Source organism: Gandjariella thermophila, assembly GCF_005405885.1.
Taxonomy (GTDB): domain Bacteria; phylum Actinomycetota; class Actinomycetes; order Mycobacteriales; family Pseudonocardiaceae; genus Gandjariella; species Gandjariella thermophila.
Genome location: NZ_BJFL01000036.1, coordinates 1 through 43,222, shown reverse-complemented (window position 1 = coordinate 43,222; position 43,222 = coordinate 1). Strand labels below are relative to the sequence as shown.

At 70.0% G+C, this 43,222-nt stretch carries 36 protein-coding genes, 2 tRNA genes, 1 other RNA gene and 1 pseudogene; 19 read left to right on the top strand and 21 right to left on the bottom strand.

The annotated features are described in order from the left end of the window. The first annotated feature begins 130 nt into the window (after positions 1-130). Positions 131-1,381, top strand: a complete 1,251-nt coding sequence (locus FFT21_RS23940) for a hypothetical protein (protein WP_137816185.1) — start codon at positions 131-133, stop codon at positions 1,379-1,381. A 98-nt stretch (positions 1,382-1,479) separates the two neighbouring features. Here the strand turns inward: FFT21_RS23940 and FFT21_RS23935 are convergent, their stop codons facing one another. The 3 genes from FFT21_RS23935 to glnA form a co-directional block, all read right to left on the bottom strand. Then, a complete protein-coding gene (locus FFT21_RS23935; protein WP_137816184.1) occupies positions 1,480-3,201 on the bottom strand; it encodes an ATP-dependent DNA helicase in 1,722 nt (573 codons plus the stop codon). Positions 3,202-3,318: 117 nt separating this feature from the next. Beyond that, positions 3,319-4,056 carry a DEAD/DEAH box helicase family protein gene (locus FFT21_RS23930; RefSeq protein WP_192909718.1) on the bottom strand — a complete coding sequence of 246 codons (738 nt, stop codon included), beginning with the start codon at positions 4,054-4,056 and terminating at the stop codon, positions 3,319-3,321. A 255-nt stretch (positions 4,057-4,311) separates the two neighbouring features. Beyond that, positions 4,312-5,736 carry a type I glutamate--ammonia ligase gene (gene glnA, locus FFT21_RS23925; RefSeq protein WP_137816182.1) on the bottom strand — a complete coding sequence of 475 codons (1,425 nt, stop codon included), beginning with the start codon at positions 5,734-5,736 and terminating at the stop codon, positions 4,312-4,314. A gap of 219 nt (positions 5,737-5,955) precedes the next feature. Between glnA and FFT21_RS23920 the strand changes: the two genes are divergently transcribed. Further along, the gene (locus FFT21_RS23920) at positions 5,956-6,408 is read left to right on the top strand and encodes an RDD family protein (RefSeq protein WP_137816181.1); all 453 of its coding nucleotides are present in this window, start codon (positions 5,956-5,958) and stop codon (positions 6,406-6,408) included. A gap of 6 nt (positions 6,409-6,414) precedes the next feature. On the opposite strand, the gene FFT21_RS23915 is transcribed toward FFT21_RS23920, so the two are convergent. Beyond that, entirely contained in the window at positions 6,415-7,143 is a 729-nt protein-coding gene (locus FFT21_RS23915) for a DUF4191 domain-containing protein (RefSeq protein ID WP_137816180.1), read from the bottom strand. Positions 7,144-7,253: 110 nt separating this feature from the next. Between FFT21_RS23915 and FFT21_RS23910 the strand changes: the two genes are divergently transcribed. The 6 genes from FFT21_RS23910 (at position 7,254) to FFT21_RS28955 (ending at position 11,915) form a co-directional block, all read left to right on the top strand. Continuing rightward, positions 7,254-9,380, top strand: coding sequence for an ATP-dependent DNA helicase UvrD2 (locus tag FFT21_RS23910; RefSeq protein WP_137816179.1), 2,127 nt, complete (start codon positions 7,254-7,256; stop codon positions 9,378-9,380). 112 nt (positions 9,381-9,492) lie between these two features. Next, positions 9,493-9,714 (top strand): hypothetical protein, encoded by a 222-nt coding sequence (locus FFT21_RS23905; protein WP_137816178.1) that lies wholly within the window; start codon positions 9,493-9,495, stop codon positions 9,712-9,714. Between the two features lie 115 nt (positions 9,715-9,829). Then, positions 9,830-10,213 carry a WhiB family transcriptional regulator gene (locus tag FFT21_RS23900; protein WP_137816177.1) on the top strand — a complete coding sequence of 128 codons (384 nt, stop codon included), beginning with the start codon at positions 9,830-9,832 and terminating at the stop codon, positions 10,211-10,213. Between the two features lie 97 nt (positions 10,214-10,310). After that, positions 10,311-10,475 (top strand): hypothetical protein, encoded by a 165-nt coding sequence (locus tag FFT21_RS28960; RefSeq protein WP_153816579.1) that lies wholly within the window; start codon positions 10,311-10,313, stop codon positions 10,473-10,475. Between the two features lie 311 nt (positions 10,476-10,786). Beyond that, on the top strand, positions 10,787-11,671 hold the full coding sequence (locus FFT21_RS23895; protein ID WP_137816176.1) for a class I SAM-dependent methyltransferase: 885 nt from the start codon (positions 10,787-10,789) through the stop codon (positions 11,669-11,671). 67 nt (positions 11,672-11,738) lie between these two features. Next, positions 11,739-11,915 carry a hypothetical protein gene (locus FFT21_RS28955; RefSeq protein WP_153816578.1) on the top strand — a complete coding sequence of 59 codons (177 nt, stop codon included), beginning with the start codon at positions 11,739-11,741 and terminating at the stop codon, positions 11,913-11,915. Between the two features lie 52 nt (positions 11,916-11,967). Here the strand turns inward: FFT21_RS28955 and FFT21_RS23890 are convergent, their stop codons facing one another. From FFT21_RS23890 to FFT21_RS29310, 4 genes are all read right to left on the bottom strand, one after another. After that, on the bottom strand, positions 11,968-12,963 hold the full coding sequence (locus FFT21_RS23890) for a hypothetical protein (protein ID WP_225978703.1): 996 nt from the start codon (positions 12,961-12,963) through the stop codon (positions 11,968-11,970). Between the two features lie 290 nt (positions 12,964-13,253). Continuing rightward, on the bottom strand, positions 13,254-14,597 hold the full coding sequence (locus FFT21_RS23885) for an ABC1 kinase family protein (RefSeq protein ID WP_137816175.1): 1,344 nt from the start codon (positions 14,595-14,597) through the stop codon (positions 13,254-13,256). After that, complete coding sequence (locus FFT21_RS23880; protein ID WP_137816174.1) at positions 14,594-15,715, bottom strand: TOMM precursor leader peptide-binding protein; 1,122 nt, start codon at positions 15,713-15,715, stop codon at positions 14,594-14,596. Before FFT21_RS23880 ends, FFT21_RS23885 begins: the two co-directional genes overlap by 4 nt. Positions 15,716-15,878: 163 nt before the next feature. Beyond that, a complete protein-coding gene (locus FFT21_RS29310) occupies positions 15,879-16,028 on the bottom strand; it encodes a DUF5679 domain-containing protein (RefSeq protein ID WP_192909717.1) in 150 nt (49 codons plus the stop codon). 231 nt (positions 16,029-16,259) lie between these two features. On the opposite strand from FFT21_RS29310, the gene FFT21_RS23875 reads away from it, so the two are divergent. Beyond that, complete coding sequence (locus tag FFT21_RS23875) at positions 16,260-16,796, top strand: M48 metallopeptidase family protein (RefSeq protein ID WP_137816173.1); 537 nt, start codon at positions 16,260-16,262, stop codon at positions 16,794-16,796. A 71-nt stretch (positions 16,797-16,867) separates the two neighbouring features. On the opposite strand, the gene FFT21_RS23870 is transcribed toward FFT21_RS23875, so the two are convergent. Further along, on the bottom strand, positions 16,868-18,232 hold the full coding sequence (locus FFT21_RS23870; RefSeq protein WP_137816172.1) for a zinc-dependent metalloprotease: 1,365 nt from the start codon (positions 18,230-18,232) through the stop codon (positions 16,868-16,870). A gap of 146 nt (positions 18,233-18,378) precedes the next feature. Here FFT21_RS23870 and FFT21_RS23865 point away from each other — a divergent pair, with 146 nt between their 5' ends. Continuing rightward, a complete protein-coding gene (locus tag FFT21_RS23865; RefSeq protein ID WP_225978702.1) occupies positions 18,379-19,401 on the top strand; it encodes a YlbL family protein in 1,023 nt (340 codons plus the stop codon). Positions 19,402-19,405: 4 nt separating this feature from the next. On the opposite strand, the gene FFT21_RS23860 is transcribed toward FFT21_RS23865, so the two are convergent. Next, on the bottom strand, positions 19,406-19,954 hold the full coding sequence (locus tag FFT21_RS23860; RefSeq protein ID WP_192909719.1) for a PPA1309 family protein: 549 nt from the start codon (positions 19,952-19,954) through the stop codon (positions 19,406-19,408). Positions 19,955-20,130: 176 nt separating this feature from the next. Between FFT21_RS23860 and FFT21_RS23855 the strand changes: the two genes are divergently transcribed. The 3 genes from FFT21_RS23855 to FFT21_RS23845 all read left to right on the top strand — a co-directional run bounded on the left by FFT21_RS23855 (position 20,131) and on the right by FFT21_RS23845 (position 23,680). Next, positions 20,131-23,127 carry a UPF0182 family protein gene (locus FFT21_RS23855; RefSeq protein WP_137816170.1) on the top strand — a complete coding sequence of 999 codons (2,997 nt, stop codon included), beginning with the start codon at positions 20,131-20,133 and terminating at the stop codon, positions 23,125-23,127. Between the two features lie 76 nt (positions 23,128-23,203). Continuing rightward, positions 23,204-23,277 (top strand) — tRNA-Met (locus tag FFT21_RS23850). Positions 23,278-23,606: 329 nt separating this feature from the next. Next, a tRNA-Met gene (locus tag FFT21_RS23845) sits at positions 23,607-23,680 on the top strand. A gap of 65 nt (positions 23,681-23,745) precedes the next feature. Here the strand turns inward: FFT21_RS23845 and FFT21_RS23840 are convergent. The 6 genes from FFT21_RS23840 to FFT21_RS23815 form a co-directional block, all read right to left on the bottom strand. Beyond that, positions 23,746-24,684, bottom strand: a complete 939-nt coding sequence (locus tag FFT21_RS23840) for a DUF3592 domain-containing protein (protein WP_137816169.1) — start codon at positions 24,682-24,684, stop codon at positions 23,746-23,748. 99 nt (positions 24,685-24,783) lie between these two features. Continuing rightward, positions 24,784-26,463 carry an ABC transporter family substrate-binding protein gene (locus FFT21_RS23835; protein ID WP_137816168.1) on the bottom strand — a complete coding sequence of 560 codons (1,680 nt, stop codon included), beginning with the start codon at positions 26,461-26,463 and terminating at the stop codon, positions 24,784-24,786. 148 nt (positions 26,464-26,611) lie between these two features. Further along, positions 26,612-28,294: an ABC transporter family substrate-binding protein gene (locus FFT21_RS23830; protein WP_192909716.1), complete on the bottom strand. Its 1,683-nt coding sequence runs from the start codon at positions 28,292-28,294 to the stop codon at positions 26,612-26,614. 77 nt (positions 28,295-28,371) lie between these two features. Continuing rightward, positions 28,372-30,492, bottom strand: a complete 2,121-nt coding sequence (locus FFT21_RS23825; RefSeq protein ID WP_137816166.1) for a dipeptide ABC transporter ATP-binding protein — start codon at positions 30,490-30,492, stop codon at positions 28,372-28,374. Then, a complete protein-coding gene (locus FFT21_RS23820; RefSeq protein WP_225978701.1) occupies positions 30,489-31,517 on the bottom strand; it encodes an ABC transporter permease in 1,029 nt (342 codons plus the stop codon). The genes FFT21_RS23825 and FFT21_RS23820 overlap by 4 nt, the downstream gene beginning before the upstream one ends. A gap of 11 nt (positions 31,518-31,528) precedes the next feature. Continuing rightward, positions 31,529-32,503, bottom strand: coding sequence for an ABC transporter permease (locus tag FFT21_RS23815; protein ID WP_137816165.1), 975 nt, complete (start codon positions 32,501-32,503; stop codon positions 31,529-31,531). A 471-nt stretch (positions 32,504-32,974) separates the two neighbouring features. Between FFT21_RS23815 and FFT21_RS23810 the strand changes: the two genes are divergently transcribed. The 6 genes from FFT21_RS23810 to ssrA all read left to right on the top strand — a co-directional run bounded on the left by FFT21_RS23810 (position 32,975) and on the right by ssrA (position 37,542). Next, on the top strand, positions 32,975-33,475 hold the full coding sequence (locus FFT21_RS23810; protein WP_137816164.1) for a PadR family transcriptional regulator: 501 nt from the start codon (positions 32,975-32,977) through the stop codon (positions 33,473-33,475). A gap of 51 nt (positions 33,476-33,526) precedes the next feature. Continuing rightward, positions 33,527-34,633, top strand: coding sequence for a peptide chain release factor 2 (prfB, locus tag FFT21_RS23805; RefSeq protein WP_137816163.1), 1,107 nt, complete (start codon positions 33,527-33,529; stop codon positions 34,631-34,633). Between the two features lie 266 nt (positions 34,634-34,899). Beyond that, the gene (gene ftsE, locus FFT21_RS23800; protein ID WP_137816162.1) at positions 34,900-35,589 is read left to right on the top strand and encodes a cell division ATP-binding protein FtsE; all 690 of its coding nucleotides are present in this window, start codon (positions 34,900-34,902) and stop codon (positions 35,587-35,589) included. A gap of 54 nt (positions 35,590-35,643) precedes the next feature. Then, entirely contained in the window at positions 35,644-36,546 is a 903-nt protein-coding gene (gene ftsX, locus FFT21_RS23795; protein ID WP_137816161.1) for a permease-like cell division protein FtsX, read from the top strand. A gap of 44 nt (positions 36,547-36,590) precedes the next feature. Continuing rightward, positions 36,591-37,073 (top strand): SsrA-binding protein SmpB, encoded by a 483-nt coding sequence (gene smpB / locus FFT21_RS23790; RefSeq protein WP_137816160.1) that lies wholly within the window; start codon positions 36,591-36,593, stop codon positions 37,071-37,073. 99 nt (positions 37,074-37,172) lie between these two features. Further along, positions 37,173-37,542: a transfer-messenger RNA gene (gene ssrA / locus FFT21_RS23785) on the top strand. Positions 37,543-38,143: 601 nt separating this feature from the next. Here the strand turns inward: ssrA and FFT21_RS29975 are convergent. From FFT21_RS29975 to FFT21_RS29305, 5 genes and pseudogenes are all read right to left on the bottom strand, one after another. Further along, positions 38,144-39,070 (bottom strand): annotated as a pseudogene (locus FFT21_RS29975) (recombinase family protein); the annotation flags it as partial. Positions 39,071-39,352: 282 nt separating this feature from the next. Next, positions 39,353-39,589: a hypothetical protein gene (locus FFT21_RS23775; protein WP_137816159.1), complete on the bottom strand. Its 237-nt coding sequence runs from the start codon at positions 39,587-39,589 to the stop codon at positions 39,353-39,355. A gap of 444 nt (positions 39,590-40,033) precedes the next feature. After that, on the bottom strand, positions 40,034-41,092 hold the full coding sequence (locus tag FFT21_RS23770; protein ID WP_225978700.1) for a replication-relaxation family protein: 1,059 nt from the start codon (positions 41,090-41,092) through the stop codon (positions 40,034-40,036). Between the two features lie 769 nt (positions 41,093-41,861). Then, positions 41,862-42,740: a hypothetical protein gene (locus tag FFT21_RS23765; RefSeq protein ID WP_137816158.1), complete on the bottom strand. Its 879-nt coding sequence runs from the start codon at positions 42,738-42,740 to the stop codon at positions 41,862-41,864. Positions 42,741-42,886: 146 nt separating this feature from the next. Beyond that, positions 42,887-43,222, bottom strand: a 336-nt coding sequence (locus tag FFT21_RS29305) for a glycosyltransferase (RefSeq protein WP_192909715.1), incomplete at its 5' end; no start/stop codon positions are given.

Here is a 43,222-nt window from a genome sequence, read left to right as displayed (position 1 = left end):
CCGAAACGACGGCATTCCAGCATTGGAATGCTCAGCCCCATCCAGTTTGAGACACGACAGACGTCGCCTCACCACGGCGGCTGACACCACACCCAACGTGTCCGGAGAACGGGGTCAAGCTCAGGGACCGATGACCGAGACCCCAGTCGATGCTTGGGCTGACATCATGTGGCGAGACCCCAACGGGACGATCGTCCTCATCCAGGTCAAGAACAACATTCAGCCAACGTTGAACCCCGGCGCCCGGTGGATGGCGGACATATACCAGTGGCTCACTGCGCACTCGGACGACGGTGCGAGATCGTTTGACGAACTGCCGGCGCGTCACTTTGACCAAGGATCGGCGCGGAATGTCACAGCGGCGGCTACGAGCGCGTACCTCATTGCGGCGGCCGTCCTTGAAGGAGTGGCCATTCGTGACGTGCGGAAGGCGTCGGAGAAACTCACTCAGCTTCTGGACCGGCCAGAACATCGTGTCGACCAATTTCGACCGCTCGACACGGATACGTACAATGTTGCGGCTTGGCTGACTCCTGTTGGCGCGCGGCGAGGGTACCTCAAGCCGACCGTCGTCGGGTCTGTCGATCAAGTATTGCCTGTAGCGGCCAGCGTTCTGGAAAGGGAACTCACCGACCTGCTGTCCCGTTGGGGGGAGGTCGCCCACGGCCTTGCGCCCGCTGAAGGACTCCAGCAACGTCCTGGCCGACTGAATCGGCATCGGCAACACGACGTGCTGTGCGCTGTCGCCGCTGCTCGACAAGCCCGACAGGCGGCCCTCCACGCACGTGATGCGGTAGTCAACCAACCCTGGCAGGACAGCAAAGAAGCGGTCGCTCGGTTCACTGAGGACTGGCTCAATCTCCAACCAACCGACGGCCTGGTCAACGCGACCGCCAATGCCCTGCTGTTTGCGTCACTCGACGACCCCGACCCTGACCCTGACGACAGGGACACGCTGGGTGGACGTGGCCTGCTCGATCGCCTGCGAAATGAAACTATTTTGCAACACCGTGCACTGCGGCTCCTTGGTGAGACGCAATTGTGCGGAAAGCCGGTGGACTATCTCGACCGTCAGATTCAGTCTCCGGTTACTGACGACGACAGTCCCCAGCTTCGTGACCATATTGCCGATCCGCAAAAGGTCGAGGACATTGTCTGTCTTGGAATAGGACGCTGGAGCGACGATCGCGTCGCCCGAGTGCTTGGAAAATTGAAGGAGGATGAGTACCGGGTGGCGGTCGTTTGGGCCGAGCAGGGATGCACATGGGCGCAAGCGGCCGAGATGTGTGGGCTTCCCGAGAAATATGGAGTCCGCGTCCGACGCCGACTCCGGCGGCTCGGCAAGGAATTGCTCGACCGCGCGGAGAAATCGGCCGCGTGAACGGAAAGCTCCTCGTCGAGCTAATGGCCGCCGTGGACTGGGATGCACAGTCCCGTCCACGGCAGGCGAATGCGATGCACCACGTCAGGCACCGGAAATCAGCTCGAAGGGAAGACTGCGACGATGTCGTCGACGGTGACGAGCCTGCCGCGCGATGGCGCGAGCAGCTTGCCCAGCCAGCCGTCTTTGTGGGGCAGGAGCGCCTCGATCTTGGTCCGGGCGTCACCTCGTGCTTCGGCGTTGCCGTCGCCGCACAGAGCGTCGTACTGCCGGAGCCGGGCAGCCAGCAGGTCGTACAGGCGGATGGCGGCACCGTGGTTGATCAGTACGATCTTGTCGTGGGCCGCCTCGGCGGCGTCGTCGTTGGCCGTGGTCGCCGGGGTAAGCAGGCAGCCGTAGACGCGGGTCTTCGCCGAACGCCTGGTCTCGACCTCGATCTGGCCCAGCAGTTGGTTCACGTCGCCGCGGATGAGCGGCTTCGGCTCACCTTTCGGAACGGTCTTGACCTCCCACACCCGGCGTTCCGCGCGCTTCGGGGTAGACCAGGTCCAGCGGCAGTCGGTGGCGCTCTGCTCGATCTTCGGTGGGCGTTCGCCACTGGCACCGGCCAGGCGAGCGAGGACCCTCAGCCCTTCGCACTGCTGGTCGTGGCTGCCGGCCAGCAGAGTTCGACCCGCGGAGAGTGCACGGTCGAGCCTGCTACCGGCTTCGCGGCGCCACTCGTCCCACGCGAGGAAGAACCGGTCGGTGTCGTCGGCGGTACGGTCGTAGCCTTCGAGGTCCGCGACCGTGCGGGCCAACCGGCGGAACCACGTCGTACGGGGGCCGTTCGCGGTGGCCTCCTCCAAGGCTGCGCGGGCAACGGCGAGGTCTTGCGGTCGTCCGCGGGCGAAGTGGGCGTGGGCCTCGACGTACCGCCAGAACGCGGCGTGCTCGGTCTCGCCAGCGGCAGCGTGTTGTGCTGCGGCCTCATGTGCCTTGCTGGCGGCGGTCCGGTGGTCGCCGATCCACAGTTCAGTCACCGCCGACACCTCCGCGTCGGCGCTAGACACGTCACTGCTTCCGCCGGTGTTGCGGCCGGGGCGGGCCTTCCGCCGTGGTACTGGTTGCTCGGCTGCTGGGGACTGCTGTGGGTTACGCCAGAAGGTGTGGCACGCGCGCAGGGTGCCGTCCCAGCCCTCATCGTAGATCTCCAGCGCGGTGCGGATGGTGGGTTCGGTACCAGCGGGAATCGACTTGCGGACGGCTGGGTCGGCGAGCATTTGGGCGAACGTGGGATCCAAGCCAAGGTAGAGGGAACGGTCGGTGGTATCGCGGTTGGCGCGGCCGAGCGCTTGGGTGACCCGTTGGCCGACGCGGTGGCGCATGAAGCTGGCGTCACCCAGGTAGGCCACGATAAACCGCTCAAACTCGCTGCTGGCTTGCGGGACCGTGGTGATGATGACCAGCTTGCAGACGTCGCCGGCAAGGTCGAGGCCGTCGTAGCGGCCCGCGGTCACCAAGTGTCCGTTCGCGACTCGGCTCCACGTGTCGACCATCGCGTCGTCGCCGGGACGCAGGCGATACACCTGCTGACCACCGGCGACGAGGATCTCTTGGAGGCTGTCGGCCTCAGCGTGGCTGGCGCACAGCCAGGCGGCTCGGCCGCCCGCGGCTTGGGCTTGGCTGAGTGCCCAACCGAGCACGTTCTGCTCGAAGGGCTGTTCCGAGCTGGGGTTCAACACCAGCAGCCGTTCGCCCGTGGCACCGAGCGGCAGCGGCCCGGTGGTGGTCAGGCGAGTGACCTGGCCGCCGCCGACGCGCCGCTGGAGATCGTCCATCGAGCCGAGGGTGGCCGACAGGTAGATCCGCTGTTTGGCCTGGCTGTACCAGGGGCTGAGCGTGGTCGGCGGATGGTAGGGGCGGATCTCGATGCCGGAGGGGCCGATCAGGAGGCCTCACTGGCCGAGATGGTCCCGGACGGTGGGCCACACGTACTTGATCTCGTCCTCGGTGCTGAAGGGCGATGCCTCGATCGCGTCGCGTGCCGGACCCGCGATCGCGGCCCAGTCGCTAAAGGACAACAGTTCGGGTGGTGTACCGAGTCGGGCGGTGCCATCGAGCATGGCCCGCAGGCCGGGGTAGGCGTCGGTGTGCGCGACGACCAGCTCACAGATCGTCTGGTAGAGCTCGCGGGCGGCACCTTGCTTGTCTGGAATGCGCAGCGTTTGCAGCCCGCTGAGCGGCTGCTCGGCAAGGTGGGCGTCGTCGAAGATGACCAGGTCGGCAGGCTTGGGGACCGGACTGCTGTTGAAGTAGACCCAGTAGTTCATCACGCCAACAGCGTTGGCCTGGTGGTAGTCGTCGAGCTTGGCGCCGCCGTAATCCCGTGCTGCGAAGCGCACGACGTCCAGTCCCAGAGCGTCAGCCTCGTCCTCGACCCGCTCGGCGAGCTGGCGCGTGCCGGTCAGGTAGGCCACCGACCATCCGCGGTCGAGGGCGTAGTCGGCGATCAGCAGGGCCAGGAGGGTCTTTCCCTCACCTGTCGGCATCTCGATCGCGAGGTCAGCGGTGTCGACATGGTGCTCGGCATACGTTTCGAGGACCAGACGTTGTCCCGGCCGCAGTTCGCGAAATCTCGCCGAGCCGAACTCGGCGAGGCGCTGGCCGAAGTCCGGCGGCGTCGTTTGTACCACCCGTCCCGTCCCCCTCCGGAGGTGAGGTCTGAACGCTAAAGGGAAGGTACTCGTTGGTCCCTCCTCGCCGGTTGCGGCAGGGGAGCCGCCTTCAACTGGGCCGTTGAGCTGCGACGATACAACCGTGGTCACGGACAGTGACAAACGGCCGGTTCCGCATAGGCAGCGGAACCGGCCGTTTTTCGCTATGACGGCCTGTAGACGGCCTAGGGTGGTCGCAAACAGGCGTTTTACCAGGTCAAACCCGGTATGCGATCACACGTCGTAGTAGAGCGCGAACTCGTACGGGTGCGGGCGCAGCCGCAGCGGGTCGATCTCGTTCTCCCGCTTGAACTCGATCCACGTCTCGATCACGTCCGGGGTGAACACGCCACCGTCAAGCAGGAAGTCGTGGTCGCTCTCCAGGTTGTCCAGCACCGCGTTCAGCGAGGCGGGCACCTGCTTGAGGTCCTTGGCCTCCTCGGGCGGCAGCTCGTAGAGGTCCTTGTCGACCGGCGCCGGCGGCTCGATCTTGTTCTTGATGCCGTCCATGCCGGCCATCATCATCGCCGCGAACGCCAGGTACGGGTTGCCGGAGGAGTCCGGGCAGCGGAACTCGATCCGCTTGGCCTTCGGGTTGTTGCCGGTGATCGGGATGCGCACGCAGGCGGAGCGGTTGCGCTGCGAGTACACCAGGCTGACCGGCGCCTCGAAGCCCGGCACCAGGCGGTGGTAGGAGTTCACCGTCGGGTTGGTGAAGGCAAGCAGGCTCGGCGCGTGGTGCAGGATGCCGCCGATGTAGTGCCGCGCGGTGTCGGACAGCCCGGCGTAGCCGGACTCGTCGTGGAACAGCGGCTCGCCGTCCTTCCACAGCGACTGGTGGGTGTGCATGCCGGAGCCGTTGTCGCCGAACAGCGGCTTGGGCATGAACGTCGCGGTCCTGCCGGCCTGCCAGGCGGTGTTCTTCACGATGTACTTGAACAGCTGCAGGTCGTCCGCGGCGTGCAGCAGCGTGTTGAACCGGTAGTTGATCTCGGCCTGGCCGGCGGTGCCCACTTCGTGGTGCGCGCGCTCGACGCTGAACCCGGCGTTGATCAGGTTCAGCACGATCCGGTCACGCAGGTCGGCGTAGTGGTCGGTCGGCGGGACCGGGAAGTAGCCGCCCTTGTACTTGACCTTGTAGCCCTTGTTGCCGCCGTCCTCGTCGGCGCCGGTGTTCCACCAGCCCGAGATCGAGTCGATCTCGTGGAAGGCGGCGTTCTCGGTGGTGTCGAAGCGCACCGAGTCGAACATGTAGAACTCGGCCTCGGGGCCGAAGTAGGCGGTGTCGGCGATGCCCGACTCGGACAGGTACTGCTCGGCCTTGCGGGCGATGTTGCGCGGGTCGCGGCTGTAGGCCTCGCGGGTGTGCGGGTCGTGCACGAAGAAGTTGACGATCAGGGTCTTCTCCGCGCGGAACGGGTCGATCCGGGCGGTGGCGAGGTCGGGCAGCAGCAGCATGTCCGACTCGTGGATCTGCTGGAAACCGCGCACCGAGGAACCGTCGAACGCGACACCGTTGCTGATGGCGTCCTCGTCCCACGACTGGGCGGGCACCGTGAAGTGCTGCATGATGCCCGGCAGATCGCAGAACCGGACGTCGACGAACTTCACGTCCTCGTCGCGGATGTACCGCAGGACCTCGTCGGGATTGGTGAACACCCTCGCTGGCTCCTTATGTCTGAATTGCCGACTCTGCCGGCGCCGTGCACGCTATTGCCGGGGTCGGTGCGGTGCGCAGCCGGCCTTGCGCGACGACGCTAAGAGCGGGGTGTTGCCCGACCGTCACCCGTATGTTTCGCCGATGTTAACGGGGTCGGGCGCTGGTGTTGCGGAGCCCTCGCCGGAGGCGGTCGGTGATGACCGCCTTACGCTGGTGGGGTGAGTAGGTGGACCGGCTCGTGGCTGTCCGGGCCGCCGGCCTCGGCGGGGCAGGGCGGCCAGCGCTGGCGCGGCGAGCGCCTCGGACTGCCGGAGAGCGGGCCGAACTCGGTGTCCCCCACCGGCCGCAGGGCGGTGGCGCTGCTGATCGACGCATTGCTGTCGGCCGGCGTGGCCGGCCTGTTCACCTACCCCGAGCTGCCGAGGAACTGGAGCCTGCTCGCCTGGTTCGCGATCACCCTGACCGGCGTGGGCGTCTTCGGGTTCACGCCCGGCATGGCGCTGCTGGGCATCCGAGTGGCCCGGCTGGACGGTGCCAGCCTGGTCGGGATTCCCCGCGCCGCCCTGCGGACCCTGCTGGTTTTCCTCATCGTGCCGGCCGTCATCTGGAACGCCGACAATCGGGGGCTGCACGACCGGGCCACCGGCACGGTGGTCGTGCGCACCCGCTGAGGCGGGTCACCGACGCCGGATGGTCCGCTGCACGTTCCGCATGCGGGCACCCTGTGGCATCGGCCCCTTCGGCAGCGCGGCGCCGCGGCTGCTCAGCGCCTGCAGCCTGGTCTCCAGCGAGTCCACCTGCGCTGAACTGATGTTGCGCGGGAACTTCATGATGTGCCGCTGCAGCTTCCGCAGTGGCACCTGGCCTTCCTCGTTGCCGACCAGCACGTCGTAGATCGGCGTGTCGCCGACCAGCCGGGACACCCGCTTCTTCTCCTGCGCCAGCAGGTTCTTCACCCGGCTGGGGGCGCCCTCCGCGACGAGGATCACGCCCGGCCGGCCGAGCACCCGGTGCACCGCGTCGAGTTGGGTGGTGCCGGCTACCGCGGTCGACACCCGCCAGCCGCCGCGCAGGTTCTCCAGCGCCCACGCCGCGGCGCCGGGCTGGCCCTCGGCCTTCGCGTAGACGGTGCTCTGCACCCGCCGGCCGAACAGCACCACCGCGCCGAGCACGCCCAGCGCGACGCCCAGCGGCAGCGTCATCCACTGCGCGTGCCAGGGGAAGCCGAGCAGGAAGACAATCGCGGTCGCGCCGAGGAACACGCCCAGCATCAGCGGGATCAGCAGCGGATCCTCGCGGCGCTGCATCTTGAACGCCTCGAAGATCTGCGCCCGCTTGGCCCGGGATTCCTCGCGCTTGGCGCGTGCCGCCTCCCTGGCGGCCGCCTTGTCCTGCTTGCCAGCCATGCTTGCCAGGATACGGCTCTGTTTGTTCTGCCCGCGCACCCCGACCGCGCCGCCGGGGCATGGGTGTGGGGTGCATCGCGGCCGCGTCGGACTCTGCGAGGATGCCAGGCATGGACGGGGAGGGCGCGCAAACCGCGGGACGGCCGGTCGACATCGAGCAGCGGCTGCTCGCGGCACTGGACGCGGAGCAGCGCGCCGCGGTCACCGCGCCCCGCGGCCCGGTGTGCGTGCTCGCCGGCGCGGGCACCGGCAAGACCAGGACGATCACCCACCGGATCGCCTACCTGGTGCATCGCGGCCACGTCTCGCCCGGCCAGGTGCTCGCGGTCACCTTCACCGCCCGCGCGGCCGGGGAGATGCGGACCCGGCTGCGCGCGCTCGGCGTGCACGGCGCGCAGGCGCGCACCTTCCACGCGGCCGCGCTGCGCCAACTCCGCTACTTCTGGCCGAGGGTGGTCGGCGACGAGCCGTGGGAGCTGGTGGAGGGCAGCAAGCTGCGGCTGGTCGGCCAGGCGGCGCACCGGGTGCGGGTGGCCACCGACGGCGAGACCTTGCGCGACCTGGCCGGGGAAATCGAGTGGGCCAAGGCGTCGCTGGTCGGCCCGGACGCCTACGCCGCGGCCACGGCCAAGGTGCACCGGGACACCCCGCTACCCGCCGATCAGGTGGCCCAGGTCTACACCGCCTACGAGGAGCTGAAGAACAAGGCCCGGCTGCTGGACTTCGGCGACCTGCTGCTGCACACCGCGGCGGCGCTGGAGCAGCACGCCGACGTGGCCGCCGAGTTCCGCGACCGGTACCGCTGCTTCGTGGTGGACGAGTACCAGGACGTCACGCCGTTGCAGCAGCGGGTGCTGGACGCGTGGCTGGGCGAGCGGGACGACCTCACCGTGGTCGGTGACGCCAACCAGACGATCTACTCCTTCGCCGGGGCCTCGCCGCGGCCGTTACTGGAGTTCGCCCGCCGCTTCCCCGGGGCGGCCGTGGTGCGGCTGGAACGCGACTACCGGTCCACCCCGCAGGTCGTCGGCCTGGCCAACCGGGTGATCGGCGCCGCGCGCGACCGGCCGGCCGGCTCCCGGCTGCGGCTGGTCGGCCAGCGCGCCGACGGCCCGGAGCCGCAGTTCGCCGAGTTCGACGACGAGCCGGCGGAGGCGGCGGCGGTGGCCCGGCGGATCCGGGAACTGCTCGACGCCGGGGTGCCGGCCAGCCAGATCGCCGTGCTCTTCCGGGTGAACGCCCAGTCCGAGGTGTACGAGCAGGCGCTGTCCGAGGCGGGCATCCCGTACCTGGTGCGGGGCGGCGAGCGGTTCTTCGCCCGGCCCGAGGTGCGGCAGGCGGTGGCCGCGCTGCGGGCGGCCGCGTCCGCGCCACCCGAGGGTGACCTGCCCGAGTCGGTGCGCGCGGTGCTCGCCGGGCAGGGGCTGACCGCGGAACCGCCCGCCGGTGGCGCCGCCCGGGAGCGGTGGGAGTCGCTGCTCGCCCTGGTCGAGTTGGCCGAGGAACTGGCAGGCACGCTGGACGGTGCCGACCTGTCCCGCTACGTCGCCGAGTTGGAGATGCGGGCGGACGCCCAGCACCCGCCGACCGTGGAGGGGGTCACGCTGGCCTCGCTGCACGCGGCGAAGGGTCTGGAGTGGGACGCGGTCTTCCTGGTCGGCTTGGTCGAGGGCACGCTGCCGATCCAGCACGCGGACGGCGACGACGCCGCGATCGAGGAGGAGCGGCGGCTGCTCTACGTGGGCGCCACCCGTGCCAGGGTGTACCTGTGGCTGTCCTGGGCGCTGTCCCGCTCGGCCGGTGGGCGCCGGCATCGCAGGCGGAGCCGGTTCCTCTACGGGCTGATTCCGGAGGATCATCCGGCCGCGCGGCCCACCGCCCGGCTGCGTGACGGTGGCGCGGCGAAGAACGGCAACCGGCGCTGCTGGGTGTGTGGTGACCAACTGGTCGGAGCGGCCGCGCTGAAGCTCGACCGGTGTCCGAGTTGTCCGTCCGATGTGGACGAGGAGTTGCTGGCCAGGCTTAAGTCGTGGCGCAGTGAGCGGGCCCGCCAGCTCAAGGTTCCGCCGTACGTGGTGTTCACCGACGCCACGCTGGTGGCGATCGCCGAGCGGCGCCCTTCGGACACCTCCGGCCTGGTGTCCATCTCCGGCATCGGGGCGGCCAAGTTGGAGCGGTACGGCCCCGATGTGCTCGCTCTGGTGCAGGGCGAAGGCCCCCGATCGGCTGACTCCTGAGCAAACTCGGAAAACCTGTTGCAGGCCTGTCCTGGGGCGCAATAGCCTGCTGAAGCCGGGCCCGAGTGGCCCGAAAGGTTTCGCCACGAGAGCCCGGAGGAGGTGGCCAGCGATGAGGATCTGCCGCGTCGACGATCGCTATGGCCACCGGATCCCCGGGGGTCTTGGTATGTCTGCCGGCATGCCCGGGGCGCCGCTCGCCGATCGGCTGATGGCCCAGCAGGTGCGGCTTGGCTGGCACGCCACCGTGAAGCGTGTCGCGGCGTCCGGCCCGCGTATCCGACCGATCTTCCCGACCGAGATTGTGCTGTCCGCACGGGAGCGAAGTCCCTGACTGCGCCGTCAGGACGACGAGGCTCACGAAGGCCGCGGACCGCATATCGGGTCCGCGGCCTTCGTGTTTTTCCGACTCGACCAGGCAAGGCTCGACCAGACAAGGGGAGTAGTACATGTTGACCGCCACCGTTCCGATACCCGGCGGAACGTTGTCCGAGGGGGACGCGGCCGAGGGGGCCGCGATCACGGGATTGCTCGACACCGCCCCGGCCGAGGGTGCCGACCTGCCCTGCCGGGTCAACGACCCGGACCTGTGGTTCGCCGAGTCACCGGCCGAGCTGGAGCGGGCGAAGGAGCTATGCGCCGGGTGTCCGGTGCGGGCCGAGTGCCTGGCCGGCGCGCTGACCAGGCGGGAGCCGTGGGGTGTCTGGGGCGGCGAGATCTTCGAGCGCGGCGCCGTCATCCCGCGCAAGCGGCCGAGGGGGCGGCCGCGCAAGGAGGACCGGGCCCGGGAGGCGAACTCGGGCCCGTCGGGCAAGCAGGAGGCAGCCGCATGAGGAACCCGGCGCCTGGGCTCACGGGGGCGGCGGCATGAACGGATGCCGATCGGCTGCCGGCGAACTGATCACCGCGCACCGCAAACCGAAGGAGAACGTGACGATGCTGTTGTACGAGGATCTGGCCAGGGCGCGAATGCGCGAGGTCCGGGAGGCCGTCGGTGACCAGCGCTTAGCCCGCCGTCTCCAGGCCACCCGCCGGTGGCGCTGGCTGGCCGGCTGGGCCGCCCGGCGTGCCGCCCGGGCCGCAGCCCTGCTGTAGGAGGGGGACGGCTTCGCGGTGTCACGGTGTTCGGAGGCCCGGTGAGCGTTGTTCGGACCGCCGAGCGGGCGCGGGCCATAGGCCCGCGTGAACGGTCGGTGTGGTGAGGGGCTTGGGGGCCGGCATTGGGCGGCCGAACAACGCGAACGTCTGGATGAGGACACCGTGACACCGCGGGGCGAGCCGGCCGGTAGCCGGTCGGCGAGGCACGTGGCCGCCGCATGGGGAGCCGCCGGAGGCCGATGACGGGGTCGTGACCGCCTCCGGCGCGGTGTGGTGGCCGCGAACGGTGACCTGGGTACGGTTGGTGGGTGGCCGGGCACACCCATGACGGTTTGGACTGGTCGGCGCGGATCGCGGAGATGTGGCGGGCGCAGGCCCTGGAGGGCGGCGCCCTACGCGGGGTGGCCGAGCGCCTCGCCGCCGGGTTGGCCGCGGGCGCGACCGTGGTCGACGTCGGGTGCGGTACCGGGGGCATGAGCGCCGCGCTGGCCGGGGCATTGCGTGGCCGCGGCGGCGGCCAGATGGTGCTGGTGGACGCCGTGCCGGAGTTGCTCGAGGTGGCCGCGGGCGCGGCCACTCGGGCCGGCGCGAACCAGGTGGAGGTGCGCACCGTGCGCGCCGACGCGGCCAGCGAGGAGATGCTGGACCTGGTGCCGGTCGCTGACCTCGTGTGGGCATCGCGGGTGCTGCACCACCTGCCGGACCAGCGGCGTGGCGCCGAGTTGCTCGCCCGGCTGCTCGCTCCAGGCGGGTGGCTGGCCCTCGCCGAGGGCGGCCTGGAGCGGCGGTGCCTCCCGTGGGACGTGGGCGTCGGCCGGCCGGGGCTGCAGGACCGGCTGCTCGCCGCCCGAGCCGCCTGGTTCGAGGCGATGCGGGCCGGTATCCCGGGATCGGTCAGGCTGACCCAGGGCTGGAACCGGGTGCTGGCCGAGCTGGGGCTGGGCAGCGTCACCGCGTTCAGCTACCTGGTCGACCATCCGGCGCCGCCCAGCGCGGCGGTGCGCGAATCGGTGACCGACTGGTTGACCATGGTCGCCGACACCGCTGCCGACCATCTCGACGCGGACGACCGGGAGGCGGTACGCCGGCTGCTTGATCCGCACGATCCCGCCTGGATCGGCGCGCGGGACGACGTGTTCGTGCTCCAGGCGCACACCGTCCACCTTGGACGGGCGGAACCGGAGACGGCGTGATACCCGATCCGGTCGTCGAGCACGCGACGATCCGCGGCGCGCCGCCGGATTCGGATAGCTTCGCCGTGTGGTGGAGACGACGTGCGCCCGCTGTGGCCGGCGGCAGGACCGGGCGGCGAACCCGGTCGAGGCACTGACCTGGGTCGTCGAGCAGGGTCCCGGTTTCCGGCGCTGGCTGTGCCCGCAGTGCGCGCGCACACACGTGCGCGACATCGAGGGCAAGCTCCCCTCCGACTACTGGTGACATCGGCGCCCAGCAGGCGTTGCCGCCGCTGGGAGCCGTCGCCGACCGCGTGTCAGCTGGCCGGCGGTTCGCCGGAACACGTCCGTGCCGCGGGGTGCTCGGGCAGGCCGTGCACCGGCGGCCGGGTGCGCCGCGCGGCCCGCCGGTAGGCGTAGACCAGCTCCCGGCACACCCCCTCCGGGTCGTCGTGCAGGCGCTGCGGCGGGGTGCGCAGTACGACCACGCCCTTGGCGGCCAGCGCGGTGTGCCGGGCCGGCTGCGCCGTCAGCCCCTCCGAGGCCACCGAGAAGCTCCGCGCACCCACCTCCCAGGCCAACGCCACCTCCTCCCACCACGCGTCGACCACCCCCAGCAGGACGCCGGTCACGCCGCGGACGGGCACGTTCCACCGCGGCTCCGGAATCGGGCAGCGTCGCACCACCCGTCGCGCCCAGCCCTCGGCGAGTGAGCGCACGCCGCCGGGGATGGCTCGGAGCACGGCACGCGGCGCGGCCGAGCCGCGCTGGCTGCCGGCGTCGAGTTCGGCGCGCAACTCGGACACCGTGCACAGGCCGCGCCGCACCGGCTCCATCAGCAGTTGACGCAGCTTGGCCGCGTCCCGCTCGCGCCGGGCCAGGTCCAGGACCGCCCGGGTGACCGGGGCGAACGGCAGCTCCGATCCGCCCGCTGCCGGGTCCGGCACCCGCGTGGTCCGCTCAACCTGCACGAAGCCGTGGCTGTTCACCCGGCGCTCGGCGGGAAGCAGCAGGTGCACCTGCTCGGGCGGCGGCAGCTGCCGGATGCCGGCGGCGCGCAACGCGTCCACTCCGGTGATCACCGCGCCGGGACCGGCGTAGGCGATGGCCGCCATGAGAAGCTGCCGGCGGGTGGGCACCCCGTTGCTGAGCAGCAGCACCCCGGGCAGCAGCCGCTGCCAGGGCCCGCCCGGCCGGCAGCGTGCCTCGATGGCCGAGCTCGACACTCCGGCTGCGCGTAACTCGGTGCTGCGTGCCACTCCGTCGGGTATGCGGGTGGTCAGCGTCGCCAGGTCGAGCGGTCTGTGCGTCATGGGTCGATCCTCCGGCCGGCCAAGTCGGCAGAAAACCCCGTTCGCTGGGTCTGTGGACAACCGCGTGAGTGGCTACGCCTGTGAGCCGCGTTGGGCTCACGGTGTGGACAACTCGGCCTTACCGGTTGACAGCGCGTCACATCGTCGTCGCGCCCCGCCCGACACCCGGACAGATCGCTGCTCGGCACGTCTGTCGGAACGAGCACTCGGCGGTCCGGGTTGCTCGGCACCACGATCCGTGCATCAACGATTGCCGACCGCACATCGGCGCGCGGTGCGAGCCGGTGCGGTCACTCGGCGAAGCCAGGTTGCCACCGCGCCACGATCTCCCGCGCGCGGAACTCGGCGCCGAGCTGGCAGAGAATGCCGGTCGCCCCCAAGGTCACCCGGTGGATGAGCAGGTACTGCGGCGGCAGGTTGAGGAACCGTCCGGTGTGGAAGTCCTGCCCGCGCAGGTCGCCGATGCGTTCCGCCTGCCGCTGCAGCCAGCGCCGGGTGAAGTGGAACCGCTCGGTGCGCAACGGGTCCGCGAACGGTGCCAGGTAGGCGAGCACGTCCTCCGCGTCCAACTCGGTGCCGGGGCGGATGAAGTGCTCGGCCCGGAGCAACTCCAACAGTTCCTCCGAGCGTTCCTCCAGGGCGAGCCGGGTCATCACGCCGAGGGTGCGGGGCAGGCCGTCGGGCAGCCGGGCCACCGCACCGAAGTCGATCACGCAGAGCCGGCCGTCCTCGCGCAGCATGAAGTTGCCCGGGTGCGGGTCCGCGTGCAGCAGCCCGGCCCGGGCCGGTGAGGAGAAATGGAACTCGGCGAGCCGCTCACCGGCGAGGTTGCGCTGCTCCACCTCGCCCTCCCGCATGATGGTGGCCAGCGGCAGGCCGGTGACCCACTCGGTGACCATCACCTTGGGCGCGCTCGCCACGACGTGCGGCACCAGCACCTTGTCGTCCCCGTCAAACGCCTTCGCGAACGCCCGCTCGTGGTCAGCCTCGGTGCGGTAGTCCAGTTCCTCCACCATGCGTTCGCGCAGCTCGGCCAGCAGCGGCTTGATCTCCGCGCCGGGCACCAGCGCCTGGAACAGCCGGCTGAACCGGGACAGTTGCCGCAGGTCGGCGAGCAGGGCCTGGTCCGCGCCCGGATACTGGATCTTCACCGCCACGTCTCTGCCGTCGTGCCAGACGGCGTGGTGTACCTGCCCGATGCTCGCGGCGGCGGCCGGCTCGTCGTCGAAGTCGGCGAACCGCTTGATCCAGGAGGTGCCGAGCTGCTCGTCGAGGACCCGATGCACCGTCCTGGCCGGCATCGGCGGGGCAGCCGTCTGCAGCTTGGTCAGCGCCTCCCGGTATGGGGCGGCGAGGTTGTCCGGCGCTGCGGCCTCGAACACGCTCAGCGCCTGCCCGAACTTCATCGCGCCGCCTTTGAGCTGGCCCAGCACGGTGAACAACTGCTCGGCGGTCCTGGCTGAGAACTCGGCGCTGACCTCTTCGGCGCTCTGTCCGGCCAGCCGCCTACCCCATCCGCTGACGACGCGGCCGGCGACCCCGAGCGGGAGGCTTGCCAGTCTTGCCGTTCGCTGCACGGCCCTGCGCGGGATCTCCGTCACGCCGATGATTGTCCATGCATCACCGACCCTCATGCAGTGTCGTGTACCTCGTCGCCCGGACGCGCGGTGTGCAGCGCGGGTTCGCGGTGGGCTCCGCAGCAGGACGGGTGGCGTGGCCAGCGCCGCCGTCGGAGCGCGGCGCGGAGCGGATCGAGTTCGAGTGTGGTGTCCCAGACCAGCGGGCGGGTGCCGTGCCTCGGCCACTCCAGAGCGAGCAGGGCCTGGCCCACGGCGAGCGCGGCGGTGGCCTGGGCGGTGGCCAGATCGGCTGGCTGCGGGCGATGCCCGAGTTGGGCCGCAACCCGCGGCCAGCACGGATCGCGGTCGGTGCGGTAGAGGTCGGCACAGCGCAGGCAACTGGTGCGGCCGGGCAGCACCAGCGGGCCGACCAGCCCGGTGCCCTCGCGGGCGCGGACCACCAGGTGTGGGATCTGGTCGGCGACCAGGGCGGCGACCAGCGCCGGGTCGGGAACCACCGCATCGGCGAGCACGGCGAGATCCGGACGGCGGTGCGGCGGCAGTGCGCGACCGTCCGCGCCGCTGGCCGCGCGCCGCACCGCCGCCTTCGCGGCTTCCCGGCGGGGCCGGCCCACGTCGGAGTCGAGATACCCGCAGCCGGTGTCCTCGGGCTGCACCACGCCGGCCGCGGCCACCTGCACCCGGCCCACACCGGCCGCCGCGAGCAGCACGGCCACCGCGACCGCCAGCCTGCCGTCGCCGTGCACGACCACCGCGGACTCCCGGCGGACATCGGGTACCCGGGCGCGCGGATGCCCGGTGCGCAGCGTCCAGGTGGTCGAGTCGGCCGTCAGCCGGCCCGGGGCTCCGGCCGCCGACCGTGTCGACGGGGCCGCGTCGTCCAGCAGCCCGGCCGTGGCCAGCGCGTCGAGAAGTTCCAGCACGGCCGAGCGGTCCACGCCCCGTTCGGCCGCGTGATGGACCAGTTCGTCCAGTGTGTGCCGGCCGTCCAGGGTGGTGAGCAGATCGGCCAGCGGCGGGCACAGTCCGCCGATGACGACCGCGTGCCGCGGATCGGTGCCGACCTGCACCTCGTCCGGTGCCCGGCGCAGCACGGCGAGCCCGGGTAACACCCTCGGCCGGCTGAGTGGACCGGCCTGGTCCGCTGAGTAGTGCAGTCCGCTCGTCCTCATGGCCGCAGCCTGGCACGGGGCGGCCCTGACTCGCGAACGGTTGTCCACAGGTGGCGTCGACTATCCACAGGTCACGATCGGGGCTTGACAGCCACGGAGCCGCCACGCTCGGTGCTCGCGTGTGCGGTTGCTCCGCGCGTGCCGGCGTGTGCCCCCACCGCCGTCAGGCCTTGCCGAGGATGCGGGTCATCTTCGTCCCGCACTTGGGACAGGTGCCCTTGGCCAGCCGGCGGCCGTTGGTCTCCTCCACCATTCCCACGAAGTCCCGCTTCTCCCGGCACTTGACGCAGTAGCCGTTGTAGGTCTCGGCCACGGCAGCCTCCCTTGCTCGTCGATACGCCCACCGTTCGGGACAGGGCGCGTCCAGCCCGGCTCGGCCGTCGCGCGTGGCCCGCGGCGCACGCTACCTGTGAGAATGCCCTGCTCGCCGGGCCGAGCGTGCGGCGTGTCCGTGGCTTCACCGATCAGTGGGGTCGGGCTCACCCACCAGTTGTGCTACCGGATTCCGCCCGAACCGTCGGTCTCTGGCCTTACCGTGAACGCCGTGGCCAAACCTCAGGTGGAGGTGCGCCGGAGTCGCCGGCGACGCAACACCGTCAGTGCGTATCGGGAGGGCGACACGGTCGTCGTCCTGCTGCCGGCCCGGATGTCCCGGGCCGAGGAGGAACACTGGGTGGCGGAGATGCTCCGCCGCCTGCAGAAGAGCGAGACCCGGCGCCGCTCCCCGGCGCGGGCCTCGGACGAGGCACTACTCATCCGGTGTCACGAGCTCACCGGGCGTTACCTGGGCGGCAGGGCGGTGCCGTCGAGCGTGCGCTGGGTTCCCCCGATGCGCACCCGTTGGGCTTCCTGCACACCGGCCGAGGGCACCATCCGCGTGAGCGACCGGTTGCGGGACGTGCCCGCCTGGGTTCTGGACTACGTCCTGGTGCACGAACTGGCGCACCTACTGGTCCCCGGACATGGCAAGGACTTCTGGCGGCTGGTACGCCAGTACCCGAAAACCGACCGGGCGATCGGCTACCTGGAGGGCCTGTCCGCGGCGGCCGGTCTGCGGATCACCACCGACGAGGAGGAGTGAGCAGGCTTACGCGAGCCTCCGGGGTAGCCGCCAGCGGGGTCGGCCGTCCCGGGTGCGGCGAGCCGGTGCGTTCAGGACTGCGCGGCGGAGTCGCCACCCTCCTCGCCGTCCTCGCGGTCCTTCGGGCGCTCCTCGCGCTCCAGCTCGGCGATCGGGTCCTCCAGCGCCTCGGGCTCGGTGCCGAGCCGCTCGGCGAACCCCATCGGGTCGTCCAGGTCATCCGAGCTGGGCACCAGGTCGGGATGGGCCCAGACCTGGTCGCGCGCCTCGACGCCGTGCTGGTCGCCGACCAGCCGCCACAGCGCCGCGGCCGCGCGCAGCCGGCGGGGCCGTAGCTCCAGGCCGACCAGGGTGGCGAAGGTCTGCTCGGCCGGACCTCCGCTGGCCCGCCGCCGGCGCAGTGTCTCCCGCAGCGCCTCGGCACCGGGCAGCCGCTCGTTGACCGCGTCCGCGACAACCACGTCGACCCAGCCCTCGACCAGCGCGAGCAGCGTCTCCAGGCGGGTCAGCGCGGCCTTCTGCTCCGGCGTCGTCTGCGGTTCGAACATGCCGGACCGCATCGCCTGCTCGATCGACTCCGGGTTGGTCGGGTCGATCTGCCCGGCGAGCTGCTCCATCGCCGAGGTGTCCACCTTGATGCCCCGGGCGAACTCCTCCACGGTGGCCAGCAGCCGCTGCCGCAGCCACGGCACGTGCGTGAACAGCCGCTGGTGGGCGGCCTCGCGGGCGGCGAGGAACACCAGCACCTCGCTGCTCGGCCGCTCCAGGCCGCTGGTGAACGCCTCGATGTTGGCCGGCAGCAGCGCGGCGGTGCCCTCCGGGCCGAGCGGCAGGCCCACCTCGCTCGAGGCCAACACCTCGCTGCCGAGCTGGGCGAGCGCGCTGCCGAGCTGGGAGCCGAAAGCCATCCCGCCCATCTGGCCGAGCATGGACAGCAGCGGACCGGCGGCCTGCTTGGCCTCCTCCGGCACCGCCTCCACCCAGGCGCCGGACACCCGCTGCGCGACCGGGTCGCACAGTCGCTGCCAGGTGGGCAGGGTGCCCTCCACCCAGTCCCGGGCGGACCAGGCCTGCGCGGTGCGCGCCCCGGCCGGCAGCGTGGTCACCGGGTCGAGCCACAGTTCGGCGAGGTGTACCGCGTCGGCGACGGCCCTGCCCTGCTCCTCGGTGGCCGCCGGCTTCCCGGTGAGCTGCTGAACCGCGATCTGCTTCGCCAGGTCGTAGTTGACCGGCCCGCTCGACGGCGACGCCTGGCTGAGCATCTGGCCGAGCTGGGTGAGCATCTGGCCAAGCTGGCTGACGTCGAAGCCGCCCGGCATGCCACCGGGAAAACCGGAGCCCGGCTGTCCGGGCCGGTTCCCGCCCGGTTCGGATGGCTTGCCCTCGCCGCGCTCGTCGGGGTTCTCCGGGCCGAACCCGAACGGCAAATCGGTCATGCCTCCACGGTACGCGGCATGGGCGCCGCGAGCGGCCCCGGTCACCAGCTCTCCGAACAGGCACTGTGCTCTGCGCGAACGCGGCCGGCCGGCGTACCGGAGAGGTCACGTCGGTCCCACAGGGCACGGCCGTACGCTGTCCGACCGTGAGTCGTCGTACCTGGACCCTGCTGATCAGCCTGGTGATCGTGGCCGCACTGGGGCTGCTCGCGGGATTCGCGCGGGTGCCCTACGTCGCGCTCGGACCCGGACCGACCTACGACACCCTCGGCAGCGTCAACGGGACCCAGGTCGTGGACATCACCGGTCAGCGCACCTACCCGACCAGGGGGCACCTGACCATGACCACGGTGTCGCTGACCGACGACGTGACCCTGTTCGAGGCGCTGGGCCTGTGGGCGAGCGGCCGCTACGCGCTGGCGCCCCGGGAGGAGTACTACAAGCCGGGCGAGTCCGAGCAGCAGATCCAGCAGGAGAACACGCAGCAGTTCAAGGACTCGCAGACCAACGCCGAGGCGGCCGCGCTGCGCTACCTCGGCTACCCGAGCAAGGTGATCGCCAGCCAGGTGGTCTCCGGCAGCCCCGCCGACCACGTGATCGCCCCCGGTGACCGGCTGACCGAGGTGAACGGCCGGAGGGTGGCCACGGCCGACGACGTGCTGGCCGCGCTGCAGGACACCCGCCCCGGGCAGCGGGTGGCGGTGCGCTTCCAGCACGACGGGGCGCCCGAGCAGACCGCCGAGGTCACCCTGGCCCAGCGGGAGGGCCGCCCCCAGGGCTTCCTCGGCATCGCCCCGGTCGACCGGGCGGACGCGCCGTTCCAGATCAAGATCAGCCTGTCGGACGTGGGCGGTCCCTCGGCCGGGTTGATGTTCGCGCTGGCCATCGTGGACAAGCTGACCCCGGACGAGCTGGACGGCGACCAGTCGATCGCCGGCACCGGCGAGATCGACGGCAAGGGCACGGTCCGCCCGATCGGCGGCATTCCGTTCAAGATGATCGCCGCGCGGGAGGGTGGCGCGACCACGTTCCTGGTACCGGCGGCGAACTGCGCCGAGGCCAAGGCGCACGCCCCGTCGGGGTTGCGCCTGGTGAAGGTGGACGACCTGGCCGGCGCGGTGCAGGAGCTGCGAGCGCTGAAGGCGGGCCAACCCGTCCCCGGCTGCTGAACCGTCAGGGACGAAGCGTCTGGTGCAGCGCGGCGGTGAGGTTCGGCGCCAGCTCGGGGTGCTCGACGATCTCGTCCGGGTGGTCGGCGTCGCCGCGCAGCCGCAGCACGCACGCCGTGGAGCCGTCCCGCAGCACGGCCGCCACCAGCCGAGCCTCCCGCCGCCGCGGGTGCTCGGCAGCGAACCGGAGCACCCGCTCGGTGTCCTCCGCGGTGGAGGCCAACTCCTCCTCGGCGTCCGGCGGCAGCACCACGATCTCCTGGGCCAGCGCGCAGCCGGACACCGCCTCCGGCCACACGATGCCGCCGAGCACCTCGGCCAGGTCCCGATCCGGCAGCGGCTCCTGGGCGACCGGGGTCAGTACCGCGTCGGTGTCGAGCTTGTCGGCCAGGTCGGGCTGTTGTGCCAGCAGGTCGGCCGTGGGGACCAGGGCGAACAGCTGCGGTGCCTGGTCCCAGCCGGCGGCCGAGACGAAGTCCTCGACCTCGCGGGCGACCGCGGGCAGGGCAGGGGACGAGCTGCGCGGGGTTTCGGCGGAAGGCACGCCACCTATCGTCCCATCCGGTGGTACGGCCCGCCCCACCGGGAGTAACCGGCCAAAGCCGAAAGGCGGTTATCGCGGGACCGCCGGGGAACCCTGACCGCCGTCCGTAGAGTTGAACACCAAGGACGGTCCTCCGCGGCGCGGAAGGCCGTCGCCGGAACACCGTGGATCCAGGAGCGTGCCCCGTGGCCGTGCGGCCTCCGAGCGGACTGCCGAAGTTGTCCAGGCGCAGTCGCATTCTGCTCATCGTCGGCGTGGCGGTGCTCGCCGCGCTGATCCTCGGCTCGCGGGTGCTGGACGGCTACGTCGAGTGGCTGTGGTACGGCGAGGTCGGCTTCCGGTCGGTGTTCAGCACCGTGCTGGTCACCCGGTTCCTGCTGTTCCTCGCGGTGGGCGTGCTGGTCGGCGGCCTGCTCGCGGTGAGCCTGGTGGTCGCGTACCGCACCCGGCCGGTGTTCGTGCCGGTGTCCGGACCGGACGACCCGGTGTCCCGGTACCGCGCCGCGGTGGTGGCCCGGCTGCGGCTGTTTGGCATCGGACTGCCGGTCATCGTCGGGCTGATCTCCGGCGCGGCCGCGCAAGGCAACTGGCAGCAGGCCCAGCTCTTCTTCCACGCCACCAGGTTCGGCGTCACCGACCCGCAGTTCGGTAACGACGTCGGCTTCTACGCCTTCCAGCTGCCGTTCTACAGCTGGATGCTGGGCTGGCTGTTCGTCGCGGTCGCGCTGGCCTTCTTCGGCGGGCTGGTCGCGCACTACCTGTTCGGCGGCATCCGGCTGGCCGGCCGCGGCGGTCAGCTGTCCACCCCGGCGCGCACCCAGCTCGCCGTGACCGCCGGGGTGTTCGTGCTGCTCAAAGCGGTGGCGTACTACTTCGACCGGTACTCGCTGCTGCTCTCCCAGCACTCCTCGCTGCTCTCCCAGGGCAACGACAGCTTCACCGGCGCCAGCTACACCGATCTCAACGCGGTGCTGCCGGCGAAGCTGATCCTGCTGTGCATCGCGGTGTTCTGCGCGATCGCCTTCTTCGCCGGCGCGTTCCTGCGCAACCTGCAGCTTCCGGCGATCGCCGCGGTGCTGCTGATGCTGTCCAGCCTGCTGGTCGGCGCTGCGTGGCCGGCGATCCTGCAGCAGTTCTCCGTCGCGCCGAACGCCAACCAGAAGGAGTCGCTGGCCATCCAGCGCAACATCGACGCGACCACCCGCGCCTTCGGCCTCACTCCCGACAAGGTGAAGTTCGAGCCGTACGCCGGCCGCGCCAACCTGTCCCCGCAGGAGGTGAAGGCCGACCAGAGCACGATCCCGAACATTCGGTTGCTCGACCCGAACGTGGTCTCCGGCGCGTTCACGCAGCGCGAGCAGCGGAAGAACTTCTACGGCTTCCCACCGAAGCTCGGTATCGACCGGTACACCGTCAACGGCGTCACCAGCGACTACGTCGTCGCCGTCCGGGAGATCAACACCGAAGGCCTGGCCGACAACCAGCGCAGCTGGATCAACCGGCACATGGTCTACACGCACGGCAACGGGTTCGTCGCGGCCAAGGCCAACCTGATCAACCAGACCACCGACACCGCGGGCGGCCAGGGCGGCTACCCGGTGTTCACGGCGAGCGAGATCGGCACCGACGGGAACGTCATCCAGGGCGACATCCCGGTCAACACGCCGCCCCGGATCTACTACGGCGTGCTGTCCAACGACTACGCGATCGTTGGCGGCAACCCCGGCCAGGCCCCCGCCGAGTACGACACCGACACCAGGCAGTTCACCTACGGCGGCGCCGGCGGCGTGCCGATCGGCAACTGGTTCAACCGGCTGGTCTTCGCCGCCCACTACGGCGAGCGCAACATCCTGTTCAACCGGGCCATCGGGCAGAACTCGAAGATCATCTTCAACCGGGATCCGCGGGACCGGGTCAAGGCCGTGGCGCCGTGGCTGACCACCGACGGCGACCCCTACCCGGCGGTGATCGACGGCCGGGTGCAGTGGATCGTCGACGGGTACACCACGCTGAACACCTACCCGTACTCCCAGCTCACCTCGCTGGCCGGGGCGACGAACGACTCGCTGCCCGCCAACGGCGTGCGCAAGCAGGCCAACACCGACATCAACTACATCCGCAACTCGGTCAAGGCCACCGTGGACGCCTACGACGGCACGGTGAAGCTGTACTCGGTGGACGACAGCGACCCGGTGCTCAAGGCATGGCAGGGTGTGTTCCCCGGCACGGTGCGGCCGTCCAGCGCGATCCCGCAGTCGCTGCGCGACCACTTCCGCTACCCCGAGGACCTGTTCAAGGTGCAGCGCGAGCTGCTCGCCCGCTACCACGTCACCAACCCGCAGGAGTTCTACTCCAACGTGTCGTTCTGGGACGTGCCCAGCGACCCGACCGCGGACAGCCCGACCACGCAGCAGCAGATCCAGGCGCAGACCCAGCAGCAGCCGCCGTACTACGTGCTGGCCGGCGGGACGGGCGGCGGCAACCCGTCGTTCCAGCTGACCAGCCCGCTGGTCAGCCAGAAGCGCGACTTCATGTCGGCCTACGTCACGGTCGGCTGCGACCCGGGCGGGTACGGCAAGATCACCGTGTTGCAGCTGCCTACCGACAGCCAGACGCCGGGCCCCAAGCAGATGCAGACCCAGTTCATCACCTCGCCGCAGGTCAGCATCACGCTCAACCAGCTGCGGCAGCAGCAGACCAAGGTCGTCTACGGCAACCTGCTCACCCTTCCGGTCGACGGCGGGCTGCTCTACGTGGAACCCGTGTACGTCGAGCAGAGCAACAACGCGGCCACCTCGTACCCGCAGCTCTCCCGGGTACTGGCCAGCTTCGGCGGCACGGTCGGCTTCGCCCCCGACCTCAGGGGTGCGCTGGACCAGGTCTTCGGCGCCGGAGCCGGCGACGCCGCCAACCCCGGCCAGAACGGCCCCGCGACCACGCCGGCACCGCCGAGCAGTTCGAACCCGCCCAGCTCCGGCCAGGTCAGCCCGGACCTCGCGCAGGCGGTCAACGACATCCAGGCCGCCCTGCAGCGGATCAAGGCCGCACAGCAGGCCGGTGACTGGGTGGCGCTCGGCCAGGCGTACAAGGACCTCGACGACGCCACCAGGCGGTTCGAGCAGGCCAGGACTTCCGGCGGAGCGCCGTCCTCGGCCGCACCCACGCCGACACCGAGCCGGTGAGCGTTTGATTCATGTCACGTGCTGGCCACCCGGTTTGAACACCGGCGTCACCGGCCCGTAGAGTGGATGACACCAACGCGGGGTGGAGCAGTTCGGTAGCTCGCTGGGCTCATAACCCAGAGGTCGCAGGTTCGAATCCTGTCCCCGCTACCGAGGTGGGCGAGGTCTGTCCGCGGAAAGCGCGGACGGGCCTCGTCCGCGTTTTTTGTGGGGGTGCGACCCCCACGCCCCGCCCGGGGGCAGGCCCCCGGACCCCCGCGGGTGGGTGCGGTTGGGTGGTCGTCGCGCGGAAGGTGCGGAGGGGTCTCGTCCGCGTTTTTTGTGGGGGTGCGACCCCCACGCCCCGCCCGGGGGCAGGCCCCCGGACCCCCGCGGGTGGGTGCGGTTGGGTGGCCGGGTTACGGTCGTGCCTGGTTGTGGGGCCGGTTGGGGGTGGTGATCGAGGCCAGGTCGGTGTGTAGTAGTCTGGTTTTCGTCAACGCGGGGTGGAGCAGTTCGGTAGCTCGCTGGGCTCATAACCCAGAGGTCGCAGGTTCGAATCCTGTCCCCGCTACTGAACCGGGTGCGGTCCGTTCGTGGTGGGCGGACCGCACCCGTTTTTCTACGCGTGCCGGCCGATCAGGAGGGATCGGAGCCGCGGATCGCGGCCCACCACAGGGCGAGCACGGCCGTCACCACGGTGGCGCCCAACCAGCCGGTGGCACCGCTACCGTCCAGATAGGACCAGAACAGGCCGACGAACGGTGCCGGCACCAGTAGTGCGGCGTCGGCCCGCCACTGCCGGCGCAGGGTGACCACCTCCTCGCCGCGCTGCGCGGCATGTTCGTCCGGACGCGCGGGGTTGTCCGTGCGCCGGCCGCGCGGCTCGGCGCGGACCACGGCACCGGACGGGTACAACGTGACATCACCCACCTGGGCGGCGACCAGCCGGTGCACGGCCGGATCGCCGAACACCCGCACGGTGGCCGGGGAGGGCAGGGCGACCAGCGCCGGATCGAAGTAGACCGGGACCCACCGCCGGGGGCCGCGCTCGGTTTCCAGCCAGGACCGGGTGATCAGGCCGCGCTGGACGCGGACCCGCCGTACCGGCAATGTGGTCGCCGGCCGGCGGGTCAGCCGGGCTCGGGAGGAAAGCCGCCATCCGGACACGGCCAGTACGGCGAGCGCGACGACGGCCGCGAAGGCCATGCCGCCGGCCGCCCGGTCCGCCCCGGCGAGCAACGCCGCGCCGGGGATCACGGCGTGGTCGGGGCGTGCCGGGTCGTAGGCCACCTCGGTGCGGGTGCCCGGCCTCAGCGGGTGCCCGGCCAGCGGCACCGTGGCCACGGCGGCCCGGCCGTCCGGCAGCGTCCAGGCGACCCGGGCGCTGGCCGGGGCGGCCGCGGTGACCTCCGCCTGCGCCCGCGCGGTCAGCGTGCGTAGCTCGGCGGTCGCGGCGGCGAACGACGCGGCGGACAGCCCGGCCACCGCCGCGCAGACGGCCAGCACCAGCGCGGTGGTGACCAGGCCGTGCCGCACGGCCCGCACCCGGCACAGCGATCGGATCAGGCCGGACACGGCCCTACTCTGCCCGAGCCGGCGGATGCGCGGGCAGGCCGGTAGACCCGGAGGCTGGCCCGGAATCCGCCCGTCGGCTTGCCCGGCCCGGCAGATGCGTCACGGCAGCCAGCCGATGCGGGTGTAGGCGACGCTGGCCAGGCCGACGTCACCGAAGTTGGCGAGCCTGTCCCGAACCGCCACGATGGACGGCCGCCGGTACAGCGGCAGCGAGTGGCCGAGGTTCCACAGCTCCTGGTCGGCCTGGTTGAGGAGCTGGAAACGGCGGGCGTCGTCCAGCTCGCCGGCGGCCTCGTTGAGCAGTCTGTTGATCCGGTCGTCGCCGATCCGGCCGTAGTTCTGCTGGGCCTGCGGGCCGACGGTGAACGACGACAGCGCGTCGGTCACCGGCGAGCCGGTACCCATCTGCGCGAAATGGGTGATGTCGAAGTCGCCGGGCACCACGTGCTGGTCGAAGAAACCGTGGCTGTCCACGGTCTGGACCTGCACGTCCACGCCGATCTCCCGGAGCTGCTTCTGCACCATCTGCGCCTCCTGGACGCTGGCCGCCGTGCCGGCCGGCACCACGTCCCGGATGCGCAACTCGACGCCGCCGCGGCGGCGCACCCGGCCGTCCATCCGCCAGCCGAGCTGGTCCAGCCGACGCCGGGCGGCCTCCGGGTCGTACGACACCACCGCGGAGTTGTCCTGGTAGCCGGGGAAGCCCTTGACGTAGAGGTGATTGCCGAGCGGTTCGGCGTCCGGCAGCAGCTGCCCGGCCAGCGCCCTGGCGATCGAGACCCGGTCGATGCCGCGCATGATCGCCTTGCGCAGTTCCGGGTCGGCGACGATGGAGTTGCCACTGCCGTTGAACACGATCGTGCGGTAGTTGGGCAGCGTGGCGCGGCGCAGCACGATGCCGGGCAGCGCCCGGGCTCGCTGGTAGACGTTGATGTCCGCGGCCACGCCGGTGAAGTCCAACTCGCCGTTGGCCAGCGCGTCCACCGCCTGCTGGCCACTGCCGACGTAGCGGAACACGATCCGGTCCAGCCGGGGCTTCTCGCCCCACCAGCCGGGGTCCCGGACCACGGTCACGGTCTTGCCCGTCGGGTCCAGCCGGCCGACCGTGAACGGCCCGCCGGTCAGCTTGGGCGCGTCCTTCCAGCCCCGGTTGAACTCGTCCGGGTCGCCGGTCATCGACTTCGGGTACAGGACCTGGAACAGGTTCTTCCACTCGGCGTAGGTGGGGCTGAACGTGGCGGTGAACTCGTAGTCGTCGGCGCCGCGAGCGATGTCCACGACGTTGGCGTAACCGGCGGTGGACAGCACGTGGAAGCTGGTGTCCCTGCCGTTCACCGCCGCCCACTGGGATCGGTAGTCGTCCCAGGTGATCGGGGTGCCGTCGGACCAGTGCGCGGCCCGGTTGAGCCGGTAGGTCACCTTCTGCGGGTTGGTGGAGCTGAGCTGGAACCACTCCAGGTACGCCGGGTTGGGCGACCAGGTCCCGGCGGCGTCGGAGATCACCGGAGTGGGCATCATCGACTGCACCACCGGCGGAATGTCACCGTTGGTGGCGTCCGCGTGCAGCATGTTGAACTGCGCCGGGTAATCCTCCACCGGCCACTTCAGCTCCCCGCCGTCCGCAAGCCGGCTCGGGTTGACTGGGTTGATGTCGTTCTGGCCGATCGCCTGGGGCGCCCCGGAGGACTCCGGGCTGCCCGAAGGGCCGGTACCGCAGCCGGCCACCAGCGTGGCGGCCAGCGCGGCGCCGGCGACAAGCCGGGCGGGAGAGCGACGCACGGCGGAATCCCTTTCGCTCGCCGGCCGTGGCGGTCGGCCGCTGATCACGTCCACGGTCCACTATGGACCAACGCGGAATGGTTTGGACATGCTCTCAACAGGTGAGCGGGCCGGGCCGGGATCCGGCCCGGCCCGCCATCCGGGTGACTCAGGAGGTGAAGCCGATCTTGGTCCAGTCCGGCTGGCCGAAGCCGAAGGCGCCGTAGTTGGCCAGGTTGGCTTTGGCGCCGACGGCGTCCGGCCGCTGGTAGAGCGGCAGCGAGAAACCTTCCTGCCAGATCGCCTGGTCGATCCGGTTGCCGAGTTGCATCCGCTTGGCGTCGTCCAGCTCGGCGTTGGCCTGCCGGTACAGGTCGTTGAGGCCGGCGGTGTCCGGCACCCGGCCGTAGTTCTGGTTCACCGAGTTCGGGTCGAACGTGTAGATCGACGTGGACGAGCTGAGCGGGAAGGGCACGCCGATCCAGGACATGTTCTGCACGTCGAAGTTGCCGACGTTGATGTACTGGTTCTGCCAGGCGGTCGAGTCCACCGTCTGGATGTTGACCCGCACGCCGATCTCGGCGAGCTGCTTCTGCGCGAGCTGCGCCTCGTCCGCGCTGACCTTGACGCCGGCCGGCACCACCCAGCGGATCTCCAGCTTCCTGCCGTCTTTCTCCCGGGTGTCACCGTTGAGCTTCCACCCCAGCGCGTCCAGGGCCCGGGCCGCCTCGTCCTTGTTGTACGCGTACGGCCCGCCGTTGTCCTGGTAGCCCTGCTGCCCCTCCATGTAGATGTGGTTCTGCAGCGGGTGCGCGTCCGGCATGATCGGGCCGACCTCGGCCTTGGCGATCACGTCCCGGTTGATGCCCTTGAAGATCGCGGTGCGCAGCTTGGGGTCGGCCAGCACCGAGGTGGGCGCGCCGTTGAAGTTCAGCACCCGCCAGTTCGGGGCGAGCGCCCGGTGGATCTTCGCGCCGGGCACCTGCTGCACCTGCTGGTAGATCGGCACCGACGGGCCGATGTCCACCGCGTCGATGGTGCCGTTGGCGAACGCCTGCGCCATCTGGTCCGGTGAGATCGGGTGGAACACGATGGTGTCCAGCTTGGGCTTGGCACCCCACCAGTTCGGGTCGGCCTCCTCGGTGACCGTCTTCGCCGTGGCGTCGATGCTCTTCACCCGGAACGGGCCGGCGGTGACCGGGATCCGGCCCAGCCAGCCCTTGTTGAACGCGTCCGGGTTGTCGTTGGCCGAGGCCGGGTAGAGCGGGCCGAACAGGCTCTTCCATTCGGCGAAGGTGTTCTTGAAGGTGACCTTCACCTCCTGGTCGTTCGCGCCCCGCTCGACGCTGCCGATGTCCTGGTAGCCGGTGGTGGTCGCGGGCAGGTAGCCGGGCGTGCCGCTCATCGCCTTCCACTGGGCGGCGAAGTCCCGCCAGGTCATCGGGGTCCCGTCGGACCACTTCGCCTTCGGGTTGATCCGGTAGGTGATCACCTGGGGGTTGGTCGAGGTGACGTCGGCCGATTCCAGGTAGTCCCTGTTCAGGCTGACCGTGCTGTCCGGGTTGTTGGTGAAGATGGACGGCAGGATCGGCAGGATGACGTCGTTGAGGTCCTTGGAGACGCCCTGCACCTGGTTGTAGTTGTAGTTCTCGATCGGCGCGGTGATCGCCAGGTTGAGCGTGCCGCCCTGCTTCACCTTCTCCACCGGCTGCGGGTTGATGTCGTTCACGCCGAACTGCCTGAACTGGGCGCTCTGCCCGGAGCCACCGCCACCCCCGCAGGCCGAGAGCAGCAGCGCCCCCGCCGCGAGCGGTGCGGCGAGCAGGGTCCACCTCCGTCGGACTGCCGCCACGTCGATCCCTCCCTTGGTCGTCGGCCACGATCGGCCGTTGCCCGGCCAACCCGTTCGGTGGCCGGAAAGCTCGTCGGCTAGATCACGTCTCGCGGGCGGGCCCAATGGCAGGCCACCCGGTGGTCCGGGCCGTGCGGGTCGCGGGCCGGCTCCTGCTCCACGCAGCGGGCCCGCTGCTCCTCGGGCAGCGAGCGGAACAGGAAGCACCGGGTGCGGAACCGGCAGCCGGACGGCGGATCGGCCGGGCTGGGCAGATCGCCGGTGAGCACGATCCGCTCCCGCTGCCGCTCGCGCGCCGGGTCCGGGATCGGGATCGCGGACAGCAACGCCTGGGTGTAGGGGTGCAGCGGGTTTCCGAACACCGCGTCCACCGCGCCGATCTCCACGATCTTGCCCAGGTACATCACCGCCACCCGGTCGGCGATGTGCCGCACCACCGACAGGTCGTGCGCCACGAACAGGTAGGCCAGGCCCAGCTTGGCCCGCAGATCGTGCAGCAGGTTGATCACACCGGCCTGGATGGACACGTCCAGCGCGGACACCGGCTCGTCCAGCACCAGCAGCTTCGGCTCCAGCGCGAGCGCGCGGGCGATGCTGATCCGCTGCCGCTGCCCGCCGGAGAACTCGCCGGGGTAGCGGGAGGCGTGTTCCGGGCGCAGGCCGACCAGGCGCAGCAGTTCCGGGATGCGCGCGGCGATCCGCTCCCGGTCCACGCCGTGCACCCGCATCGGTTCGGCGAGCACGTCGGCGATCGGCAGCCGCGGGTCCAGCGAGGCCATCGGGTCCTGGAAGACCACCTGGAGGTCGCGGCGCACCGCCTTGCGGGTCCGCCGGTCGAGGGTGGCCACGTCCCGGCCGAGTACCGCGATCCGGCCGCCCATCGGCGGGGTCAGGCCGAGGATCTCCATCAGCGTGGTGGTCTTGCCGCAGCCGGACTCGCCGACCAGGCCCAGCGTCTCGCCCTCGACGATGTCCAGGGAGATCCCGTCCACCGCGTGCACCGTGCCGACCCGGCGGCGGACCACGGTTCCCTTGGTCACCGGGTAGTGCTTGACCAGGTTGTCCAGCTCGAGCACCGCATCCCGATCCTGGCGGGGTCGGACGGTGGCCTCCGGCTCGGCCAGCGGCGGCACGCCGAACACGGCGGCCGGGTCGTCATCGGTGATCTCGTGGCTGCGGATGCACGCCGCCCGGTGCCCGGCCGACACCTCGGCCAGCGGCGGCTCCTCGGCGCGGCAGGCGTCCACCACCATCGGGCAGCGGGGGGCGAACGGGCAGCCGGGCGGCAGGTCCACCAGCGAAGGAGGCTGGCCCTCGATGGGCACCAGGCGCTGCCGGCCGGCCGCGTCCAGCCGCGGGATGGAGCCGAGCAGGCCCAGCGTGTACGGCATGCGTGGCCGGCGGTAGATCTCGTCCACGGGGCCGGTCTCCACCGCCCGCCCCGCGTACATCACCATCACGCGGTCCGCGAACCCGGCGACCACGCCCATGTCGTGCGTGATGATCACGATGCCAGCGCCGGTCACCTCCCGCGCGGTGCCCAGCACCTCCAGTACCTGCGCCTGCACCGTGACGTCCAGGGCGGTGGTCGGCTCGTCCGCGATGATCAGGTCCGGATCGTTGGCGATCGCCATGGCGATCACCACCCGCTGCCGCATGCCGCCGGAGAACTCGTGCGGGAACGCCTTCGCCCGCGCCGCCGCGTTCGGGATGCCGACCAGGTCGAGCAGTTCCACCGCCCGGTTCGCCGCGTCCCGGCGGGACACCCGGCCGTCGCCGTGTACCAGGACGGCCTCGGCGATCTGGTCGCCGACCGAGTAGACGGGGGTGAGCGCGGACAGCGGGTCCTGAAAGATCATCGCCACCCGGCGGCCGCGGATCCTGGCCAGCTCCGCGTCGGCCAGCCCGATCAGCTCGCGCCCGCGGAACCGGATCGACCCGGACACCCTGGCCTGCTCCGGCAGCAGTCCCATCACGGCCAGCGAGGACACCGACTTGCCCGAGCCGGACTCGCCGACGATGCCGAGCACCTCGCCGGGCGAGACGGTGTAGGAGAGCCCGCGCACCGCGTGCACCCGGCCGGACTCGCTGGGGAACGACACCTCGAGGTCGGCGACCTCCAGCACGGGAGCGCCGGCCGGCGGGCCGGAAGCGCGCAGGGTGCCGCCCGCCAGCCGGTCGGGGGTGGCGCCGCTCATGCCACGGCTCCCGAGGTGCTGGTCCGCTCATCGACCGACACCGCGGCGCGGCGCCCGGCGGTGGCCTTCGCCCGCCGCTCGCGCCGCCGGCCCCGGGTGGAACTGGGGTCCAGCGCGTCCCGCAGCCCGTCGCCGACGAAGTTCACTGCGAGCACGCTGACGATCAGCAGGATGCCGGCCGGCAGGAACAGCCACGGCGTGGTCAGCGCGGACTGGGTGCCGTCCCGGATCAGGGTGCCCAGCGACACGTCCGGCGGCTGGACGCCGAAGCCGAAGTAGCTCAGCCCGGTCTCGGTGAGCACCGCGGTGCCCACGTTGATGGTCGCGTCGATGATCAGCAGCGAGGCCATGTTGGGCAGGATGTGCCTGGCGATGATCCGCCATGGCGCCTCGCCCATGAACCGGGCCGCCTTGACGAACTCGCGCTCCCGCAGCGACAGGGTCATGCCTCGGACGATCCGCGCGGTGATCATCCAGCTGAATGCGGCGAGCAGCACCACGAAGATCAGCCAGCCGGTCTGCTGCAGGCCCGGGCTGAGGATGGCCAGGATCAGGAAGGACGGCAGCACCAGCAGCAGGTCGACCAGCCACATCAGCGCCCGGTCCGCCCAGCCGCCGAAGTAGCCGGCCGCCGCGCCGACCACCGCGGCCACCGAGGTGGAGATCACACCAACCAGAAGGCCGATGGTCAGCGACTTCTGCAGCCCCCGCATGGTCTGCACGAACACGTCGCCACCGATCTGGGTGGTGCCGAACCAGTGGCTCGGGCTCGGCGGCACCAGGAACGCGGTGTAGTCCTGGCTGTCGTAGGTCCACGGGGAGATCGCCGGGCCGAGGAAGGCGGTCACGTAGAGCAGCACGACCACCACCAGGCCGACCAGGGCCAGCCGGTTGCGCAGGAAGCGGCGCAGCACCAGCCGGCCGCGGGTGGTGGCGGCGCCGGGGGCGAAGCCGGGCTCCACCGGTGAGCCGGCGGCCGACTCGAGGGTGCCCGCGGCGTCCTGCTCGGTTCGGGACATCGTCATCGGTGGGACTCCTAGAGCCGGACCCGGGGGTCGAGCACGGCGTAGAGCAGGTCGGACAGCCAGCCGGAGACGAGCACGCAGACGGCGACGAACAGGGTCACCGTGGCCGTGATGTTGGTGTCCTGCGTGGTGATGCCGGTGACCAGCCAGTTGCCCATGCCGTACCAGCTGAACAGTTGCTCGGTGAACGCGCCGCCGGTGATCAGCAGGCCGAAGCCGAAGGCGAACAGGGTGGCCATCGGGATGAGCGCGGTGCGCAGGCCGTGCTTGAACAGCGCCCGGCGCCGGGTCAGCCCCTTGGCCTGCGCGGTGCGCAGGAAATCGCTGCCCAGCACGTCCAGCATGGCACTGCGCTGGTAGCGGCTGTACAGCGCGATCTGGCCGAGGGCGATGGTCAGCGTGGGCAGCACCAGGTGCTGCAGCCGGTCCAGCACGGCGGCGCCGAAGCTACCGGTGAAGTTGGGGGTGCTCTCCCCGGTGAAGTTGAGCAGGGTGGTCCCGGCCGCGGTGTTGAGCTGCAACGCGCCGAACTTGAGCAGCGTGCCGAGCAGGAACACCGGCGTGGACAGCACCACGAAGGCGAGCAGGGTGGCGAAGTAGTCGCTGAACCGATACTGCCGGATCGCGCTGACCACGCCGACCAGCACGCCCAGCCCGATGCCGAGCACCGTTCCGATGAGGAACAGCCGCAGGCTGACGCCGACCCGCCGGCCCAGCTCCGCGGTGATCGGCGTGCCGTTGATGGTCTCGCCGAAGTCGCCGCGGACCGCGCCGCCCATCCAGTGCGCGAAGCGCAGCGGGATGGGCTGGTCAAGCCGCAGCTCGTGCGCCTTGGCCTGGATGGTGGCGGCAGGCGGCGGTGGGTTGCGCTGCTTGAGCTGGTCCAGCGGGTGGAAGGTCAGCGAGGCGAGGCTGAAGGCCAGGAACGTGGCCAGCAGGCACAGCACGATGTAGTTGAGCAGCCGCCGGAACAGGAACCCTGTCACCTGGTCGTCCGTCCTCCCCCGCACACCGGGCCCCCGCCGGGCACGCGTCGGTCCCCGGCGAAATCCCGTTGTGCCGCGGTTGTGCATTCCCGACCCTGGGGCGCCGCGTCCGCACGACCGGCCGACCGGGCGGCGGACCGGCGGCCCCAGCCGTCGGGACGGTGTGTCGGGTGCAGAAAACCACGGCCCCTCGGCTCGCACAAGCCGGCATCAGTGCTGGTCACGGCGTCCTTCCGGGTGTTGTGGACGGTCCGGGGACGGACCATGCGTTCAGGCCGGACATCTTCCGGCCGCCGCCGCGCCGGGAGCACCTACTTTCGTCTGGAGTTGGCATCACGATTCGGCAGGCCCGCCGCAGAGCGCAACAGTGTGGTCTGGTCAGCGCAACGAAGGCTAGCCCGTGATCAGCCACTGTGGACGGAAGGGTTGACCACTGTGGACAGCTGTGTCGTGTCGTGGCACGGTGGAGGCGTGTCAGAGTTGAACGCGACTGCCGCAGCACTTCTTGGCCTGCTCCACGACGGACCCATGACGGGCGGCCAGCTGGTCGCGGCCGCCGGTGAGCGGTTCGGCGCCTTCTTCAGCGTGACGCGCAGCCAGGTCTACCGGGAGCTGCCCGCCCTCGCCGAGGCCGGGCTGCTCCGGTTGGGCAAGCAGGGTCCCCGCTCCAGCCAGCAGTACGTGCTCACCGCGGCCGGCAAGAAGGCCTTCAAGGCCTGGCTGACCTCCGAGCCCGGCCCGGACCACCTGCGCAGCCCGCTGATCCTCCGGCTGATGCACGCCAACACGCTCACCCCGAAGCAGCGGGCCAACCTCGTCCAGCTTGCCCGGGAGCGGTACCAGGGTGACCAGGAGGCGGCCCGGGCGGCGATGAAGGCGGCCGAGGACCCCTACTCTCGGGCCGTGGCCGAGTTCGGGCTGGGCTACGCACGCGCGGTGCTGAAGCTGCTGGATGCCATCCCAACGGGCTGACTGGCCGGCCGACCGACGACTCCTTCCGCAGGCTGACGTACGCTCGGCCTTGTGAACCCGGACGTCGCAGCCGACTTGAAGGACCTCTCCGCCACGCTCGCCAACGTCGAGGCGGTGATGGACCTCGATGCGTTGCGCGCCCAGGTGAGCGAGCTGGAGCAGGAGGCGGCCCGGCCGGACCTCTGGGACGACGTGGAGCACGCCCAGCGGGTCACCAGCCAGCTCGCCCACCGGCAGGGCGAACTCCGCCGGATCGGCGAGCTCAAGCAGCGCCTCGACGACCTCGGCGTGCTCTACGAGCTCGCCGAGGCGGAGGGTGACGAGTCCAGCCGCGAGGAGGCGGACGCGGAGCGCCAGCGGCTCCGCGACGAGATCTCCGCGCTGGAGGTGCGCACCCTCCTCTCCGGCGAGTACGACGAGCGTGAGGCGCTCGTCACGGTGCGTGCCGAGGCCGGAGGGGTGGACGCCGCCGACTTCGCCGAGACGCTGATGCGGATGTACCTGCGCTGGGCCGAGCGGCACGGCTACCCGACCGAGGTCTACGACGTGTCCTACGCGGAGGAGGCCGGCATCAAGTCGGCCACCTTCCGGGTCAAGGCCCCGTACGCGTACGGCACGCTGTCCGTCGAGCAGGGCACCCACCGGATGGTGCGCATCTCGCCCTACGACAACCAGGGCCGCCGGCAGACCTCGTTCGCCGGCGTCGAGGTGGTCCCGGTGGTGGAGCAGTCCGACCACGTGGACATCGACGAGAAGGACCTGCGGGTCGACGTGTACCGCTCGTCCGGCCCCGGCGGGCAGGGCGTGAACACCACCGACTCGGCGGTGCGCATCACGCACATCCCCACCGGCATCGTGGTGTCCTGCCAGAACGAGCGCTCCCAGTTGCAGAACAAGGCCACCGCGATGGCGGTGCTGCAGGCCAAGCTGCTGGAGCGGCGGCGGCAGGAGGAGCAGGCCAAGATCAACCAGCTGAAGGACGACTCCAGCGGCTCGTGGGGCAACCAGATGCGCTCCTATGTGCTGCACCCGTACCAGATGGTGAAGGACCTGCGCACCGGCCACGAGGTGGGCAACCCCACACCCGTGCTGGACGGCGACATCGACGCGTTCCTCGAGGCCGGCATCCGCTGGCGGCGCCAGCAGCAGGCCGGCTGAGCCCGCGGGTGGCCCGGCCGCCGGGCGGCGCGAGGCCGGGCCGCGCCGGAAAGATTTTCACGGTTACCCCTGGCGGTGCCGCCGCGATGGTCGTCGGCTCGCTATCCGAGGACCACGGGTTGGTCAACCGGGACGGGGGTATGCCAAGGCCGGCCCAAGGACGCACCAAGAGAAACACACGTACCACATGTCCCAGGAGGCCCGGCTACATCAGTCCATCAGGTGAGCAGACATCCTCCGAATGGACGCAGGTAGACTCGCCCCTTGTGATCCGGCTCGAGCACGTGACCAAGGTCTACAAGACCACTCCTCGGCCCGCACTGCAGGACGTCTCGGTGGACGTGGTCAAGGGTGAGTTCGTGTTCCTCATCGGGCCCTCCGGGTCCGGCAAGTCGACCTTCCTGCGGCTGCTGCTGCGGGAGGAGGTGCCCTCCAAGGGCCGGGTCTACGTGTCCAACTTCGACGTGGCCCGGATGGCCCGTCGCAGGGTCCCCCGCCTGCGGCAGTCCATCGGCTGCGTCTTCCAGGACTTCCGGCTGCTCGTGAACAAGACGGTCGCGGAGAACGTGGCCTTCGCCCTCGAGGTGATCGGCAAGCCACGGCACACCATCCGCAAGGTCGTGCCCGAGGTGCTGCAACTCGTCGGCCTGGAGGGCAAGGCCAACCGCATGCCGCACGAGCTGTCCGGCGGCGAGCAGCAGCGGGTCGCGATCGCCCGGGCGTTCGTGAACCGCCCGCTGGTCCTGCTCGCCGACGAGCCGACCGGAAACCTCGACCCGGACACCAGCCAGGACATCATGCTGCTGCTGGAGCGGATCAACCGCACCGGCACGACGGTGCTGATGGCCACGCACGATCACTCGATCGTCGACTCGATGCGGCGGCGGGTGGTCGAGCTGGACCAGGGCAGGGTGATCCGGGATGACGCCAGGGGCGTCTACGGCGTAGGCCGCTGAGGCTCCCACCCCGACCCCACCGCCACCCCGAAACCCCAAGGAACGCCGACCCCGATGCGTGCCAGCTTCGTGTTCAGCGAGGTCATCACCGGCCTCCGCCGGAACGTCACGATGACCATCGCGATGATCCTCACGACCGCGATCTCGCTCGGCCTACTCGGCGGTGGTCTGCTCGTCGTCCGGCTGATCGACAAGATGCAGACCCTCTACTCGGACAAGGTCGAGGTCTCCGTCTACCTCACCAACGACGTCAGCGCGAACGACAAGAACTGCTCGCAGCAGCCGTGCGCCGGGTTGCGCGACGAGCTGACGCAGACCTCCGGCGTCGAGTCGGTGACCTTCGAGAACCGCGACCAGGCGTACGCCCGGTTCAAGCAGATCTTCTCCAGCCAGCCCGAGCTGATCAAGCTCGCCCGGCCGGAGGCGCTGCCCGCCTCCTTCCACGTCAAGCTCACCGACCAGTCCCGCTCCGACGTCATCATCAAGGCGTTCACCGGCAAACCCGGCGTGCGCAGCGTCGATGACCAGGGTCAGTTCCTGAATCGATTCTTCGACGTGCTCAACGGGGTACGGAACGCCACCTTCGCGGTCGCGCTGGTCCAGGCGCTCGCCGCGCTGCTGCTGATCTCCAACACCATCCAGGTGTCCGCGTACACCCGGCGCACCGAGGTCGGCATCATGCGGCTGGTCGGCGCCACCCGCTGGTACACCCAGTTGCCGTTCCTGCTGGAGGCCGTGGTCGCCGGGCTGATCGGCTCGGTGCTCGCGGTGGTCCTGCTGGTGGTGGCCAAGATCGCCTTCCTGGACAAGGTGCTCCAGGCTCCGATCCAGTCCGGCGTCATTCCAGAACTGGGTATGCTCGATATTGTCTACGTGTCACCGTGGCTGTTCCTGGTAGCCGCCGCCATCTCGGCATTCACCGGCTACGTGACGCTGCGGCTGTACGTGCGCCTCTAGCGTCGGCGGGAAAACCGCTGGTCCGGGTAGGTAAGGTCGAGAACATGCCCAAGGAGCGCGGTCGCAACCTGATCACGTCGAACCGCCGGGCGCGGCACGACTACGCGGTGCTGGACAGCATCGAGGCCGGCATCGTGCTCACCGGCACCGAGGTGAAGAGCCTCCGGGCCGGCCGCGCGTCGCTGGTCGACGCGTTCGCCACCGTGGACGACGGTGAGGTCTGGCTGCGCAACGTGCACATCCCGGAGTACACCCAGGGCACCTGGACCAACCACGAGCCGCGCCGGACCCGCAAGCTGCTGCTGCACCGCAAGGAGATCATCCGGCTGATCGGCAAGACCCGGGAGAAGGGGCTGAGCCTGGTCCCGCTGTCGCTGTACTTCAAGGACGGCAGGGTCAAGGTCGAGTTGGCGCTGGTCCGCGGTAAGAAGTCCTACGACAAGCGGCAGGACCTGGCCAAGCGGGACGCGCAGCGGGAGATGACCAGGGCGGCGGGCCGCGCCCTGAAGGGCAAGGTTCGTGCGTAACCGGTCACCCGCGTCACAGGTGGCCCGGTAACCGGGATGATCCCGTGGGCCCCGGACGTTATCCTTGATGCGTACGGACGACCGTACGGAGCCTGACGAGGGGGTGAACGGTTTCGACTCTGGACGTTGAGTCAGGGGAAGCGTGCAGGTGCAGGCGACCGACCACCTGAAGCGTCGTCGCGAAAAAAACAAGCGCCAAGACTAATCGCGCTGAGTTCGCCCTCGCCGCCTGAGCGAGTGCGACTCTGTCGGCCCGGGAGCGCCTCCGTCCCGGCTTGCCGGCATCAGCTAGGAGGCTCACCGTCAGCCCCGGTCGCGGGGGCTGAACGGGACACCCACAGCGACTGGGCCCGTCACACCGGCTCGTCCGCGTGACCGGTGGGGCCGAGCAGAGGCACAGCGGACTGCGCACGGAGAAGCCCTGGCGAGGCGCCAGAGGACCCGGGTTCGATTCCCGGCACCTCCACCAAATTAGTCATTGCACGAACACCTTCCTTCGAGGCCCTGGCTGGCGTGTTGTCGCTGGTCAGGGCCTTGTTTGTGTCTGCTGTTGTGTCGTGTGCGTGGGGTTGGGGGATGCGGTATCTGGGGATGACGGTGCTGGGGCTGGTGATCTTGACTTCGGCGATGAGGGTTTCGATCAGGGCTTTGCGGGTCTGGTCGCTGCCCCGGTCGATGACCCTGGTGATGTGATCGGCGATCTTGGCGAGGGTGGCCGCTTCGGGGACGGTGGGCTCGGCGTCGAGCGCGGCGGCGAGTTCCTCACGGCGGGCGTGCAGTTGCTTGCTGGTGGCGCGCAGCTCGGCGAGGCGTTGGCCGACCAACTCCTCATCGAGGGTGCCGTTTTCGAAGGCGGTGAGGTAGCGGTCGATCTTGCCGTTGGTCTCCGTGATCTTGGCCTCCACGCTCGCCAACTCGGCTTGTTGTGTGTCGTGCCCGGCGCGGTGTTGCCGCTGGGCTTCGGCCACCGCGTCGGCGATGAGCGCGTGGTGGTCGCGGTAGAAGCTCGCCAGTGCGTCGAGCACGGCTTGCTCGACGGCGTCGGCGTTGATGCGGTGCCCGTCGCACTTGGCGGTGTCGTAGCGGGAGCGGGTGAAGCAGGTGTAGTAGCGGTAGACCTTGTTCTTGCCGGTCGCGCGGGTGCCGATCATGGCTTTGCCGCACTTCGGGCAGCGCATGAGCCCGGTGAGCTGGTAGTCGGAGCCGTTGGCCCGGCGGTGGGCGTGGTCCTCGCCGCGTTCGGCCAGCAGGCGTTGTGCTTCCTCGAACGTCTCGGTGTCGATCAGGGGTGTGTGGCAGTCGTTCACGGTGATCTCCCGGAAGGACAGTTCGCCGATGTAGATCCGGTTCGACAGCACTCGCAGGACTTGGTAGGCGGACCAGGTGCCGCCGGTGGTGGTGCGGTGACCTCGCTCGTTGAGCACGCGAGCGACGACCTTGGAGCCCAACCGGTCGTAGGTGTAGAGCCGGAAGATCAACCGCACGATCGGCGACTCGTCGGTGTGGGGCACGAGCCGGTGGGTGTCCTGGGCGACGGTGTAGCCGAACGGCCGCCTGCCGCCCTTCCAGAGCCCTTTGGCGGCTTTACGTTCCATGCCGTTGATCACGCGGTCGATGATGGTGTCGCGTTCGAACTGGGCGAACATGCCCAGCATCTGCACCAGCATCCGCCCCATCGGCGTGGAGGTGTCGAACGGTTCCGTGGCGGAGCGGAACACCACGCCGCACTGGTCCAGTTCGTCGAGCAGGGTCACCATGTCCCGCAGGTTCCGGGAGAACCGGTCCACTCGGTAGACCAGCAGCACATCGATCAACCCCGCTCGCGCGGCGGCCAGTGCCCGTTGCAGGTCATCCCGCTCGGTGGTCGCGCCCGAGGCGTCGTCGGAAAACCGCATGGCCACATGCCAGCCGGGCTGAGATTCCACATAGGACTTCAACCGTTCGTCTTGGGCCTCGATGGAGTAGGGCTGGTGTTCGTCGTCGGTGGAACGCCGCATGTAGACCCCGACCCGGACCGTGTCGAGATCATCCAGCGTCATCGCCGCATTCTTGGTGCGTCGCGCGGTGCTCGATCGCCCCATGAAAAGACTCCCTCAGTGTTCCTTTTCGATGCCCGATCCGGGCCATTTTTTGCTGGCCCGGATCGGGCGTGAACAAAACTGTTTTTCTGGTGACAAGAGCTGACTAAGAACCGACTAACACCGCAGGTCACAGCGGGTGTCGCGCATGGTTGTATTATCCCTCGTCGTGGTCATCTTGGGAAGGTTATATGTCTGGTTTTAGGCGGCTTTTTCGTCGTCTGGCGGGGTGTCTTCCTGTTGTATCCATTCATTGATCAAAGCGGCGAGTGCGATGACCGCGCGGCGGTATTCTTCGGCGGTCATCGGCTCGGTGTCGATCCGTTCGACCGTAACGCCGGCGCGGGCTGTGCTGCGGCGAAGCGGCACGACGTTGCCGTTCGCATCACCAGCGCTGTCGGTGTGCTCGTGGCGGTTTTCGGGGTTGTGGGGGCACATAGGGCACCTCCGGGTGCCCGCGAGCCCGCTCGTGGCGGGAGGTCGCGGGCGCTGGTCGGCAGCATGGGTAACCGTCGACGCAGCGGGCACAACGCCAGCCGGATCACCCGAACCCCGTGCCGTGTCAGGCTTTCCAGGGGTGCGGGCACGCGCCATGACGCGCGCTGTGGTGGCTGGCGGTGCCAGGCTGAACAAGGCCGGTGGGCTTCGACTCCCCGACTGCACTCGGGCACCCGTCGGGGCCAGCGATCACCGGCCGGAGTTCTGGGCTCTCACCGCCCACGATCAGCGAGACCACCGGCGAGACCGGGGCGAGACTCGGTGTCTCGTCTCGTTTTCCCGGTCTCGGGTCTCGATCATGGTCTCGGCTGGGGTCTCGCGCGGGGCGAGACACGGGGCGGGTCGACCAGAGAGCACAGACGATCGTGTCGAGTTGTCAAGGAGTCAGGCGGGACGCCGCCGCTGCCACGGTTGCCGCGTGGGCGTCCCGTGGCTCGTGGTGTCCTCGTCGGGATCGGGGTCGGTGAGCACGAGGTCTCCGATGTCGAGCCCGTGTCGGTTGGCCTCGCGCATCTCGTCGGTGACGCCGTCGAGGTAGGCGCCCTCGTCGTCATCGTCGAGCGGCGACGGCGGGCGTGTGGCCAACTCGGCGAGCACCCTGGGAGTGCCGTCGTCGGTGGTGCCGCCGATCACGGTGGGCAGCTCGCCCAATCGCACCCGCCGGGCTTGCTCGGGCACGGCGGTGACCACGGACCACACCTCGCCTGCCGGGCCGTCCGGGTGGCCGTGCTTGCGGGACGCGGTCGCCACGGGGACGGGGGAATGCTTGGCCTGCAAGGCTTTCCGCAAGCCCTGTTCGCGGCGGGCGCTGGTGGTCCAGATCAGCACCATGCCCGCCAACCGCTGCGCCACATCCAGACGGTCGGTGTAGGGCTTGCCGGACCCGGTGTAGCGGTCGATCTTGTCCGCGACGCGGCGCAGGGGTTCGGTGCCGGTGTCGTGTTCCAGGAAGAACCCCAGCCACCGGCCGTGTTCGTGCCAGCAGCCGTAGCCGTCCGGGGTGATCTTGTTGCCGTAGAACTCGGTGATCGACTCCTCGGAGCGCCACGTGTGCAAGCCCTCGCGGGCGAAATCCCGCGCATCGGCGGCGAACGCGCCGAGCCCGCTACGGCGGGCGTAATCGGCGAGATCGGCGAAGAACTGATTCACCCCCAACAGGTGACCCAGGCGCGGGGATTCGAGGATGCGGCGCAGCCGATCCGCGTGCGCCGCTGGGCGCGGCGGACTCGTGCCGTTGTGGGCGGCGCGCAGCTCGACGCCGCGATAGCCCAGCAGGTAGTGAAACGGCTTCGAGCCACCTTCGGCGCGATACGGCTGCGTGCGCCACAACACGCCCAGATCAGCCAGGTGCAGCAAGCGATGCTGTGCGCGCGAGATCGACGGAAACACCAGCGCACGAAGCTGCTCGGTGGTCAGAACATGATGTTCAGCAACCAGTTCCAATACCAGACGATCCCGAGGCGTCAGCTTCGCCCACAGCGCCCCGTCCGGCTCTCCGCCCGCCGCTGTGCGGCTGCGCCCCCGCGCGGCAGACGTGAAATGAGACTGATTGTGACCAATCAGTCGGACACCCGCGCCGCGCGCCTTGTCCCCGCCCCGACCTGCGGAGTGAGGGACAAGGCCCCCTGCGGATGCCCCTGCGGCCCTGGGACGCACCGCACCCGTCGCCCCATCCGCAGCACCACCCGCCGCGCGAGCCGCGCGACGGTGAGCCTCGTTGTGTCTGCGGTCAGCCATCAACACCACCCATCGGTCAGAGGAACCCTGGACGCCCCTGAAGTCCGGAAAAACGGCCCTCATGGGACGCGATCAAGAAAAATGTGACCAATAACACGCTTGGGTCTGATGGTGTGGTGACTGCCGATCGCCCGCCGCGCGAGCATGATCAATCGGCCTCCTCCAGTGTGCCAGGAACCCAAGCACTACAGGAGAGGCAATTGACGGCCGATTTTGGACACCGACGCTTGAAAGTTCGCTCGGCCGGAGCAGTGCAGCTTGTTAGGCTCGCCGGTGCTAGTCGATCTGCGGATACGGCTGGAAGTGAGCCCGGTGCGCCCGCGTCGTCGTGGGACTCCGGGCCTCGCGCTACTCGCACCTCTTGACCCCTATGCGGGGTAGTTATCCCCAGGAAGTTGGGGGACGAGCATTCCCGCTCTTGCAGCGGCGTGACCAGCAATGTTGTTCCCTTGTTAGCAGCAACTCGGTAGGCAACTCATAAGTTGACCACCCAGTTGCCCGCTGAGTTGACCACCGACTTGCGATCCGTGTACTCCTTGTGATCAAGGGCCTCCGTGTCGAGGATGCGACAAACTTCCGGCCACGGCACCAGTAGCGGTTCGATTCCGCTCCAGTACTCGTGTGCCCACCGCACGATCCGACTGAGTCCAAGGCCGCCGGTGCGCTGCGCTTCGGCACGGAGCAGGCGGCGAACGGCGTGACCGGGGCCGCGTGATGCGGGGCGGATACCGGTGCCGACGATGAGGGTCGCGGTGCGTACGGCGTCGAGGACGCGAAGATCTGCCTGCCCGTCCAAGTCGCCGTACAGGACGTTGGCCCAGGTTCGACGCGTGAGTAGCCAGGCCAGCCGTTCGAGGCCGGAACCGATGTCGGTGGCTAGCTTCGATGGGTCCTCGTTGTTCCACAGCAGCACGGCGTCGCCAAGTTCGCGGCCTTCGTGATGGAACCGCAGGGTGATCCCCGCGACTGGGGTGCGTTGCCAGACAACCAGGTTGCCGCTGATGGTGAGGTGCTGGGCATGGAAACCGAGACGTGAGAGCGCGCTGATCCATGTGTCGATCAGGGCCGCATGTTCGGGAACGGTCTTGATCGGCTCGACGATCGAGACGTTGACGAACGATGTGGCGAAGCCCGGTAACAACGTGCCGTGCTCATCGCGCTGGCCTGTGAACCGCACGACCGGCTGCGGGACAAACCCGTGCGAGTGCACGTGGCGGTGGCCGTGCTTGAGGTACGGGTCGAGGACTTGGATAGCCGAGAACGTCAGCTCGGCGTCGCCCAAGCCATGCAGGGGCAGCAGGTTTCCTCGTCGGACGCCGTGGGCGGCGCAGACGTCCGCCAGAGTCGTGATCATCTCGGACCACGATGGCGGGCACCGCGGCGGGTAATAGGCGGAGGAGCCTCGCCCGTAGGTGAGAGTGACGTGGTCACCGTCGAGGGTGCAGTCCCATCGGGGGAAGGTTTGCCGGAGCGCGGCCAGTAGTTCGAAGGGGCGTCCCGTCAGCATGGCCGCGCGGCAAGTGTCTGGAAATGCCGGACGGGGTCAAACCGGGCAAGTCCGATTTCCTGTACCTCGGCCGCCCGGAGGGGCGTTACCTGCTCGATCGCGTCCGCGAGCGCTTTCGCCGCGATCTCGTCATCGTCGTCGTGATCGAGTTGGACCACGAGCCCAGTCTGTTCGCATAAGGCGGCCTCCGCGCAGGTACCTGGGTTCCAGGCCAGTGCGATGACCGGCGTCCCGGCTCGCAGGGCTTCGCCAAAGCTGGCAGCGCCAGCTTCGATGTAGTTCCGCGCGCAGGTGTAGACGAGCGCGCCCGCCTCGGCCAGCAGCCGCAT

Coding starts and splice junctions, on each gene's coding strand:
- FFT21_RS23940 (WP_137816185.1), top strand. CDS start 131: ATGACCGAGACCCCAGTCGATGCTTGGGCTGACATCATGTGGCGAGAC.
- FFT21_RS23935 (WP_137816184.1), bottom strand. CDS start 3,201: ATGGACGATCTCCAGCGGCGCGTCGGCGGCGGCCAGGTCACTCGCCTG.
- FFT21_RS23915 (WP_137816180.1), bottom strand. CDS start 7,143: ATGGCTGGCAAGCAGGACAAGGCGGCCGCCAGGGAGGCGGCACGCGCC.
- FFT21_RS23910 (WP_137816179.1), top strand. CDS start 7,254: ATGGACGGGGAGGGCGCGCAAACCGCGGGACGGCCGGTCGACATCGAG.
- FFT21_RS23905 (WP_137816178.1), top strand. CDS start 9,493: ATGAGGATCTGCCGCGTCGACGATCGCTATGGCCACCGGATCCCCGGG.
- FFT21_RS23900 (WP_137816177.1), top strand. CDS start 9,830: ATGTTGACCGCCACCGTTCCGATACCCGGCGGAACGTTGTCCGAGGGG.
- FFT21_RS23890 (WP_225978703.1), bottom strand. CDS start 12,963: ATGACGCACAGACCGCTCGACCTGGCGACGCTGACCACCCGCATACCC.
- FFT21_RS23885 (WP_137816175.1), bottom strand. CDS start 14,597: ATGAGGGTCGGTGATGCATGGACAATCATCGGCGTGACGGAGATCCCG.
- FFT21_RS23880 (WP_137816174.1), bottom strand. CDS start 15,715: ATGAGGACGAGCGGACTGCACTACTCAGCGGACCAGGCCGGTCCACTC.
- FFT21_RS23870 (WP_137816172.1), bottom strand. CDS start 18,232: ATGACCGATTTGCCGTTCGGGTTCGGCCCGGAGAACCCCGACGAGCGC.
- FFT21_RS23825 (WP_137816166.1), bottom strand. CDS start 30,492: ATGAGCGGCGCCACCCCCGACCGGCTGGCGGGCGGCACCCTGCGCGCT.
- FFT21_RS23820 (WP_225978701.1), bottom strand. CDS start 31,517: ATGACGATGTCCCGAACCGAGCAGGACGCCGCGGGCACCCTCGAGTCG.
- ftsX (WP_137816161.1), top strand. CDS start 35,644: ATGCGTGCCAGCTTCGTGTTCAGCGAGGTCATCACCGGCCTCCGCCGG.
- smpB (WP_137816160.1), top strand. CDS start 36,591: ATGCCCAAGGAGCGCGGTCGCAACCTGATCACGTCGAACCGCCGGGCG.
- FFT21_RS23775 (WP_137816159.1), bottom strand. CDS start 39,589: ATGTGCCCCCACAACCCCGAAAACCGCCACGAGCACACCGACAGCGCT.
- FFT21_RS23765 (WP_137816158.1), bottom strand. CDS start 42,740: ATGATCACGACTCTGGCGGACGTCTGCGCCGCCCACGGCGTCCGACGA.